The sequence below is a fragment of the Pseudomonas sp. RT4P38 genome (assembly GCF_054897765.1).
This window is the reverse complement of the sequence record NZ_CM142703.1, coordinates 1,316,042-1,372,990: the sequence shown is the minus strand read 5'-3', so window position 1 is coordinate 1,372,990 and position 56,949 is coordinate 1,316,042. Positions and strand designations below refer to the sequence as shown.

Sequence of the window (56,949 nt, the reverse complement as noted above, 5' to 3'; positions counted from 1 at the left end):
TCCCCTGCTAATGCTGAACGCCTGATCAAATCGATCGGCAACCTGCGGGCAGGGAAAACCAAAACCAGGCAACTCATCGAAGAATGAATATCGAGTTCACTCCTGAAGGTTGGGAAGACTATCTGTGGTTCCAACAAAACGATAAGGCAGGACTCAAGCGAATCAACCTGCTGATCAAATCAATCCAGCGCGAGCCGTTCGATGGACTCGGAAAACCTGAACCGCTCAAATACAACTTGAGCGGCTTCTGGTCGCGCCGGATTACAGCCGAGCATCGCTTGGTCTATGCAGTCGAGGACGGCGAAATACGCATCGTGATGTGTAGATACCACTACTGAGATAAATCTCAGGCCGCGCTCACCGCCCGGCAAACCCCTCTCACAATCATCTCAACTTCCCGCTCATCAATCGTCAGCGGCGGCAGCAAGCGAATGGTCATGCCCCGTGTCACGTTGATCAGCAAGCCGTGATCCCGCGCGGCGATCAGAGTCAGGTCGCGAATCGGCTGTTTGAGTTCGATGCCAATCATTAAACCCTGGCCGCGGATCTCCAGGACGTTCGGGTCGTCCGCCAATTCGATGCGCAGTCTGGCGAGCAAACGTTCGCCCTGAAGTTTGGCGTTTTCCAGTAGCCCTTGTTCTTCGATGATCTCCAGCACGGTGCAACCGACCCGGCAGGCCAGTGGATTGCCGCCGAAGGTGCTGCCGTGACTGCCGGGGGTGAAGAGATCGGCGGCTTTGCCCCGAGCCAGGCAGGCGCCGATGGGAATGCCGTTGCCCAGGCCTTTGGCCAGTGTCATGACGTCTGGGACGATGCCTTCGTGCTGGAACGCAAACCACTGGCCGGTGCGGCCGATGCCAGTCTGGATTTCGTCGAGCATCAGCAGCCACGCGCGCCGAGTGCAGAGTTCGCGAATGGCTTTCAGGTAATCGGGCGGGGCCATTTGGACACCGCTTTCACCCTGAATCGGTTCCATCAGGATCGCTACGATGTGCGGCCCGTGGGCTTGCTGCACACGTTCCAGCGCCTTGAGGTCGCCGAACGGCACTTTGACGAAATCCCCCGGCAACTCGTTAAAACCCAGGCGCACGGCCGGGCCATCACTGGCGGACAAGGTGCCGAGCGTCCTGCCGTGGAAAGCGTTCTCCATGACCACCACCAGCGGTTGCTCGATACCTTTGTGCCAGCCATACAGCCGGGCCAGTTTCAGCGCGGTCTCGTTGGCTTCGGCACCGGAGTTGTTGAAGAACGCCCGCTCCATGCCCGCCAACCGGGTCAGTTTTTGCGCCAGCCGCTGTTGCCAGTCGATGCTGTAGAGGTTGGAAGTGTGCAACAGCAGGCCGGCCTGTTCGCTGATGGCTGAGACGATTTTAGGGTGGGAGTGACCGACGTTGGTCACTGCCACGCCCGCGACCGCGTCCAGGTATTCACGACCGGCCTGATCCCACAGGCGCGTGCCCAGGCCCTTGCTGAAACTCAAGGCCAAGGGTTGATAAGTGGTCATCAGGCAGGCAGCGGTCATGACATCAAGCTCCATCAATGGTCGGTGTTTTTGCAGTATGGTTAGCCACCTGAGCTAGATAAACGCGGCAACACTTCAATCATTTTAAAGCTGAGCTTGATAATGGATTTATTCCAGGCAATGACCGTTTACGTCAAAGTGGTGGAAACCGGCAGCATGACCGCCGCCGCCTTCCAGTGCGAAATATCCACGACCATGGTCGGCAATCACCTACGGGCGCTGGAGCAACGTCTGGGCGTGCGCTTGCTCAACCGCACGACGCGGCGCCAGCGGTTGACGGAGTTCGGCACGGCTTATTATCAACGCTGCCTCGAAGTCCTGGGGTTGGTGGCTGACTCCGAGCGCTTGGCCGAGCAGGCCCTCGACGAGCCGAGCGGCACCTTGCGCATCACCGCACCGCTGACGTTCGGCAGCGAAAAACTGGCACCCGCCCTGAGTGAATTCGCCCTGCTGTGTCCACGCGTCAAGTTGGATGTGATCCTCACCAATCGCCGTCCCGACCTGCTCGAAAACGGTTTCGATGTGGCGTTTCGCCTGGGCAATACCGAGGAGACCAATTTGATCGCCCGTCCACTCCTCGACTACACCTTGACCATGTGTGCATCACCGGAGTACCTGGCGCGCAAAGGCACACCGCAGAAACCTGATGATCTGCAACACCACGACTGTCTATCCTTTGCCTACCCGGCCGGGGATGATTGGCAGTCGGTGGAAAAACATTGGCGCCTGACCGGTCCCGAAGGCGAAGTGGCGGTCGCGGTCAATGGACCGATGTTGATCAACAGTTCGGCAGGACTGCATCAAGCGGCGCGAACCGGTATGGGCATCGTGGTGTTGCCTGATGCGTTGATGGAGCAAGATCTCAAGGACGGAAAACTGGTGGCATTGATGCAGGATTACCTACCGCCGAGCCGACCGATGAACCTGATGTATGCCCAGGATCGCTACCGTTTGCCAAAACTGCGTAGTTTCGTCGACTTTGCCTTGCAGAGATGGGGCAAGCACTAGCCGACCGAATACACCATGCACTAATCTCCTCGACTGGCGGGTCACTTATTTATCAGGGCGGCAGGGAGAGCGGAGATGAGTGAGGCGTCGAATATCGAGCCGTTGAAGTTCAATCTGTCGGATTTGAACGAAGACATGCTGCACACCATTCTGGAACTGGTCAGCGATGGCATCTGGGACTGGAACGCCAACACAGGGTTCGTCTATCGCAACCCCGGATGGTACGAGATGCTCGGCTACGCGCCTCATTCCCTGGATAACAACGTGTTGACTTGGGAAAACGTGATCCATCCCGACGATTACCTGCAGGTTATGGCGTTGTTCGATGACTACCTGAGTCAGCGAGCGCCCGGCTATCAGGCGGAGTATCGCTGCCGCATGCAGGATGGCAGCTATACCTGGATCGAAGACCGTGGCTACGTACTGGCACGCAATGCCGACGGCTCGGTGGCACGGATGGTCGGTGCACACCGCAGCATCGAAGACAAGAAGCGCCTGTTCGAAGCGCTTGAACGGCGCAACCAATCCCTTGAAGCAATCGTTGAAGAGCGCACCCGGGAGCTTTCCAGGGTCAATCTGCAGCTACAAATTCAACTCGAAGAAAACCGCAAACTGGCAGAAACCGACGCACTGACATCGATCGCCAACCGCTATCGCCTGGAAAAAGCCCTGCCCCTGGAATGCGACCGCGCCCAGCGCTTTCGACAGCCACTGTCGCTGATAGCCATGGACATCGACGACTTCAAGTGCATCAACGATCACTATGGCCACGCGCTGGGTGATGCGGCATTGGTGCAAGTGGTCGAGAGCGTGAAGCACTGCGTGCGCGAAGGCGATCTGCTCGCGCGTTGGGGTGGTGACGAGTTCATCATGATCCTTCCCAATACACCACTCGCCGACGCCCGGACCCTCGCCGAGAAAATCCGCCACGGCCTTGCAAGCTTGCTGCCGATCGGGGACTTTCAAGTGACCATGAGTTTTGGCGTGATTCAGCGCTTTGAAGAAGAACAACAGACCGGGTTGCTGGCCAGGGCCGATCAAGCGCTGTACCGGTCGAAGATCGCGGGCAAGAATGTAATTTCGGGGTAAGGGCTATGCCCTTCAGTTCTCACATCCCCGCCTTCACCAACACCGGTTTCTCCTGATACCGATCCGGATACAGCTGCTTCAGCTGCGCCACTTTCGGTAGATCGTTGATCACGATGTAGGGATAGGTCGGATGCTCGGTCAGAAAGTCCTGATGCTCTTCCTCCGCCGGGTAGAAACCGTTGTAGGTTTCCAGTTTTGTGACAATGGGTTTGTTGAACGAATGTGCGGCGTCGAGCTGAGCGATGTAGGCCTGAGCGATACGTTGTTGTTCGCTGTTTGCCGGGAAAAGCGCCGAGCGATACTGAGTGCCGCTGTCAGGTCCCTGACGGTTGAGTTCGGTAGGGTTGTGAGCCACCGAGAAGTAGATTTGCAGCAAGGTGCCATAGCTGACCTGACGCGGGTCGAAGGTGACTTCGACGGATTCCGCATGACCCGTATCGCCCTCGCTGACCCGCTCGTACTGAGCGGTGTTGGCTGCACCGCCGGCGTAACCGGAGACAGCTCTCGTCACCCCTTTGACATGCTGGAACACGCCTTGGACACCCCAGAAGCAACCGCCGGCGAAGACTGCGGTTTCGCTGTGGGCCTGGGTGGTTTCGTCGAGGATGGGTGGAGGAATCATGACCGCGTCTTCGGCACCGAAAGAGAACGCTGAGCAGTGGCCGATGACGCCGGCAGCGGCCAGGCCCAACAGGGTGCGGCGCCAGGTAAATAGGGTTTTCATGAGGCTGACTCCTGAATAAATGGAATGACGATCAACCGAACGTAAACGCGAAAAGGAGTACCCCTGGATCAAGCCGCCTGCGGCTCGAACGTCATCGCCAGGCCGTTCATGCAATAGCGCAAGCCCGTAGGTTTGGGCCCATCGTCGAAGACATGGCCCAAATGACCGCCACAACGCCGACAGTGGACTTCTTCGCGCAACACCCCGAAGGAGCGGTCTTGACGAGTGGCCACAGCCTTGTCCAGCGGTGCCCAGAAGCTAGGCCAACCGGTGCGGCTGTCGAACTTGGTCGCGGAAGAAAACAGCGGCAGTTGGCAACCGGCACAGGCAAAAATGCCTTCACGGTGCTCGTTGTTCAGCGGGCTGCTGTAGGCCCGTTCGGTGCCCTCTTCGCGCAGGATTTCGTACTGCTCGGCGCTGAGCATGGCGCGCCATTCTCTGTCGCTGTGAGTCACCTCGAACACCTCCGTCGCACTGGCGTCACTGACCAGCGCAGAACTTGCGGAAAATTTTGGCAATACACCGATGACCAGGGCTGCAGCGCCTAGCCCGCCGCCTGCTACGAGAAACTGTCGCCGTGAAAACATGGTCGTCTCCGAAAAATCCAGGTGCCTGTCATGGAACACAGCCTAGGCTTGGGTTGATCGCCAAATCCTCACGAGAAGTTAAACAATTCGTGATAACTCCGGCCCCGGAAAACCCGCACAATGCGCTCATTGCGCCGAAGGATTGAGCTTGATGGAACAGACCAAACGCGTCCTCGTGGTCGAGGACGACCTGCACATCGCCGACCTGATCTGCCTGCATCTACGCGATGAGCAGTTCGAGGTGGTGCACTGCGCCGATGGCGATGAAGGCATGCGACTGCTGCAGCAAGGAAGCTGGGACGCACTGATCCTCGACCTGATGCTGCCCGGCGTCGACGGCCTGGAAATCTGTCGCCGCGCCCGCGCCATGGCTCGCTACACGCCGATCATCATTACCAGTGCACGTTCCAGCGAAGTGCATCGAATTCTCGGGCTCGAACTCGGCGCCGACGATTACCTGGCCAAGCCCTTTTCCATGCTCGAACTGGTGGCCCGGGTCAAAGCGCTGTTGCGACGGGTCGACGCCATGGCCCGCAACCTGAAAATGGACACCGGCAGCCTGATTACGGACGGCCTCTCCATCGACCCGATCACGCGCGATGTGTCCCTTGATGGTCGCCGCCTCGACCTCACGCCACGGGAGTTCGACCTGTTGTATTTCTTCGCCCGTCAGCCCGGCAAAGTGTTCTCGCGCATGGACCTGCTCAACACGGTCTGGGGCTACAGCCATGAAGGCTACGAGCACACGGTCAACACACACATCAACCGCCTGCGGGCAAAGATCGAAGCAGATCCGGCACAACCGGCGCGCATCCTCACGGTGTGGGGACGAGGCTACAAATTCGTGGCCAAGGAGGAGCAGCCGTGAGACTGACCCTGACTCAGCGCCTGTCTCTGGTTTTCGCCGTGTTGTTGCTGGTGTGCTGCGGCACGTCGGCATGGATGCAGGTGCGCGCCAACCAGATGCATGAGCTGGAAGTGGTGCAAGGGCTGTCACGGGATCTGGCCCAACACATCGCCCATGACACCGTATTGATGGACACCAAAGGCCTGATGCCCGACGCCGTGCGCGACCTGTTCAGCCAACTGATGCTGGTCAATCCCAGTGTCGAGGTTTATCTGCTCGACACCGAGGGCAAGATTGTCGGCAGCGCGGCGCCCGAGGGTCGGATACGCCGGGAGCGGGTCGGCCTGGCGCCGATCCAGCGCCTGCTCAAGGGCGATACCCTGCCGATTCTCGGCGACGATCCGCGCAGCGTCGATGGCCGCAAAGTGTTCAGCGCCGCGCCATTACAGGTCAACGGCAAACCGGCGGGCTATCTCTATGTGGTGCTGCTCAGCGAAGAGCACGACCGCTTCGCCGAACGCGGCGCCACCAGCGCAGCCCTGAATACCGCGCTGTTGTCCATCGGTCTGGTGGCGTTGCTGTGCCTGATTGCCGGTCTCACGGCATTCGCCCTCATCACCCGCCCTTTGCGCCGTTTGACCGAAACCGTCAGCCAGTTCGACATCGATGGCGCGCCGGTAACGCCACCTGCATCCGTCCCGGTGGAAAAAGCCGCCAGCCACGATGAAATTGCCATACTCGACGCGGCCTTCCGGCAGATGCAAGCGCGCCTCGGTGAACAATGGCGTTCGTTGACCCGCCAGGATCAGGAGCGCCGCGAAATGGTGGCAAACATCTCCCACGACCTGCGCACGCCTCTGGCCTCGCTGCACGGTTATCTGGAAACCTTGTCGCTCAAGGACGCCACGTTGTCCCCCACCGACCGCCGCCGTTACCTGGGCATCGCGCTGGATCAAAGCCGCAAGGTGGGTGGTCTGGCGCAATCGCTGCTGGAACTGGTGCGACTGGAACATGGTTTTGTGCAACCGGTGCTGGAGCGCTTCTCGCTGACCGATCTGGTGCAGGACATTTTCCAGAAATTCGAACTGACGGCCGAGGCGCGACAGGTCGAACTCAAGGCCACCTTCGCACCCAATGTTTCGGCCGCCTGTGCCGACCTGGGGTTGATCGAGCGGGTGCTGACCAACCTGTTCGACAACGCCCTGCGCCATACCCCCCGAGGTGGAGAAATCGAACTTGGCCTGCGCCCTCAAGGGCATTTTATCGAAGTCACCGTCAGCGACACCGGCCCCGGCATCGCCGCCGAATTGCGCGAAGGTCTGTTCCTGCGCCCATTCAACATAGGCGGCGCACGGCGTGATGGCGGACTGGGGTTGCGGATCGTACACCGGATCCTGCAATTGCACGGCCGCGAGATCCAGCTGATTGATGTTCCCGGACGCGGCGCGACCTTCCGCTTTTCGTTGGCGGTGGACCAGCAAACGGCCGAGCAATGGGCGGTTCGGTCGATGAATCTGAATTCGATGGGGAATCCGTGACAATGCCGCCTCGGTCCAATAGATTAGGCGGCCTGAAAAGGCCCAGAGCTTTCTCGCCTCAACCCAAGTTAAAAGAAGTAGTGAAATTTCAATGTCCGATTCCAATACCGCTGAATCCGTAATCACCTTGTCGTCCAAAGCGGAATACGAAAACTCCATCAATCTTTCACAGCACGTGCCCCAGGCCAAGACCATCAGCGAGATGGTCCTGGACGCTTTCCAGTCCACCCGGGAAAGCGACCAGATCCGCGAGCTGCGCGCCGCGATTCGCCAGGCTCACGACAGCTTCGACGACGATAAAGCCTACGAATTGATGGGCGAACTCAAGCAACTCAAGGACGCTGAGACTGCCGACATTGCAGCCCTGGAAGACTTGAGCAGCAAATTCCCGATCAGCCGGATTCTCTCCAGCTTCAAGGACGATCCGGCGTTTCAGGAATTGGTCTACGGCCTTGCACTGAAGGTGCTGAACCAGACCCACCAGGCCATCAGCAACCCGACCAGTAGCAAGAGCAAGGCGGCTCGCGCCAAGAAAGATGTCGAAGTGTTCACCATCAGCAAAGATGGCATCAGCGTCACGCTGCCGCTGCGTACTCCGCGTTCGCGACTGAACGTTGACCGTGAAGCACTGGAGTTCCTGGGCTTCACCTTCGTCGGCGAAGGCGAAGAAGCGGAGCTGGATAGCGAGACCTTCCTGGACAATGCCGGGACCGAACAAGCGGTTAACCGCAAGAACATCATTACCGCGCTTCAGCAGCAAACCGCGTTCGATGGCTACAGCATCGCCGCGCAGTAACACACGCTATCGATAACTGAAAAGCCCCGCACTGAGATTCAGCGCGGGGCTTTCTATTGCCAGCAGGTTCATCGTTAGAGCGTTGATGGCCGTATCGCCACGATCATGTCAACTTCAATGGCTGCGTCTTTCGGCAGTTGATAAACGCCGATCGTGGTTCGTGTATGTTTACCGGCATCGCGCAGTACATGACTGAAAACGTCCGACGCACCGTTGGCCACTTCGCTCAAGTCGACAAAATCCGCGGTGGACTTTATGTAAACCGTGACGCGCAATAGCGACTTGATCTTGTCCAGCGAACCGATGGAATCAACAATCAATGCCAGACCGCGCAACGCACTGATGCTGGCAGCGCTCTGTGCATCTGCCAGCGTCAGATCCAGGCCTACCCTGCCCGGATACTGAATTTCACCATTCATCCGCGGCACCAGACCACTGATGTAAAGCTCATCGTGATGCCGCACCAACAGCGCGTAATGCCCGCCGGCCGTATTCTCACCGTAGATGTCGTAACCGAGCTCTTTTGCCAGCGCGATGAATCGTTCATCACAGGTCATGTGTTCAGTCATCTCTCCCCCTCGATCAAAAATTGGATCCATTTTTTTGACAGATTAGCTCAAAGATCTCAACTTGGGGCTGGCCTATAAAAATTAGCTTGGATCGAATTGATATCCCTTAGATTCGAAAACGATTGAAATGACGAGCGAACACCTGAATGCCCCGCCTTCGAAAGAAGTGCGGGGCTTTTTTGTTCAAGCGCGGTTGTTACCCGGTGCGTCGAGCACCTTTGCCACGTCATCGATGATCGCTTTGCTCATGTCCTGCAAAAAATGCGACGCCCAGGCATGGCGGTCGGTGTCTCGGACCATGGCGGCGTCTGATGCAAGGAGTTTGGCGACGTGGAGCAGATCAGAGGCGTGGGAGAGGGCTTGAATCACCGGGACGCCGGCGTTTATGCGGAATAGCGGTTTGTTAGCGTGATAGGAGAAGGGGGTGAGGCCAATGGTCGTTAGGTCTTGGGGATTGGTCATTGGGCACCTCCTGTGGTTGGACGGAGGTGGGTTATTACCTTCGGAGCTGAGGTGCAGGTTTCGAACGTATCGATTGCGTACATTTTGAGAACTCCTTTTAGTAGCGATTTTGCGACCGGATTCTCTAGCCCGGTCACAGAGCGGAAAGCAACGGTTTGAAGGGCTTAAAGCACTAACATTCCGCAATAACTGTAAGCCGATGGTAGTGAGAAACACCCGTCTTGATCAGAGCAAGTTTGTATAGAATCGAACGAACTTTATTGCCGGAGAGACCAGTAAAATTCAGATTCAACGCGCAGTCATCGCCACCATTGAATTCCAGCCTGGCGTGCCGCTGGTCCAGCAGATCGTCGACCAATTGTCGGTGGCGATCAGCCAGGGCGGGCTGCCTCACGGGGTCAAACTGCCGCCGATTCGCGAACTCTCCGAGTTGATGAGCGTGGGCAAATCCACGGTGGTGGATGCTCTGGACCGCTTGCGGGCCAAGGGTTTGGTGGTTTCACGCCAGGGCTCGGGGCATTACGTGCACCGTTCCAGCACCACGATCAAGACCGATGCCAGCCCGGACCTGCAACCTCAAGACACGCTCAGCGTGGTCCGTCGCGCGGTGCTGCTGGACAATGGCGCGCTGCGCCCTGGTGCCGGTTTCCTGCCCTCCTCGTGGCTGCCGGCTGAAGAGTTGCTTAAAGCCGTGCGCGGCACGTTGCGCGCCACCTCCCTGCGCATGGGCGAATACGGCGTCGCCGGCGGTTACCTGCCGCTGCGCGAGGCGTTGCGAGTCAAGCTGTCGGCCTTGGGCATCGAAGGGCCGGTGGACCAGATCATCACCACGGCCAACACCGTGCAGGCCATCGACATGCTGATGCGCCTGCTGGTCAAACCCGGCGACACGGTGCTGCTCGACGATCCGTGTTACTTCACCATGCACACCAATCTGGCCTTGCATGGTGCCAAGGTCATCACCATCCCCCGCGGGAGTGACGGCATGGACCTTGAGGTCTTCGAGCAACTGCTGATTGCCCATCGTCCCGTGCTCTACATGACCAACAGCACCCTGCACAACCCGACCGGGCATTCGTTCTCCCCGGCGCAGGTTTATCGCTTGCTGGAGTTGAGCCACCGCTATGGTTTCCACATCGTCGAAGACGACTTGTATTGCGACTTGCAGCAACGAAGCACGCCACGTCTGGCAGCAGGCGGGCTGGACAACGTCAGTTACGTGTCCGGTTTCTCCAAGACCCTGACGGCTAACAGCCGCGTCAGCTACGCGGTACTGTCACCGCAACTGGCGGCGCGGATGGTTACGCTCAAAATGGCCTGCGGTGGCATGACGTCGGAACTGGCGGAGCAGATTATCTGCACGATGCTCAGTGATGGCAGCTACGCCAAACATACCCGGCGCACGGTGGATCGGCTTTACGAGTCGAGCAGTCGGGTGACGAGTTGGCTGGAGGAGGCAGGTTGCTCGGTGTCTTCTCTGCCGGGGGAAGGGTTGTTCATCTGGACGCGTTTGCCCGAAGGACTGCATGCCGAGACGCTGGCGAGGAAAGGCCTGGAAAACGACCTGGTGCTGGCTCCTGGCACCCTGCTCAGCAAAGCGCCGAACGCTATCCACTTCCTGCGCTTCAACGTCGCCCACAGCGATAACACCCAGGTGCGGGAGCGGTTTTTCCGATTGCTCGACAGCTGAGCACTCTCTCGGACAAACCGATCCATATAGCAGCTGCCGAAGGCTGCGTTCGACTGCGCAGCAGTCGCCAACGCCTCCGATCTGCTCCACGTCGCCAAACTCCTTGCATCAGACGCCGCCATGGTTCGCGACACCGACCGCCATGCCTGGGCGTCGCATTTTTTGCAGGATATGAGCAAAGCGATCATCGATAACGTGGTGAAGGTACTCGATGCACCTTGTAACAACGGCGCCTGAATGAAAAAGCCCCGTGCTTCTTTCGATGCGTGGGGCTTTTTATGCGAAACCCGATCTATCACTCCAGGCATTACTGGTCAGCGACTTCGGCCCGTTGCTTTTCCTCTTCCTGATCCCTAAGCAAGGACTTCGTGACTTGCTCGATCAGTGTTAATTCAAACACCGAGAGAAAGCCTGATTGCCGGCTAATGTTCATTTCTGGGTCGGAGTATGCAGCGATGAAAGGCTTAGAGAGCATCTGCCACCCGCGCGGTTCAGTTCACTGGCAGCTAGCCACTTGGTCGCCGATCGATGAGAAAATCCACCAAAGTCTTTACCCTTCGGATCGGCGTGCCAACGGTAGTGACCTAAGAAGCGACTAAATCTTGTGATGGATCTCCAGCATCCTGAACGTCACTTTTCCGCCCTCGGTGGGATAGCCGGTGTTGTCCTGCACATACGCACCCGCTTTGAAATACAGGGGTTTGGTCTTCCAACTCGGGTCGATGGTGGTTCTCCAGTTGTATCCTGCTGCGCTGATGCCCAGCGCACCCTTCGGGCTGAGGTGGATCTGGTAGGAGAAGTTGCGGTTGAGCGGCACACCCGTCGCAATGGTAATTACCTGGCCCTCTTCATCGTCGGGACGCATGCGCACCTTGGCGACAATGTTTCCCGTCGAAGCCGACGTTTTGTATTGGTATTCCAGCTTCACCATGGGGCTGTTGCTGTCCTTGTTGTGGATCTGGCCAATCACGATCTTGCCGGTGCTGGGCACTTGATTGACGGCCAGACTCGCCCGCAGGGTGTTATCCGCCGCTGAATACTGCCAGTTGCGCAGCCTTCCATCGCTATAGGTTTCCCGCAACTCGCTACGCGGGTAAACAGCGTTGGCCGTCCTGGAACCGGTCACGGGCGCCCAGAAGGAAAGGGTAGCGGCGTCAGAACTGAAATACTGGTCCTTGAACCCTTGCGCCAGTCGAGGCGTTTCTATGGTGGCCGGTGGACTGCCTTCAGGGATGCTTAAATTCCAGGTGGTGAGGTCGATCATGTCTAGGATCCTATAGGCGGGAAATGTAGCGGCCACAGTTGCGCTCGAACCCGCGCTATTGAACTGTGTCAATTGGGCTTGCTGATTGGGAAATCCGTATGGCGGTAGATTGACGTCAAATGTTCGTCGAGGGAGTAAGTGCAGGCTTTGTGCCCGCGAGGGTTACCGTTAGTCGGGTATTTTTGGAGGTGACGGAACTTTTGCGGAATTGCTTTTACTGATCTGGAAATCCGGATGTTGAGGGAAACAACCGGACAGGTGCACGCTTGCGTCGGATGGCTGGCCACAGTTTTTCGCGCCATTACCATCAGTGGCGGGAGTGAGCAGTCTTCGAGGAAATTAATGCGTATGGAGCGAGTGACGCTTCATGCCTGAAAGGGGATTTGGTTTTATCCGCGGCAACGATGGTCGCGACTACTTCGTGCACAAAAAAAGTGTCGCCGGAGGTGAGCTTGTGGATGGCCAGCAGGTAGAGTTCGACGGAATGCCTGGGCCGAAAGGCTACAAGGCGGTAAGTGTGATTCCCGGTGATTTGCCGCTCGAGCCTGACAGGCCTACAACGCTGAACGCCACTGCGGGGCCGGCAGCAGAGGCAACCAAGCTGATACCTCCAGGCGCGCTGGAGCACCTGTTGAAACTGGCCTTCAGCTGGTCGCTCACCCTGTTGAAAATTCTCAGGGTGATCATTCTGCTAAACCCTGACTGTCAATCCTCTCTTCCCCACGAATCCGTAAAGAACCATAAAAAACCCCGCTCTTCTCTCGAAGGCGGGGCTTTTTTACAGCATCTGTCTTAAGGCGCGTACGTCAGCAACAACTCACTCGGCACTTTAAAGTCCAACGACATCATCACGCTCAACGCGGTAATGGTGAAGATCGAGAACACAAACAGCTTGCGTGCCCAGACCGTGTCATCCACTGCCTTGTAGCCGGTCCAGGCCATGTACAACCAGTACATGCCCATGGCCGCGGCGACGGCGAGGTAGCTCATGCCGGCGTAGCCGCTGAAGGTCAGCATCAAGGTCGCCACGAGGAACGCCAGGATGTAGAGCAGGATGTGCTTCTTGGCCACTTGAATGCCGCGCTTCACTGGCAACACCGGAATCGATGCGGCCAGGTAATCGTTGAAGCGGAAGATCGCGATGGCGTAGGAATGCGGCATCTGCCACAGGCTGAACATCACCAGTAACGTCAGTGCGGCCATGTCGAAGCTGTTCGTCACAGCGACGTAGCCAATCACCGGCGGCATGGCGCCCGACAGACTGCCCACCAGCGTGCCGTGAACCGACTTGCGCTTGAGGTACAGGCTGTAGAAGCCGACGTAGATGACAAAGCCGATTACCGCGAACAAAGCGGCCAACGGGTTGGCCACTTTGTACAACAGTGCAACGCCGAAAACACCCAGGACGGTCGCAAAAGCCAGGGCCAGTTTCAGGGAGATCAAGCCCTGGACCAGCGCCCGGTTCTTGGTGCGTTCCATCTTCAGGTCGATGTCGCGGTCGATGCAGTTGTTGAACACGCAACCGGAAGCCACCACCAGCGACGTGCCGATCATGGCGGCCAGGAAAATGGCCAGATCGACATGCCCTTTCGAGGCCAGGAAAAATCCGCCTGCCACTGAAAGCACGTTACCGAAAATGATCCCCGGTTTGGTGATTTGGATAAAGTGCTTAAAGGACATCCGGGGTTTCCTCAGTGCGCCATCATGTTGGAGTGGATGCTGAACATGATCCACAGCGACAGGCCTACCAACAGAACGATTACCAGGGCTGCGAAGACAAACGCGATCACGTTGTTACGCTGAGCAGCCGAGCGGTCCAGGTGGAGGAAGTACACCAGGTGCACCAGCACCTGGATCACTGCGAAGGCCAGTACGATCCACAGGGTCATGGCTTTGGGCAGCGACGGGTACATCACCAGGCCGAAAGGTATGACCGTCAGGATCACCGACAGGATGAAACCGATAGCGTAGGACTTGACGCTGCCGTGGCCGGCGTCGTGGCTATCGTGGGAATGAGCGTTAGCCATTTACATAGTCCCCATCAGATAAACAACGGTGAATACGCAGATCCACACCACGTCCAGGAAGTGCCAGAACAGGCTCAGGCAGCTCAGACGGGTTTTGTTGGTCGCCGTCAGGCCGTTTTTCTGCACCTGGTACATCATGATCGCCATCCAGATCAGACCGCTGGTCACGTGCAGACCGTGGGTGCCGACCAGGGTGAAGAACCCGGACAGGAAGCCGCTGCGGCTAGGGCCGAAGCCTTCGGCGATCAGGATGTGGAACTCGTTGATCTCCATGGCAATGAAGCCGGCGCCCAACAGGAAGGTCATGCCCAACCAGCCCAGCACCTGAGTCTTCTTGCCCTTGAACAACGCCAGCATGGCGAAGCCGTAGGTGATCGAGCTGAACAGCAGCAGAGCGGTTTCGCCCAGTACGTATGGCAGCTCGAAGATGTCGGCGCCCGATGGGCCGCCCGCTACGTTGTTAACCAGTACCGCGTACACCGCGAAGATCGACGCAAACAGAATGCAGTCGGTCATCAGGTAGAGCCAGAAACCGAATACGGTCATCTCGCCCGAGTCGTGGTGATGGTCGTCGTGCCCATGGTCCGTGCCATGGGCGTGTCCAGCAGTGGTCACTAAGTTCGACATGGTTTAAGCCTGTTCCAACGAGGTTTCAACACGGGTGGCGGTGGCTGGAACTTTCCCGGCCGCTACCAGACGTTTGTGCTGCTCGGCTTCGATGCGCTCGATGACATCCACCGGCACCATGTAGCCCTGATCGTCACGGGCAGCATGGAGGGTGAAATACACCACGGTGCCGACCAGACCGACGATGGCCAACCACCAGATGTGCCAGATCATCGCGAAACCGAACACGGTCAGCAGAGCCCCCATGACCACACCGGTCGCGGTGTTGTTTGGCATGTGGATCGGCTCGTAACGGGCCGGAGCCTGGTACGCGGTACCGTCTTCCTTGGCTTCGGTGAACGGGTCGATGACTTCGGCTTTCGGCAGCACAGCGAAGTTGTAGAACGGTGGTGGCGACGAAGTCGACCATTCCAGCGTGTGGGCATTCCACGGGTCGCCGTGTTCGCACATGTTTTCTGGCTTGTTGCGATCACGCACGCTCACGTAGAGCTGGATCAGCTGGCAAGCAATACCGACAGCGATCAGTACCGCACCGAACAACGCAACGTACAGATAAGGCACCCACTCAGGGTTGGTGGAGCTGTTCAGACGACGGGTCATGCCCATGAAGCCCAGTACATACAGCGGCATGAACGCGACGAAGAAGCCGGTGATCCAGAACCAGAACGCGGCCTTGCCCCAACCTTCGTGCAGCTTAAAGCCGAACGCTTTCGGGAAGTAGAAGCTGAAGCCTGCGATGTAACCGAATACCGCGCCGCCGATGATCACGTTGTGGAAGTGCGCGATCACGAACAGGCTGTTGTGCAGAACGAAGTCAGCACCCGGAATGGCCAGCAGTACGCCGGTCATGCCGCCGATGGCGAAGGTCACCATGAAGCCCAGGGTCCAGAGAACCTGGCTGGTGAAGCGCAGACGGCCTTGGTAAATGGTGAACAGCCAGTTGAAGAGCTTCACCCCCGTCGGGATCGAAATCAGCATCGTCGCCAGACCGAAGAAGGCGTTGACGCTGGCACCCGAACCCATGGTGAAGAAGTGGTGCAGCCAGACCATGAAGCCCAGGATCGAGATCGCGCCACTGGCGTAGATCATCGAGTGGTGGCCGAACAGTTTCTTGCCGGAGAAGGTCGAGATGACTTCGGAGAAGATCCCGAACGCCGGAAGAATCAGGATGTACACCTCGGGGTGACCCCAGGCCCAGAACAGGTTGACGTACATCATCGGATTGCCACCAAGTTCATTGGTGAAAATGTGGAAATCCATGTAACGGTCAAGTGTCAGCAAAGCCAGGGTAGCGGTCAGGATCGGGAACGAAGCGACGATCAAAACGTTGGCCCAGGTGCAGGTCCAGGTGAAGATCGGCATGTCCATCAGCTTCATGCCAGGGGTACGCATTTTCAGCACGGTGGCCAGGAAGTTGACCCCCGTCAGCGTCGTACCCAACCCGGACAGCTGTAGCGCCCATATGTAGTAATCCATCCCCACGCCCGGGCTGTATTGCAGGCCCGACAGCGGCGGATAGGCAACCCAACCGGTCTTGGCGAATTCGCCAACGCCCAGGGACAGGTTGATCAGCACCACGCCGGACACCAGCAGCCAGAAGCTCAGGGAGTTCAGGAACGGGTAGGCCACGTCACGCGCGCCGATCTGCAGCGGCACTGCAAGGTTCATCAAGCCGGTGAAGAATGGCATCGCCATGAAGATGATCATGATCACACCGTGAGCGGTGAAGATCTGGTCATAGTGTTCAGGCGGCAGGTAGCCAGGCGAACCCTCGGTGGCCATGGCCAACTGGGTACGCATCATGATGGCGTCGGCAAAACCGCGCAGCAGCATGACCATGGCGACGATGATGTACATCACGCCGATTTTCTTGTGGTCGACCGAGGTCAGCCATTCGGTCCACAGGTAGGTCCACTTCTTGAAGTAAGTGATACCCGCGAACAGTGCCAGACCGCCGAGCGCGATCATGGCGATGGTTATCATCACGATCGGTTCGTGGAACGGGACCGCTTCCCAACTTAATTTACCAAACATCGTTTACTCCTCTGCCCCGGCGGCTGAATGCGAACTCATGTCCATCCCTTCCATATGGGCCACTTCTTTCTCTTTCTTCTCGTGGTGCATCGGCTTGCCCGGTTTCATGCCTTCGTACTTGTCGACGATGATCTGGAACAGGTTCGGCGTAACCGAGGAGTAGAGCTCGACTGGGTTGTTCTGGCTTGGCTTGGTAAGGGCTTCGTATTCAGCTTGTTCCAGCTGTTTAGGTGCCTTTTTGACTTCGCTTACCCAGGCGTCGAAATTCTCCTGAGAAGTTGAGATCGCTTTGAATTTCATGCCGGTGAAACCTGCGCCGCTGTAGTTGGCAGAGATGCCTTCCATTTCAGCGTCACGGTTGGCAATCAGGTGCAACTTGGTCTGCATGCCGGCCATCGCGTAGATCTGGCCGCCCAGGCCCGGAATGAAGAACGAGTTCATCACGGAGTCCGACGTCACTTTGAAGTTAACGGGCGTATTCGTCGGGAACACGATCTTGTTGACCGTGGCGATACCCTGCTCCGGGTAGATGAACACCCACTTCCAGTCCAGCGAGACCACTTCGATGGTGATCGGCTTGACGTCGGATTCCAGCGGACGGTACGGGTCAAGTTCGTGGGTCGACACGTAGGTGACGTAACCCAGAGCAATGATGATCAGCACTGGAACAGCCCACACCGCGATTTCGATCTTGGTGGAGTGCGACCACTTCGGCGTGTACACGGCGTTAGTGTTGGTCGCGCGGTATTTCCAGGCGAACAGGAAGGTCATGACGATGACCGGGACCACGACCAACAGCATCAGCAGCGTTGCGGTGATGATCAGGTTTCGCTGCTCAAGGCCAACCTGGCCCGTTGGATTGAGCAAGGTCATGTTGCAGCCTGACAGCAGCAACGTGCCAATCAGCGGCAATAAGCCTAGTAGTCTGGGGTACCTGTTTTTACTCATCTCACGACCTCTAAAGCAGCTTGCGCAATGCAGTTGGGTTTTGATCGCCAACACTTCACCCTGCCAAGGGTTGGCATTTTTCTTGGATTGAATAAGTGGCTGCCCGTCGCGCGTCAGACGCTGTTCGACAAATCCTGGGCCAGCGTTGAGTTCTTATTCGAATACGTGGTCAAAGGCCTTGTTACAGACCAATTCCATTTGGTGCGGATAATTGGAAGGCACCGACACTTGGGAGTCGCATGAAGCCAATTGGCCTCTCGACGCCCTATTCCTGCTCAGGGATGAGCAGTGCCGGGAATTCAGTGCGGGCGATTGTAGATATGTAACGTTTTATAAACCATGTCTCATCCCGAAATAATTTTTATCCATTCCAGCAACAATCAATAACGGTATTTGCAAAAGTGCGCCATGGTATCGAAATTAATTCTCAACAAAAACACCAAAAATTGTAGGTCTACCTCAGGCAGTTCAGACAGTATCGAAGGCTCTGCCCCCTTCCTCGACCCCGCCCAAGCCCCTATATGACAAGGGCTCTGGCTATTCGCCAAGGCCTGTTAAAACTGTCTGTTCCGGATCTTTCAGGTAGAAGTCGCCCGACGCTGAAAAAGGCCAATTTTGTTGCGTGACACGCTACCAATTCGGCGCGTTGAAATGCCTTGCGACACTCCTGCTGTGACAACATGTCGCACATGTGTCGCACCTAGACTTGTCGCGCATCAAGGTCATTTTACCTGCGCCCCGAAATGCAAAACGCCCCGGCCTTCGCAATGAGGACCGGGGCGTTTTTTTGTGTGACGCAGCGACGCGGCGGATGGCCTCAGCGCAGCGCTTTGCGGTTACGCGAAATGAGCAGCGGCACCAGCACCACGACCAGCACAAAGGCGAGCAGCGCCCATTGAGCGAGGGACAAACCGAGGATCGGCGGGTACGGCGTGGAGCAGAAGCCGTCGACCTGGAAGCCCAGCGGGAAGATCTTCGCCAGTGGCAAACCGTCGACAATCGGTTGCAGCACGTCGATGCCGCAGCTGACCGCCGGGTAGAACTGGGTATAGACGTGATGCCCGGCCACCCCGACGCCTGCCAGGGCGCAGATCACCACCAGAGTTTCAAATACCGTGATGCTGCGACGGGTGCGCGTGGCCGCGCCGATGAACGCGAAGAGCGCAATCAGCAGCAACGCATAACGTTGCAGGATGCACAGCGGGCATGGCGCCTCGCCCAGAACAATTTGCATGTACAGCGCGCCGCCGATCAGCGCCAGGCAGATGATGCCCAGCAACACCAGATAGCGCCGTTCACGGCCCAACCGCATTGTTTCCTCGCTCATTGCGTTTCCCTTCTGAATATCGATTGCCCCAAGTCTACACGCTGGCCCTGACCTTTGAGAGTCCGGCGCGCGCAGCTGGGTATCGGGGAATAGACGACGAGCCGGTTAAGAAGGGATTAACTTTGAGGCATTTTTCAATAATCGGAACCACGCGGGGGCTTTCGTGAGAAAACCCCAGCAAGCGATTGATCAGTCGCCGTAGATATCAGACTTGAAGTATTTCTCTGAAATCTGCTGGTACTCGCCACTGGCACGAATGCTGTCGATTGCGGTGTTCAGCTCGGAGACCAACTCGGTGTTGCCCTTGCGCACCGCAATCCCGGCGCCCTCGCCCACGTATTTCGGATCCTTGAGCTCCGGCCCGACAAAGGCATAACCCTTGCCACGCGGCATCGTCAGGAAGTCATTCAGCGGGATGGTATCGGCAAAAATGGCATCGAGGCGACCGGCAGCCAGATCCATGTAGATTTCTTCGTTGTTGCCGTAACGCTTGACGTTGACGCCCTTCGGTTCAAAAACCTCAGTGGCGTAACGGTCAGTGGTGGTAGCGCGCTGCACGCCAACCGTCTTGCCCTTGAGGCTGGCGTACTGGTCATCCACGACCGCGCCGTCCTTCATCACCAGACGCGATGAAGTGAAGTAGTACTTGTGGGTGAAATCCACGGACTTCTTGCGGTCTTCGTTGATGGTCATGGACGACAGCGCCATGTCGATTTTCTTCACTTTGAGGGAAGGAATCAGACCGTCGAACTCACCTTCGACCCAAACGCACTTGACCTTCATCTGCGCGCACAGGGCATTGCCGATGTCGTAGTCGAACCCGACAATCTCGCCTTTATCGGTTTTGGACGCGAACGGTGGATAAGCTGCTTCGATGCCGATGCGCAGGGTTTTATCGGCGGCGAACAGGGAGCTGCACGCCAACAGGCTCAGGGCCAGACCGGTGATGAGGGGGAGTTTCTTCATGTTCGTTCTCTCGCGGGTTGTTGTTGGTTTGGCAAGACAGAAGAAAAAACTAAAACGGGGGGAAGCCTTTTTTGTACTTAAATTCCATACTGGACTTTTATGTATTAATCGTCAATCCGGGGAAATGGAGATGTGCTGGCCGGTGGTCGGGAGGTGGGTCAGGAGGAGATCGGGTGTTGCGGATGGCCTCTTCGCGAGCAAGCTCGCTCCCACAGGGGATTTTCGTCGTACACAAAATTTGTGTTCAGTGAGATCAACTGTGGGAGCGAGCCAGCTCGCGAAGAGGCCAGAGCAGTCGACAAAAAAAACGGCTTGTTTACTGCTTCCAGCGATCCGCCGCCGCATGATCGCTGTCACGCCCTTCAACCCAACGTGCCCCATCACGGGTGTTTTCTTTTTTCCAGAACGGTGCGCGGGTTTTCAGGTAATCCATGACAAAGGCGCAGGCATCGAACGCGGCCTGGCGGTGGGCGCTGGCGGCGCCGACGAAGACGATCGGCTCCCCTGGTTCCAGGGCGCCGATGCGATGCAGCACTTCAAGTTTGAGCAGCGGCCAGCGCTGCTCAGCCTCTGCGGCGATCTTGCCGAGGGCCTTTTCGGTCATGCCCGGGTAGTGCTCAAGGAACATTCCGGCGACGTCGAGTCCGTCATTGAAGTCGCGAACATAGCCGACGAAACTCACCACCGCTCCGACGCCCACGTTGGCGGCGTGCATGGCATTGACTTCAGCACCTGGATCGAACGCCGTGGACTGCACGCGAATCGCCATGGCTCAACCTCCGGTCACGGTCGGAAAAAATGCCACTTCATCGCCATCGCTCACCGGCTCATCGAGCTGGCACAAGTCTTCATTGCGGGCGCACATCAAGTTCTGTTCGCTCAGCACATCGGCACCGTCACGCTGGGCCAGCAGTGCACGCACATCGTCGACGGTGGCGAAATCACCTTCAACCTTCACCGAGTCCACGCCGAGCGCTTCACGGTAACGGGCAAAAAACTTCACGGTGATGTTCATGGCTGATCCGCCTGGAAATGGCCGCTCTTGCCACCGAGTTTCTCCAGCAACCGCACGCTTTCGATGGTCATGCCGCGATCCACTGCCTTGCACATGTCATAGATAGTCAGCGCCGCGACGCTGGCGGCGGTCAGGGCTTCCATCTCCACGCCGGTCTGCCCGGACAACTTGCAGCGCGCGACGATGCGCACGGTGTCGTCGCCTTCGGCACTGAGCTCGACCTTGACGCCGGTGAGCAGCAGCGGATGGCACAGAGGGATCAGATCGCTGGTTTTCTTCGCGGCCTGAATACCGGCGATACGCGCCACGGCGAACACATCACCCTTGGGGTGACCGCCGCTGACGATCATCTGCAGGGTTTCGGGCAGCATGCGCACCAGCGCTTGGGCCGTTGCTTCACGGAACGTTACGGCTTTTTCAGTGACGTCGACCATATTGGCGCGACCTTGGGAATCGAGATGAGTCAGCACAGGGATACTCCTGATCAGGAGCACCGATTGTAAACCTGTGGGTCAAATTTCGGCCATAAAAAACCGGGCGGCCTGCGCAGGCCGCCCGGCTCTGTTGAGGAGGTTACAAATGCGTTTCGGCGTATTCGGCCAGAATCGAACGTGGCACCCCTTGCAGGGTGATGTGCACCCCGTTGGGGAAATCCTTGAAGCGCTCTGTCAGGTACGTCAGCCCGGAACTGGTCGCGGACAGGTATGGCGTGTCGATCTGTGCCAGGTTGCCCAGGCACACCACTTTGGAACCGGCGCCAGCACGGGTGATGATGGTTTTCATCTGGTGTGGCGTGAGGTTCTGGCATTCATCGATCAGGATCAGGCTCTGCTGGAAGCTGCGGCCTCGAATGTAGTTGAGGGATTTGAACTGCAACGGCACCTTGCTGAGGATGTAATCGACGCTGCCATGGGTGTTTTCGTCATCCATGTGCAAGGCTTCGAGGTTGTCGGTGATGGCGCCCAGCCAAGGCTCCATTTTTTCCGCTTCGGTGCCGGGCAGGAAGCCGATCTCCTGATCCAGGCCCTGCACGCTACGCGTCGCGATGATGCGCCGGTAGCGTTTGCTGACCATGGTCTGCTCAATCGCCGCCGCCAGTGCCAGGATGGTTTTACCCGAGCCGGCCGCACCGGTCAGATTGACCAGGTGAATATCCGGATCAAGCAAGGCGTACAGCGCGAGGCTCTGATAGATGTCACGCGGTTTCAGGCCCCAGGCTTCCTGGTGTAACAGGGGTTCCTGATGCAGGTCGAGAATCAGCAATTTGTCGCTCTGGATTTCCTTGATCCAGCCGACAAATCCCTGTTCATCGATGATGAACTCGTTGATGTGCACCGCCGGCAGGTTGTCGATCAGCTGCACCTGGTGCCAGGTGCGGCCGTGATCCTGACGGGTGTCGACATTCCTCACGCGGTCCCAGAAGGAGCCGGTCATGTTGTGATAACCGTTGGGCAGCAATGACACGTCGTCGACCAGTTGGTCGGTGCTGTAGTCCTCGGCCGCGATCCCGCAAGCCCGGGCCTTGAGGCGCATGTTGATGTCTTTGGTGACCAGCACCACGGGCAGATTGGGTTCGCGCGCGTGCAAGTCGATCAACTGGTTAATGATGATGTTGTCGTTCAGGTGCTCGGGCAGAATGATGTTCGGTTCGGCACGCTTGCTCATCAGAATTGACAGCAAACCCTTGGGCCCACTTTTGCCACGCTGGATCGGAACCCCGAGCTCGACATCCTGAGGGCTGGCGTCGCCCAGGGTCTTGTCGATCAGGCGTATGGCCTGACGGCATTCTGCAGCCACGCTGTGCTGCCCGCTCTTGAGCTTGTCCAGCTCCTCAAGCACGGTCATAGGGATCGCGACGTGGTGTTCTTCGAAGTTAAGCAGGGCGTTTGGATCGTGAATCAATACGTTGGTATCGAGTACATAAAGGATTGGCTGGTTGGAGGAAGAACTACGTCCGTGATCATCCATACTCGGTCACCTTTGTGGGAGCCAGTCGACGCAATACCGTGACAGTGCTGCGCCTCGAAGTGGCCACCGAAATCACCTGCGGGGACTCAAGTGATGAACTGCAAACAACTGGGTCTTGGAAGACGCCACCTGTCTGCAGGTTTCGGCGGTCTGTCTTCGTAATACTCCAAAACCCATGACAGAAAAAAGTACTTTGACGTTTTTTTGAAGTTTATTTTTCAGAGTGACGAATAGCCCTTGGCGTGCAGGCAATGTGCCGTTAAAGTCGGAAGTCGGCCTGCGCCGAATTATCTTCCAAAACTGCCCTTGGCCCAATGTTTACGGGCTTTCGTCGTTCTCAGCGAAACGCATCCTGACAGTCTTCCCAACCGATCCCGCTTGGCGCCGTTTGTGTAATGAGCCAAGGCATCGCCGTTTTCACTGCATCCTGCTTCACGTTGAAGTTGATCACCCCGTGCCGCCACAACAGCATCAGGGTCAACACCCGTTGCGCACTCTGATTACCCTTTAGCTTGCCGGCACCGTCCTGGGCATCGATGTCCCACAATGCCACCTGCAAACCCTGAGCCTTGAAGAAGCCTTCAGCATCAGAACGACGCTGACCATCGGGCGGCCGAAACAAGGGCACGTAGTTTTCAGGCAGTTTGCTTTTAACCAGCTCGACACTGCGGCGCACCGAATCCTGCCAGTCCTGCCAATGGCTGTGGGAGCGGAACTCCCAGCCTTGCACACCGATGCACTGCTTTGAGTAAGTCGCTTGCAGACTGGCCACCGAGCGATCGGCCAGTCGGGCCTGGATGTCCTTTCCGAGGACGAAGAACGTGCCGCTCATGTTCGACTTGCGCAGGTATTCCGTGGCCCAGGCGGTGTTGTCCGGCGTGGCATTGGCGGCGCTGTCGAAGGTCAGCAAAAACAACCGGTCATGCATCGCATCGCCATTGCGCTCATAGTCGCCAAAACGATCAACTTCACTGCTGGTTTGCGGAAGCAGCGCCGCCTTGCGCAATTGCTCGTCCAGGTACTGGGCATGGAACAGTCGGCTCGGCTCGGCCCACTTTATGTAGTAGCTCTCATCGCTGACCTGAAATTTGGCGGCCTGCTGGCGCAGGGTGTCCATGTCTTCGACCAGGAAACAGAAGGAGGCATCCTGATCGCAGCTCTGCTGGGCGAAGTTGTAGTTGGCCAACAGGCGCTGCCACAGGCGCTGGCGCAGGTTATTGATCGATTCCAGATTGACCGTGCGCAACCCCAGGCGCTGGGCCAGACTCCCTTCATCCAGAGACTCGCTGGCCAGCAGAACACGGGCGAACATCAGGATCTCGGCCCGTGACGCAACGTCAAACAGGGTCGGGCTGCTGAGTTGTTCGGGCCAGGTGCTACGATCAAGCGTCGCCACATCACCCGGACCGGCCAGGGCACTGAAGCTCAAGAGCCAGGCCGTGATTAGAAAAACAATACGCAATGGGATGTCTCCATAACAAAACCCGCGCGGCACTATAGCTGATCGCCGCCGATCACCTATGACCGTGATAGCTGGAGTCAGCATGAACAACCCCCTAGAATCGCCCCCACGATTAAAGGAGACGACTTCATGCTGATGGTGATTTCCCCCGCCAAGACCCTCGATTACGAAACACCGCCGGCGACCCAGCGCTTCACCCAGCCGCAATACCTCGACCATTCCCAGGAGCTGATCCTGCAGCTGCGCGAGCTGACCCCTGCGCAGATCAGCGAGTTGATGCACGTCTCCGACAAGATCGGCGGGCTCAACGCCGCGCGCTTCGGCAGCTGGACGCCGGCGTTCACCCCCGCTAACGCCAAACAGGCCTTGCTCGCATTCAAGGGCGACGTCTACACCGGGTTGAATGCTCAAACCTTCAGCGAGGCCGATTTCGATTACGCCCAGCAGCACTTGCGCATGTTGTCCGGCCTGTACGGCCTGCTGCGCCCACTAGACCTGATGCAGCCGTATCGACTGGAGATGGGGACCAAACTGGCGAATGCCCGTGGCAAGGACTTGTATGCCTTTTGGGGCACACAGATCAGCGAATGGCTGAACGAAGCACTGGCCGATCAAGGCGATGACGTGCTGCTGAACCTGGCCTCCAACGAGTACTTCTCGGCGGTCAAACGCCACGCCCTGAACGCGCGCATCATCAATACCGAATTCAAGGACCTGAAGAACGGCCAATACAAAATCATCAGTTTCTACGCGAAAAAGGCCCGAGGCATGATGAGTCGCTTCGTTATAGAAGAACGCATCAACGACCCGGCAGCCCTCAAGCAGTTTGATGTCCAAGGCTATCGCTACAGCGCCGAGCAGTCTAAACCGGACAATCTGGTGCTCCTGCGCGATCACGCGCCAGAGTAAGCACCCGATCGGTGCGCGCCTCATTAACGGGTCGTGCGCCGACGTCCGATCGTCCAACAATCCCCCGCCTCATTTGCCACTTCATTGGCGCCAAAAAACAATCACCTGTTTTTCTAACTTTAGTTTCACTCGACTTTGATGTTTTTTTTCAGTAGTGGCACTGAATTTTTTTATCGGTAGTGGCACATAACTATCTAATCCGACAATAACCCTATGTATCAAGGGTAAAACAGGCGTTGCTATCAATATGAGAGCAGTGCCATCTTTTCCGATATTTCAAGAAATTTCAGAATTCGCGATGGGCGGACTGGAACTATGTCCACATGGATCGCTCATACCATCGGTAACCATTCTCTCGGCGCTTGTACGAGATAACTTACGCAGAGAAAAGATTCACGTAGCAAAGTTGTCACACTAACTTCTGCGAACGGGTCCCTGATTTGGGCAACACATGAAGGACAGGAGATAAGCCTCATAACTATCCCCTACAAGGCCAAGGTCGCGCCCCTATAAATGTGCTCACCTGAGCACTAAACCGCTTGATTTACGGGCTTCTGGCCTGGCATTGAGCGCGCAAGACCTTTGCACGAATGTCTTCTGATTAGAAGATCAGCTGCATAACAGGGCAAGCCATAACAATAAAGCCTAGTTGCGCACATTTTGAGTGAACTTATTTAGACACTCGGAACTTATATGCCTGCACGCGGCATTGTTGCGCCTTTAAGGCGCACTTCCGAGTGCGCTATGACCGCTGAACACCATTAACTCCGGCCATGTTATGGCTTGATAAATACAGAGGTAAATGCGATGCGCATCAGCATATTTGGTTTGGGTTACGTCGGTGCAGTATGTGCCGGTTGCCTGTCTGCACGGGGCCATGAGGTCGTTGGCGTCGATGTCGCCAAAGACAAGATCGATATGATCAACGCCGGCAAATCGCCGATTGTTGAACCGGGTCTGGGCGAACTTCTGCAGAAGGGCATCGAGACGGGCCGCCTGCGCGGTACGACCGACTTCGCCGAGGCGATTCGCGCCACCGATCTGTCGATGATCTGCGTTGGCACGCCGAGCAAGAAGAACGGCGACCTGGAACTGAACTACATCGAAGCCGTGTGCCGCGAGATCGGTTTTGTCCTGCGTGACAAGACTACCCGCCACACCATCGTGGTTCGCAGCACCGTTCTGCCGGGCACTGTCGCAAACGTTGTCATCCCGATCCTCGAAGACTGCTCCGGCAAAAAAGCCGGCGTCGATTTCGGCGTAGCAGTGAACCCAGAGTTCCTGCGTGAAAGCACCGCGATCGCCGATTACGACCTGCCGCCAATGACCGTCATCGGCGAGTTCGACAAGGCTTCGGGCGACGTTCTGCAATCGCTTTACGAAGAGCTCGATGCTCCGATCATCCGCAAGGACATCGCAGTGGCCGAGATGATCAAGTACACCTGCAACGTGTGGCACGCCACCAAGGTGACCTTCGCCAACGAGATCGGCAACATCGCCAAGGCTGTCGGCGTCGATGGTCGCGAAGTGATGGAAGTGGTCTGCCAGGACAAGACGTTGAACCTGTCCCAGTACTACATGCGCCCTGGTTTCGCGTTCGGCGGCTCCTGCCTGCCGAAAGACGTTCGCGCCCTGACCTACCGCGCCGGTTCCCTGGATGTGGAAGCACCGCTGCTCAACTCGCTGATGCGCAGTAACGAGTCCCAGGTGCAGAACGCCTTCGACATCGTCACCAGCCACGGAAAACGCAAAGTCGCCCTGCTGGGTCTGAGCTTCAAGGCCGGTACCGACGACCTGCGCGAAAGCCCGCTGGTTGATCTGGCGGAAATGCTGATCGGCAAGGGCTACGACCTGAGCATCTACGACACCAACGTCGAATATGCCCGCGTTCACGGCGCGAACAAGGATTACATCGAGTCGAAGATCCCTCACGTCTCGTCCTTGCTCAACGCCGATTTCGACGACGTGATCAACAACTCCGACGTGATCATCCTAGGCAACCGTGACGAGAAGTTCCGCGCTCTGGCGCAACAAGCTCCACACGGCAAGCAAGTGATCGACCTGGTCGGTTTCATGTCCAAAGCCACTAGCACAAGTGGCCGGACTGAAGGCATCTGCTGGTAACAAGCGGCATCGGGAGGGTTCGCGGCGCTCATATCGCCAGCAAACCCTCCCGGCTTTTTCGCCTGCCTTAACCCCATCGGGCCACCCCACAGGCTCGCCCGAGATAGAGACGGATGCAGATTATGCACAGGCTAAAGCACGGCCTACTTCAGGTCGCCGGTTGGCTGTTTTACCTAAGTTTATTGATGGGCATCGCCATGGCGTTGCCTGCGTCCACGTTCGACGCCGAGTCGAAGGACTTCATCTTCCTGATCGGTATCGTCGGTATCTGGCGCTACTCGATGGGTGCCACGCACTTTCTGCGCGGCATGCTGTTTCTGTACGTGGTCTACCCGCACCTGCGGCGCAAAGTGCGCAAGCTGGGTAAAGCGGCAGACCCGTCCCATGTGTTCCTGATGGTCACCAGCTTTCGTATCGACGCGCTGACCACCGCCCAGGTCTACGCCTCGGTGATTCGCGAAGCGATCGACTGCGGCCTGCCGACCACCATGGTCTGCTCCATCGTGGAAATGTCCGATGAGAAGCTGGTGAAAAGCCTTTGGGCCCGGATGAACCCACCGGCTCGCGTCAAGCTCGACTTCGTGCGCATTCCCGGCACCGGCAAGCGCGATGGCCTGGCCTACGGTTTCCGCGCCATCTCCCGCCACCTGCCGGACGACCGCGCAGTGGTTGCAGTGATCGATGGCGACACCGTGCTCGCCGAAGGCGTCGTGCTCAAGACCGTGCCGTGGTTCCAGCTGTTCGGCAATGTCGGCGGCCTGACCACCAACGAGTTCTGCGAAGTGCGCGGCGGCTACATCATGAGCGAATGGCACAAACTGCGCTTCGCCCAACGACACATCAACATGTGCTCGATGGCCCTGTCCAAACGCGTGCTGACCATGACCGGGCGGATGTCGGTATTCCGCGCCACCGTGGTGACAGACCCGGACTTCATCGCCGACGTGGAAAGCGACTCGCTGCAACACTGGCGCCTGGGCCGCTTCAAGTTCCTCACCGGTGATGACAAGTCGAGCTGGTTCAGCTTGATGCGCCTGGGCTACGACACGTTCTACGTGCCGGACGCCGCCATTCACACCGTGGAACACCCGCCGGAAAAAAGCTTCATCAAGGCCAGTCGCAAACTGATGTTCCGCTGGTACGGCAACAACCTGCGCCAGAACTCCCGCGCCCTGGGCCTGGGGATGAAACGCCTCGGCCTGTTCACTTCGGTGGTGCTGTTCGACCAGCGTGTATCGATGTGGACATCGCTGTTGGGCCTGACGGTCGCGATCCTCGCCACCTTCAAGTACGGCGCCGCGTTCATCCTGGTTTATCTGCTGTGGATCGGCATTACCCGTCTGATCCTGACCGTGCTGCTGTCCTGCTCCGGTCACAAGATCGGCCCGGCCTACCCGGCGATTCTCTATTACAACCAGATCGTCGGCGCGCTGGTGAAGATCTACGTGTTCTTCCGCCTCGACCAACAATCCTGGACTCGCCAGGACACCAAATTGACCCGTGATCTCGCCAGCTTTCAACGTTGGTTCAACACTTGGTCGTCTCGGACCATGACCTTCTCCGCCGGCAGCATTTTTGTTGCTGTGCTGCTGATGATGGTCTGACCGAACTCGCCTGAATTAACTAGGAAATCGTCCATATGAATACCGCCGTCAACGCCAACGTAGTGCATGAATCAGAAGCCCAGCGCCAGCACGCCCGAGTGAAAATCCCGGCCAAACTGCGCTTCTACGGTCCTGACCGGACCCCGGTAGAAGCTCGGGTCCTCGACCTCTCCGCTGGCGGCCTGGCCTTCAACGCCGGTCAGCTGCCACTGAAGATCGGCGACAAGTACAAGGCCCGCCTGCAGTTCGTCATCGATAACCTCGGCCTGGCCATGGACGTCGAGCTACTGGTCCGCTCCCACGAGCGCGAAACCGGCCGTACCGGTTGCGAGTTCCAGAACCTCGAACCTCAGGACATTTCCACCCTGCGCCACCTGATCACCTCGCACCTGGCCGGCGACATCGTCAGCATGGGTGAAGTGCTGGCAACCCTGCAGCGCGACAACTTCACCAAGGCGCGCAAGGTCAAGGATGGCGGCCACGGCATGACCGCGTTCGGTCGTCTGCGTGCAGTGACCTTCAGCTTCGCGATTTTCCTCGTCGGTCTGACGGCATTCGGCTTCATTTTCAAGTCGGTGTACGGCATGTACTTCGTCAGCCACGCGCAGGCCGGTCTGGTCAGCGTGGCGGGCATGAACATCACCATGCCGCGCGACGGCACTGTGCAGAGCCTGGTGAAAACCGACGGAGTTGCGGCCAAAGGCGCCCCGCTGGCGACGTTCAGCACCAGCATGCTCGACGTACTCAAGGGCCATCTGGACGATAACCAACTGCAACCGGCCAAGGTTGAAGAGCTGTTCGGCAAGCAAATGACCGGCACCCTGACGTCGCCGTGCGATTGCACCGTGGCTCAACAAATGGTCGCCGACGGCCAGTACGCCAGCAAGGGCGACGTGATCTTCCAACTGGTGCCGCGTAACAGCGAAGCCAACGTTGAAGCACGCTTCTCCTATCGCCAGTTCGGCGATGTGCTTCCAGGCAGCACCGTCAGCTTCCAGATCGCCGGCGAAGACAAAACCCGCAGCGGCACGATCGTCAGTAGCACCAGCCTGAAAAGCGCCGACCTGTCGTCCGACATCCGCGTGCTGATCAAGCCTGACGAGCCGCTGGACAGCAAATTCTCCGGTCGTCCGGTTGAAGTGAACAGCACTCGTGGCCCGAACCTGAACTGGCTGATCGATAAAGCCATGGCCGCCGGTCGTTAATAACAGAGGACATGCCCGTGACTAGCCCACTCAGAATCCTGCCAGTTCCGCTGACTCTGGCCATGGCAATTGCCCTGGCCGGATGCGCCGGCCTGCCCGACCAGCGTCTGGCCAACGAAGCCCTCAAGCGCGGTGATACCACGCTGGCGGCGCAGAATTACCAGCAACTGGCAGACCTGGGCTACAGCGAAGCACAGGTTGGCCTTGCCGATATCCAGGTCGACAGCCGTGACCCGGCGCAGATCAAGCGTGCCGAAGCGACTTACCGCGCCGCAGCCGGCGTCTCGCCACGGGCTCAGGCTCGCCTGGGTCGTCTGTTGGTGGCCAAACCCGGCTCCACCGAAGCCGAGCAGCACGAAGCCGAAGGCCTGTTGAAAAAAGCCTCGGCCAATGGCGAAGGCAACACCCTGATCCCGCTGGCGATGCTGTACCTGCAATACCCCCACAGTTTCCCGAACGTCAACGCGCAACAGCAGATCAGCCAATGGCGCGCCGAAGGCAAACCGGAAGCGGGCCTGGCCCAAGTGCTGCTCTATCGCACTCAGGGCACTTACGACCAGCACCTGGACGAAGTCGAAACCATCTGCAAAGCCGCGTTGAACACCACCGACATCTGCTACGTCGAGTTGGCCACGGTCTATCAGAAAAAAGCCCAGCCTGAACAACAGGCCGAGCTGATCAAGCAGATGCAGGCCGCTCAGGCTCGTGGCACGGTTTCCGCCCAGCGCGTGGACAGCGTGGCCCGCGTACTGGGCGATGCAACCCTGGGCACGACCGACGAAAAAACCGCCCAGTCGTTGCTTGAAGGCATCGCACCCGGCTACCCCGCTTCCTGGGTCAGCCTGGCGCAACTGCTCTACGACTTCCCGGAACTCGGCGACGTCGACACGATGATGAAATACCTGGACAACGGCCGCGCCGCTGACCAGCCGCGTGCCGAACTGTTGCTGGGCAAGCTCTACTACGAAGGCAAAATGGTGCCGGCCGACGCCAAGGTCGCCGAAGAGCACTTCAAGAAAGCCGTCGGCAGAGAAGTGGCCGCCGATTACTACCTCGGCCAGATTTACCGCCGTGGTTACCTGGGCAAGGTCTATTCGCAGAAAGCGCTGGATCACCTGCTCAAGGCTGCGCGTCACGGTCAGAACAGCGCCGACTTCGCCATTGCCCAACTGTTCTCCCAAGGCAAGGGCACCAAGCCTGACCCGCTCAACGCTTACGTCTTCAGCCAATTGGCCAAGGCGCAGAACACCCCGCAAGCCACTGAACTTGCGCAAACACTCGAAGCCCAACTGCCGCCTGCCCAGCTCGCCGAGGCCCAACGCCTGTTGAAACAAGAACAGGCCGTTCGTGGTGCCTTGAGCCAGAACACGCTGGAACTGCATGCCCTGGAAGAAGAAGACGGCGAGGAATCCCTATGAAGTTGAATCCATTCGTTAAGGCCGGTATTGGCCTGTCATTCGCCCTCTTGTGGTCGTGCCCGACCCTGGCGGCCCTGACTGAAAGCAAGAACTACGGCCTTGACGTGAAAGTCACCGCCCAGTCCGAAGACGACGCCGACCTCGGCACTGCCGAGGGCGGTGACGTCAATGGCGTCGGCCTCGACTTGCGTCCGTGGGTCTATGGCGAGAGCGGCGCGTGGAGCGCCTATGCCATGGGTCAGGCCGTGACGTCCACCGACATCATTGAGACCGACACCCTGCAGCAGTCCGACAGCGACGGCACCCAGGCCACCGACAACGGTGATCGCAAGACCAAGAAAAATTATCTGGCGATGCGCGAGTTCTGGGTCGGTTACAGCGGCCTTACGCCCTACCCCGGCGAGATACTCAAACTTGGTCGCCAGCGCCTGCGCAATGACGACGGCCAATGGCGCGACACCAACATCGAAGCCCTGAACTGGACCTTCGACACCACCCTGTTGCGCGCCAACGTCGGTGTTGCCGAGCGCTTCAGCGAGTACCGCACTGACCTCACCGAACTCGCGCCCAAGGACAAGGATCGCCTGCACGCTTACGCCGACGCGGCGTACCAATGGAACCCGGGCAACTGGGTCGGCATTCGTGGTCATCACACCCACGATGACGGCAAGCTCGATACCGCGCAGCCAGGTGTTCCTGCCGATTCTCTGGACAAGAAAGAGAATGGTGATATCAGCTGGCTCGGCCTCACCGCCGACAGCGATGCCTACAACTGGCGCAACACCAACACCGTCAATTACTGGGGCAGCGTCACCGGCATGAGCGGCGACCGCGACACGGTCAACCCGCTGACTGCCGAGGGCAACGCGCCGGCACAAGCCAAAACCAATGGCAGTGTTGATGGCTGGGCCACCGACTTGGGTGTGCGTCTGCGCCTCGATCCGCAATGGCAAGTCGGTGCAGCTTATGCCCGTGCCAGCGCTGATTACGAACAGAACGGCCTGCAAAGCAACCGTTCGAACTACACCGGTACTCGCTCGCGGGTTCACCGTTTCGGCGAAGCGTTCCGTGGTGAAACGAACAACATGCAGTCCGCTACCTTGTTCGGCTCGTGGATGCTCAACGACGAATACGACGCCAGTGTGATCTACCACAAATTCTGGCGCGTCGACGGCAACAAGCCGGTCGGCAGCAACGGCATCAATGCCGTCCAGAATGACACCGACGACGTGACCGGCGCGGTGCTCTCCAGCACGTCCCTGCCGCTGGAAGATGGCAACAAAGACCTCGGCCAGGAAATGGACGTGGTCGTCACCAAGTACTTCAAACAAGGCCTGCTGCCCGCAGCCTTGAGCCAATCGATCGATGAGCCTTCGGCCCTGGTGCGTGTGCGTGGCGGTGTGTTCAAGCCCGGCGATGCGTATGGCAAAGGCGTCGACTCGTACATGCACCGCGCGTTTGTCGACGTGATCTGGCGCTTCTGATGCGAACCGCTAAGGGAGTTCCTGACATGAACAGTCCGAAGAGAGGCTCGATAACCTTGCTGGCCGGCGCGATGCTGCTGGCCAGCACGGCAGCCTTCGCCGCGGTGGAGCCGGCTGCACCCGTGCAAAAAGGGCAACCGGCGACCATTGCCAAAGGGTTGCAACAGGCCAAGACCTATACCGTCAGCAGCGCACCGACCGCGCCGCTGGAGCTGGCTAAACCGAAACTGCCGGACACCTCCGGCTACACCGCCGAAGCCATCGCCGCGAAAATCGTGCGCACCAAGCCCGGCAAAATCAGCGTGCGCCGGATGATGCAGGAAAACGCCCTGAAGGACTTCATCGGCGGCGACAACAAGATGGCTGAATGGGTGGTGCGTCAGCACGGCATCCCGCAGGCCATCTTCGTCGACGACGGCTACATGAACCTCAAGGATCTGGCCAAGAAGGTGCCCAAGCAGTACTTCAGCGAAACCTCGCCGGGCGTGTTCCTGGCGAAGTTGCCGATCGTGGTGGGTAACAAGGGCATTCTGGAAATCGACAAGCAGACCCAGGAACTGCGCCTGTCTCAGGAGGCCGGTTCGTTCCTGGTCAACGACGGTCAGCTGTTCGTGCGTGATACCAAAATCACCGGTTGGAGTGAGAAGGCAAACGGTCCGGCAATGTTCAAGTCGGCGAAGGAATTCCGTCCGTTCATGTTGTCCTGGGGTGGCACCGAGACTTACATCGCCAACAGCAAGATCGCCAGTTTCGGTTATGCCAACAGTAAGTCTTACGGCGTGAGTATTTCCCAGTACACGCCGAACATGGCCAAGGTGCTCAAGCGCCCTGAACCGACCGGCTGGATTGTCGGCTCCGAGTTCTCGGACATGTGGTACGGCTTCTACTGCTATGAAACCCGCGACTTTGTGGTCAAGGGCAACACCTACAAAGACAACATCGTCTACGGCATTGACCCGCATGACCGTTCCCACGGTCTGATCATCGCCGACAACACGGTGTTCGGGACCAAGAAGAAGCACGGGATCATCATTTCCCGTGAGGTCAACAAAAGCTTCATCTTCAACAACCGCAGCTACGACAACAAGTTGTCGGGCCTGGTGATCGACCGTAACAGCGTGAGCAACCTGATCGCCTACAACGAGATTTACAAGAACCACACCGACGGCATCACCCTCTACGAGAGTGGCGACAATCTGCTGTGGGGCAACAAGGTGATCAGCAACAAACGCCACGGCATCCGGATTCGTAACAGCGTGAACATTCGCCTCTACGAAAACCTGTCCATGGCCAACGGCCTGACCGGCGTCTACGGCCACATCAAGGACCTGAGCGACACCGACCGTGACATCAAGCTCGACCCGTTCGACGCCCAGGTGTCGCTGATCATCGTCGGTGGCGAACTGGCCGGCAACGGCAGCGGACCACTGTCCATCGACTCGCCGCTGAGCGTCGAGTTGTATCGCGTATCCATGCTTGCGCCGACCAAATCCAGCGGCATCAGCTTCAACGGAATTCTTGGCGAGCGCCAGGATGAAATTCTCGACCTACTGGTGCGCCAGCAGAAAGCCGTGCTGATCGACCCTGTCGAACGCCAGACCGAAATGCAGGACTGAGGATAATTTTATGCACTCACACTTGATCAAATTACTCAGCCTGTCGGCCCTGACCGTCGGCATTCTCGCGGCCAGCGCCGGCGCTCGTGCCGATGAAGCTGCCGGCAACATAAAGCCACCCAGCTTCGACGCTGAACCGTGCTGCAACCTGTGCCCGGCAGCGCACGACGCGAAAAACTACACCACGCGTTACCAGCAGAACTTCACCACGCTGGTGCAGGCTCAGGGCGATTGGCTATTCCGTACGCAAGAAGATTTGCGCACCGAGTTCGACACCACGCCCGCTGGCTACAAACGCATGAAAGAACTGCACGACGCGTTCAAGAGCAAAGGCGTGGAACTGGTCGTTGTTTACCAGCCGACCCGTGGCCTGGTGAACCGCAACAAGCTCAACCCGGAAGACAAAGCCAAGTTCGATTTCGACAAGGCCTTGAGGAACTACAAGACCATGCTCGGGCGTTTCGCCGCCATGGGCTACACCGTGCCGGACCTGTCGCCGCTGACCAACGAGTCGCTGCCTGAGACCCCGCAGGCCCACGACTTCTACTTCCGCGGCGACCAACACTGGACGCCGTATGGCGCCCAGCGCACGGCGAAAATCGTCGGTGAGCAAATCAAGAAAATGCCGGCCTTTGCCGACGTGCCAAAACGCGAATTCGAGAGCCATAAGTCGGGTCGCATGGGCAAGACCGGAACGTTACACAATATGGCCGGTCAACTCTGTGGCACCAGCTACGCGATCCAGTACATGGATCAGTTCACCACCGAGCCCAAAGGCGAAGCAGCTGATGGCGATCTGTTCAGTGATTCCGGCAATCCGGAAGTCACCCTGGTCGGCACCAGCCACAGTGGCAAGAACTACAACTTCGCCGGTTTCCTCGAAGAGGCTATCGGTGCCGACATCCTCAACGTGGCGTTCCCCGGCGGTGGCCTGGAAGGTTCGATGCTGCAGTACCTGGGCAGCGAAGAGTTCCAGACCAAGCCACCGAAGATTCTGATCTGGGAATTCTCGCCGCTCTATCGCCTCGACCAGGAAACCACCTACCGCCAGATGATGGCGCTGCTGGACAACGGTTGCGAAGGAAAGGATGCACAGTTGACCGGCAGCACCACGTTGAAACCGGGCAAGAACGAATTGATGGTCAACAGCAAGAACCTGAATCTGCAAAACAGCAGCCACCAGGTCGACATTCGCTTCGCCGATCCGTCGGTGAAAAATCTGCAAGCCACCCTCTGGTACATGAACGGTCGCCACGAGGACATCAAGATCGAAAAACCGGAAACCTCCGATACCGACGGGCGTTTCGCCTTTGAGTTGCGCACGGATGAAGACTGGGCCTCGCAGAATCTGCTGGCCGTCGAAATCCAGGGCCCTGAAGCAGGTGCCGCGCCACAGAAAGTCGAAGCGAAAATCTGCAAACGCAACGTGTTCCCAGGCGCTGGGCAGCGTACCGCTCAGGCCGGGCAATGAGGTTCATATGCAAACCCGAACTTTGAAAAAGTTACTCGCGCCCTCCCTGCTGACTCTGGCGATGTTCGCCGGCGCCACCCAGGCAGCCGCGCCACTGCGTCCGCCACAGGGATACTTCGCGCCGATTGAAAAAGTCAAAACCGGCGACAAGCGCGAAGGCTGTGATGCGATGCCGACGCCGTACACCGGCTCGCTGCAATTTCGCAGCAAGTACGAAGGCTCCGACAAGGCCCGTTCGACCCTGAACGAGGCATCGGAAAAAGCCTTCCGCGACACCACGGCCGACATCACCAAGATTGAGCGCGGCACCAGCAAGCGCGTAATGCAGTACATGCGTGACGGTCGTCCGGAACAACTGGAATGCACCCTGAGTTGGTTGACCGCCTGGGCCAAGGCCGATGCGTTGATGTCCAAGGACTTCAACCACACCGGCAAGTCCATGCGCAAATGGGCGTTGGGCAGCATGGCCTCGTCCTATATCCGCCTGAAATTCTCCGACTCGCATCCGTTGGCGAACCATCAGCAAGAGGCGCAACTGATCGAGGCCTGGTTCAGCAAGATGGCTGATCAAGTGGTCAGCGACTGGGACAACCTGCCGCTGGAAAAAACCAACAACCACTCGTACTGGTCCGCCTGGTCGGTGATGGCAACGTCCATCGCCACCAACCGCCGCGACCTGTTCGACTGGTCGGTGAAGGAATACAAAGTCGCCGTCAATCAAATCGACGCCCAGGGTTTCCTGCCCAACGAACTCAAGCGCCAGCAACGCGCCCTCTCCTATCACAACTACGCCCTGCCGCCTCTGGCGATGATCGCCAGTTTCGCTCAGGTCAACGGTGTGGACTTGCGTCAGGAAAACAACGGCGCATTGAAGCGCCTGGGTGATCGAGTGCTCGCGGGTGTCGAAGACCCGGAAGAATTCGAGAAGAAGAACGGTAAGGAACAGGACATGACCGACCTCAAGGTCGACTCGAAATTTGCCTGGCTCGAACCGTTCTGCACGCTCTACACCTGCTCGCCGGATGTGCTTGAAAAAAAGCGCGAAATGCAGCCGTTCAAGACCTTCCGCCTCGGTGGAGATTTGACCAAGGTCTACGACCCGGCGAGTGAAAAAGGCAAAAAAGGCTCCTAGAGCCAAACGCAAAACCTGTGGGAGCGAGCTTGCTCGCGATGACTGAGTGTCAGTCGACATCGATGTGAATGTCAGACCGCTATCGCGAGCAAGCTCGCTCCCACAGGGGTCAGTGTCGAGTTTGAGTTTTGTGTGTTACGCCCCCCGGATTTCGGTGGGGGGTTTGGGGGGGCCGTTGGCCCTTGACTGTTGGTTAAACATGGAGAGACCGGGATGGTATTTTCATCCAACGTGTTCCTGTTTTTGTTCTTGCCGATCTTTCTCGGCATGTACTACTTAAGCGGAATACGCTATCGCAACCTGCTGCTGCTGCTCGCCAGCTACGTGTTCTATGCCTGGTGGCGTGTGGACTTCCTTGCGCTGTTCGCAGCCGTCACGTTGTGGAACTACTGGATCGGCCTCAAAGTCGGTGCCGCAGGCGTTCGGACCAAACCGGCACAGCGCTGGTTGCTCCTGGGCGTGGGCGTCGACCTGTGCATTCTCGGCTACTTCAAGTACGCCAACTTCGGCGTCGACAGCATCAACGCGATGATGACCTCCGTTGGTCTGTCGCCGTTCATCCTGACCCACGTGCTGTTGCCGATCGGGATCTCGTTCTACATCTTCGAGTCCATCAGCTACATCATCGACGTCTACCGTGGTGACACGCCGGCGACCCGCAACCTGATCGACTTCGCAGCGTTTGTGGCGATCTTCCCGCACCTGATCGCGGGTCCCGTGTTGCGTTTCCGCGATCTCGCCGACCAGTTCAACAACCGCACTCACACCCTCGACAAGTTCTCCGAGGGTGCCACGCGGTTCATGCAGGGTTTCATCAAGAAGGTCTTCATCGCCGACACCCTCGCGGTGGTGGCCGACCATTGTTTCGCCTTGCAGAACCCGACCACGGGCGATGCCTGGCTCGGCGCTCTGGCCTACACCGCGCAGTTGTATTTCGACTTCTCCGGTTACAGCGACATGGCGATCGGTCTGGGCTTGATGATGGGTTTCCGCTTCATGGAAAACTTCAAGCAGCCGTACATCAGCCAGTCGATCACCGAGTTTTGGCGTCGCTGGCACATCAGCCTGTCAACCTGGTTGCGTGACTACCTGTACATCACACTGGGCGGTAACCGCAAAGGTACGCTGATGACCTATCGCAACCTGTTCCTGACCATGTTGCTGGGTGGTCTGTGGCACGGCGCGAACATCACGTACGTCATCTGGGGCGCCTGGCACGGCATGTGGTTGGCGATCGAAAAGGCCCTCGGCCTGAACACCTCGCCGCGCAGCATCAACCCGATCCGCTGGGCGCTGACCTTCCTGCTCGTGGTCATGGGCTGGGTGATCTTCCGCTCGGAAAACCTGCACGTCGCCGGTCGTATGTACGGCGCGATGTTCAGCTTCGGCGAATGGTCACTGTCGGAGCTCAACGCAGCCAGCCTCACCGGTCTGCAAGTGGCGACCCTGGTGGTGGCTTACATGACCCTGGCGTTCTTCGGCATTCGTGACTTCTACACCAACCTGCCGCCTGAGAAGACCAAGCCTGTGGTGAACGTCGAGGCCGATGGCCCGGCCGCAGCGACACCTGGAATGATCAAAGCCGTACCGGGCGAAAACCCGGGCAGCATCCACGAACCTGGCTACACCGTCGGCGTTGAAGCGACTGTGCAACCGGCCTACTGGACCGCTGACTGGTCTCGTTACGTTATGCGCACGCTGGTACTGGTGTTGTTCATCGCCTCGATTTTCAAACTTTCGGCGCAAAGCTTCTCGCCGTTCCTTTACTTCCAGTTCTGAGGGATCTGACTATGACCCGCTCATTACGCATCCTCTACATCAGCCTGTTCATGGTGACGCTGTTGGTCCTGGGCGTGTGGTCCACGCGCAGTTTCCTCGGCTTCAGTACCTCTGCCGAAACAACGGTGCTCAACGGCCGCTGGACCAAAGCCGTGGAGACGCACTACGACGACGAGTTCCCGATCAAGCGCCTGGGCACCAACCTTTGGGCTGCGCTGGATTTCAAACTGTTCAACGAAGGTCGTCCGGGCGTCGTGCTCGGCCGCGATCAGTGGTTGTACAGCGATGAGGAATTCAACCCGATCGTCAACGAAGAACTGAACCTGCAAGGCAACTACGCACTCGTAGAAGGTGTGCGCCAGGAACTGAAAGCGAAAGGCGTGAAACTGGTCATGGCGATCGTGCCAGCCAAGACTCGCCTGTACCCGGAACACCTGGGTGATGTGAAGCCTTCTAGCATCCACGCCAACCTCTATGAGGACTTCCACGCTCGTGTGGCGGCCAACAAGGTCCTCGCTCCCGACCTGTTCGGTCCGCTGCTAAAGGGCAAACTGGACGGTCAGCAAGTGTTCCTGCGCACCGACACCCACTGGACCCCGGAAGGCGCGCAAATCGCCGCCGAAACCCTGGCGAAATCCATTACCGACAAATACCCGCTGAGCGGCGAGCCGCAACACTTCGTCACTGAACCTGCGGAGAAGGTGACTCACAAGGGCGACCTGCGGTTGTTCCTGCCGCTGGACCCGCTGTTCGAAAACCTGATGCCCAAGCCTGAGCCGCTGCAGAAGCGCAATACCGTTGCGGCGCAAGACCAGCCTGCCGGTGATGACGCCCTGTTCGCCAACACTGAAGTGCCAGTGGCCCTGATCGGCACCAGCTACAGCGCCAACCCCAACTGGAACTTCGTCGGTGCGCTGAAACAAGCGCTGAACAGCGACGTGGTCAATTACGCCGAAGACGGCCACGGCCCGATTCTGCCGATGCTCACCTACCTGAAAAGTGATGCTTTCAAGAACAGCCCGCCACAGGTGCTGATCTGGGAGTTTCCTGAACGTTATCTGCCTGTGAACAACGAAATCGGTGACGCCGACCCGCAGTGGGTCGCAGAGCTCAAAGAAGCCGGCGTTCGCCAACAAAACGTAGCCGCAAACACTAAATCCGAGACGCCCGACCGGGCGCAAAACTGAAAGAGAGGTACACCATGACTTTCACTACTACTCCTCGCCGTCTCGCCGCTCGCTCCTTAAAAGCAGTCGCACTCGTCGCTGGCATGAGCGTTCTGTCGATGTCCGCCTTCGCTGGCGACGCCGCACTCTACGGCCCGACCGCACCGAAAGGCTCAAGCTTCGTGCGTGTCTACAACGCCGGTAACGCTGAAGTCAGCGCCACCGTCGGCACCACCAACCTGGCCGAAGTCGCGCCGCTGTCCAGCACTGACTTCAGCTTCATGCCAGGCGGCGATTACAGCGCCAAGGTCGGCAGCCAGACCCTGCCGGTGAAACTGGCCGGTGATCACTATTACACCTTGGTCAACAACGCCAGCGGCGCGCCGCAACTGATCGAAGAGCCGCCGTTCAAGAACAAGCAGAAATCCCTGGTTCGCGTACAAAACCTCAGCGACAAGGCGCTGACCCTGAAAACCGCTGACGGCAAGACCGAAGTGGTCCCGACCGTGGCCGCCAAGGGCCGTGGCGAGCGTGAAATCAACCCGGTGAAAGTCAGCCTGGCTCTATACGATGGCGACAAGAAAGTCGGCGACGTGAAACCGGTTGCCCTGGAACGTGGTGAAGCCGCCGTGCTGTACGTCACTGGCACTGGCAGCAGCCTGGCACCAGTCTGGGTAAAACGCCCGGTTTCGACGCGCTAATCATTTTGTCGGGTAGCCCACGGGCTACCCGAACACGGAATAAGAACAAGAGTGAAACGACAGAACGCAGTAGCTCTGACCCATACGATTTTCAAGGAGTAACAACATGATTCCGGTGATCTTGTCAGGTGGTAGTGGCTCACGTCTTTGGCCGCTTTCGCGTAAGCAATTCCCCAAGCAATTTCTCGCCCTGACCGGCGAACAAACGCTGTTCCAGCAAACCCTGGAACGCCTGGTGTTCGAAGGCATGGACACCCCGATCGTGGTCTGCAACAAAGAACACCGTTTCATCGTCAACGAGCAACTGGCCGCCCGTAAACTGGACGTTCAGCGCATCCTGATGGAACCGTTCGGCCGCAACACTTCACCGGCCGTGGCCTTGACCGCAATGATGCTGGTCAACGAAGGTCGCGACGAGTTGATGCTGGTGCTGCCCGCCGACCACGTGCTGGAAGATCAGAAAGCCCTGCAACGCGCGCTGGCCCTGGCCACCGTCGCTGCAGAAAACGGCGAAATGGTGCTGTTCGGCGTACCGGCCACCAAACCGGAAACCGGCTATGGCTACATCAAGTCGACCAATGATTCGCTGCTGCCGGAAGGCGTCAGCCGCGTCTCGCACTTCGTCGAAAAACCGGACGTGAAGCGCGCCACCGAGTTCGTCGAGTCCGGCGGTTACTTCTGGAACAGCGGTATGTTCCTGTTCCGCGCCAGCCGTTTCCTCGAAGAGCTGAAAAAACACGATCCGGACATCTACGACACCTGCATGCTGACCCTTGAGCGCAGCAAACAGGATGCCGACACCGTCGACTTCGACGCCGCCACCTTCGCTTGCTGCCCGGACAATTCCATCGACTACTCGGTGATGGAAAAAACCCAGCGCGCCTGCGTTGTACCGCTGACCGCGGGCTGGAGCGATGTCGGCTGCTGGGCGTCGTTGTGGGAAGTGAATGAGAAAGACGCCAACGGCAACGTCACCAAAGGCGACGTGGTCATCCAGGACAGCAAAAACTGCATGATCCATGGCAATGGCAAACTGGTGTCGGTGATTGGCCTGGAAAACATCGTGGTCGTCGAAACCAAGGACGCCATGATGATCGCCCACAAGGACAAGGTCCAAGGCGTGAAACAGATGGTCAACACCCTCAACGAACAAGGCCGCAGCGAAACCCAGACCCACTGCGAAGTCTATCGTCCGTGGGGCTCCTACGACTCGGTGGACATGGGCGGCCGTTTCCAGGTCAAGCGCATCTCGGTCAAACCGGGCGCGTGCCTGTCGCTGCAGATGCACCACCACCGCGCCGAACACTGGATCGTGGTCAGCGGCACGGCTGAAGTGACCTGCGACGAAAACGTGTTCCTGCTGACTGAAAACCAGTCGACCTACATTCCGATCGCCTCGGTCCACCGTCTGCGCAACCCGGGCAAGATTCCACTCGAAATCATCGAAGTGCAATCGGGCAGCTACCTGGGCGAAGACGATATCGAGCGGTTTGAAGATATCTACGGTCGCTCTACCCCGATCGACCGCGGCGTATCGGTGAAAACCATCGCGCGGTAATTGATCTGTAGCACCAGAAGCCCCCGTCCGACCCGCTGCGTTTCCCTATCCGCAGCGAGTTGGGTGGGGGCTTTTTTTATCTGGCGTTTTTGTCGCCTCCGCGGGCCTCATCGCGAGCAAGCTCGCTCCCACATTTAATCGCATTCCCATATGACAACTCGGCCGAATGTGGGAGCGAGCTTGCTCGCGATGAGGCGATCACTTCCACCAACAACAATCAAGCCCATCGCCAACCGCACCCACGCTTAGGTAGGATGACCTTCTCCCCTCCCGAGGTTTGCGTCATGTTCATCGGCGTCCTGCTGGTCATCACCTGGCTGATTTTGTTGCTGCGCTACCCGACCAAGGCGTTGCCGGTCTCCGTGGCTGCAGCCATTGGGTTGGGTGTGGTGGCAACGTGGGTGATCTGGCTGGATAACCGCGAGGTCAAGCAACTGGCGCGCCTGGAGTTGCGCATCACCTACGCGCCCGAACACTGCCCGGCGGACCGCCCGCTGCAACTGACAATGAACAACGGCAACGACGTGCCGCTGACCGAGTTACGCTGGCGCGTCGCCGCGTATGCCCCGGGCGATACGGTCAACTTGGCCGACAATCAATACGCCGCACCGCGCTATCGCGGCCCCGGCGAACTTCAGGCCGGCGCGAACTGGGAAGACTGCTTGCCCCTGCCGCCTCTGCGCCCTGGCTATCGACCGCAAACACTGGAGTTTCGCGCCGAGCGTTTGCAAGGTAGTTTCTCCGATTAATTCCCTTCTTCTTTTTGCACAAGGACCGCGCCATGCCCGTTGCGTTGATAACCGGTTGCTCCAGCGGCATAGGCCGCGCCCTCGCTGATGTGTTCAAAAATGCCGGATACGACGTCTGGGCCAGCGCCCGCAAGGCTGAAGACGTGGTAGCCCTGGCCGCTGCCGGTTTCACCGCCGTGCAACTGGACGTCAACGACGGCGCCGCACTCGAACACTTGAGCGAGCGCATCAACCAGCAACATGGCGGCCTTGACGTACTGATCAACAATGCCGGTTACGGCGCCATGGGGCCGTTGCTCGACGGCGGTGTGCCGGCCATGCAGCGGCAATTCGAAACCAATGTGTTCGCCATCGTCGGCGTCACCCGCGCGATGTTCCCGGTGCTGCGCCGCGCCAAGGGTCTGGTGGTGAACATCGGCAGCGTGTCCGGGGTTTTGGTCACACCATTCGCCGGCGCCTACTGCGCCTCGAAAGCGGCAGTGCATGCCTTGACCGATGCGTTGCGTATGGAACTGGCGCCGTTTGGCGTGCGGGTCATGGAAGTCCAGCCGGGCGCCATCGCCTCCAGTTTTGCCAAGAATGCCGGTCATGAGGCGGAGCAGTTGATTACCGAACAATCGCCGTGGTGGCCCCTGCGTGACGGCATTCGCGCACGGGCCAAGGCCTCCCAGGACAATCCGACCCCGGCCAGTGAATTTGCCGCCGGTTTGCTCAAAGCCGTGCAGCAAAGCAAACCACCGCGCCTGATTCGTCTGGGCAATGGCAGTCGGGCGTTGCCGTTACTGGCGGGGTTGCTGCCTAAAGGGCTGCTGGAGGCGGGGTTGATGAAGCGGTTCGGCCTGAAGGGGCAACTTCCATGACCGACTACACCGAATACTTTGATGAAGTGATCCGGGCCCACGTCGCCATCGAGCAATGGTTGGCCGAAGATCAAGACGAGCCGGCGCTTGAACAGTTGCTGGCGCGTTTTTCGCCGCAGTTTTCCATGGTCTCGCCGTTGGGCCGGGTGCTGGATTTCGACGCGTTGAGCGAGTTGTTTTTGATGGCGGGCGGGAAGAAGCTCGGGTTCAGAATTGAGCTCAGCGAATTGCATGGCAACGCTCTGTACGACGGTGGCGCGACTGTGAGTTATCGCGAACAGCAGACGGATGCGACGGGGTTGCACTCTGATCGGCGATCGACGGTGGTGTTTGAGAAGCAGGCGGATGGCAAGGTGGTTTGGCGGCATTTGCATGAGACGTTTTGCAAGGCGTGAACTGCCGCTATCTGTCAGTGGGACCGAGTCGACTTCATCGCGAGCAAGCTCGCTCCCACAGGGGTTGGCGTCGTTCACAAAATCTGCATTCGAACTCGGCCAATGTGGGAGCGAGCTTGCTCGCGATGAAGGCGACTCGGTCTAACGGTTTACTTAACAACCACAGTACAAGTAATCCCCGCCGCCAACAGCACACCCTCCGGCACTTCATCAATGTGAATCCGCACCGGCACCCGCTGCGCCAAACGCACCCAGTTAAAGGTCGGGTTCACGTCCGCAATCAGCTCGCGACTCTCCGGGTTATCACGGTCGTAGATGCCGCGAGAAATACTTTCCACATGCCCCTTCAGCACTACCCCGCTCATCAACTGCATGTCGGCTTTATCGCCGACCCGCACGTGAGGCAATTTGGTTTCTTCGAAGAAGCCGTAGACCCAGAACGAGTTCATGTCGACCACGGCCATTTTCGCTTCACCGATGCGCGCGTAATCGCCGCGATGCACATTGAGGTTGGTCACGTAACCGTCCACCGCTGCGCGGACCTCGGTGCGTTTGAGGTTCAGTTCGGCGCCTTCCAGTTGCGCCTGAGCGTGCTGGTAATCGGCTAACGCCGAGTCGGCGATGTTGCTGGCGTCATCGCGGTTTTCCCTGGAGATCACCAGGTTGTCCATGTCGGCGCGGCGGTGGGCATTGACCTTGCGCATCTCCCACGTCGATTTGCGAGACGCCACCAGCGACTGCGCCTGTTTGACCGCGATGCGGTAGTGCTCGGGGTCGATCCGCATCAGCAAATCGCCCTTCTTCACCAACTGGTTATCACGCACCGGAACGTCCACCACTTCGCCGGTAACGTCCGCCGCCACATTGATGATGTCGGCGCGCACCCGGCCGTCGCGGGTCCACGGCGTGTCCATGTAATGCACCCAGAGGGTCCGGCCGATCCATATCGCAAGGGCCAGCACCAACAGAGTGGCGAACAGGCTGAAAAGCTTTTTCATCAGGGCCTTCTTCAGTGATAGAGAGTCAGTGGTAGAGAGTCAACGGTAAACAGTCAGCGCCAGGGCGCCGAACAAACAGGTAAACAAACTCAGGCGCAACAGCGCCGGGTGCCAGAAGAAGCGGTACAGATCGAACCCGGACAGGAACCGGTCCAGCGCCCAGGCCAATGCCGCTGCGATGAAAAACATCAGGGTCATGGTCGGCATGTACACACCGTGGAAGGCGATTTCACGAGGCATGTTCAAGTCCTTGGGCCTTGGCGGTGGCGTTGGCATTTATGTAGCCGGCGAGCGGTGATTGCGGGTCCAGCAACGAGGTGCGGATGAAGTGCAGGTAGCTCTTCACCCGGCGCAGGGCCGAGGTGTCGAAGTGCGGCGCGAAAGGCTCGTCGGTGGCTTGCACACGGCTGATCGCGTGATCGACGGCGATCAATCCACGCTCCAGATTGCTCTGGCTCGGTTGCAGAAACAGCCGCACCAGCGAGCGGCCCATCACCCGGATCGCCTGACGCCACGGCTGGGATTCGGCATAGGCCGGATGCACCGGCAAGATAACTTGTTCCTTGCGTAGCTCGATGATCGCGTGGCCGACTTCCAGCACCACAAACATCCAGCGCAGCAAGTCCCGTTGTACCTGCGGCTGCCCTGCCGCGAGACCATAGGCCTGATGCAGCAGGTCGCGGGTGCTGCTTTCGAAACTCGACGCCAGGCCCTTGAGTTTGCCGCTGATGGCGTACACCACCTGCCCGCGCAAATCCTGTTCCAGCCGACGCCACAACCAGCGGCTGTTGGGCGGCAGGATGATCGCCCCGGCCGCCGCGCACACCAGCATGCCAAGCACCATGGCGATGTAGTCGTTGATAAAGGCGTAAGGGTTGTAGACGGTGAGGTTGTCCGGCACCGAACCGGTGCTGAAGAAAATCAGCAAACCGAGACCCACGCCGGCGTAGTGTGGCCGGGAAGTGAGGAACGAACCGAGCACGATCACCGGCGCGAGCATCACGCAGAGCAACGGAAAACCGTCGATCCAGGGGAAGATGAAAAACATCTCGACGAAGCCGATCAGCGCCCCGAGGAGCGTCCCGCAGGCCATCTGAATCGCCATGCGTTTAGGGTTCGGCGTCGCCGCTGAAAGGCCCACGGTTGCGGCGGCGATCAGGGTCATGGTCGCGCCGCTCGGCCATGCGGTGGCGACCCAATAGCTGCCCAGAACTACCAGAATGAATGCCGCGCGAATCCCCGAGGCGGCCGACGCCATCCAGTTGGTTTGCGGGGTGAACGGCTCATCCCAAAGCTCGCGCGCATGGCTGTGATCAGCCAGCGACGCGTGGGTCTGTGCATAACTGTGCAAGTCATCGACGAAGCGATAGAGCAATTCGTATGCCGTGTGAAAATCCAGCTGCTCGGCGTCGCTCGGATTGCTCTCCTGAAAGGTCGCCCGCAAGCTGCGAACGCGCGTCGGCAGGCCTTCTTTATAGGTGGTCAGCGCGATGACCAGACGCCCCGCATCGGCGTTGGTCAGGGCACGGCCGCTGAAACCATCAAGCAGTTCGGCGAGGTCCTGCAAACCCGGTTTGATCGCCGCGACCACGTGATCGGTGCCGCTGCTGCGCAAGCGTTCAAGCAATTGGTGCAGGGCGTTGAAGCGCGTAGTGATACCCATAAACTCGCTGTTCAGTCGACTGAGCCGACCGTTGCGCCGACGCATGTGCGGGTCTTCGAACACGGTCACGCTGCGCAACCCTTCCAACCCCACGGCCTCGGCGATGAAGCGCACGTTGCTCGCCTCGAAAGCCTCCCGTTGGCTGCGACCGCGCAAACCATCGGTGACGAACAATGCGAACACGCCGAAACGCTGATACAAGGCGTTGCGCATCGCGGCGCTGGCGGTTTGCGGCAGGATCGCGGCGCTGACCAGCGTGGCGCAAATAATCCCCAAGGAGATTTCCAGCACCCGCCACACGGCGGCCATGAACGCGCCGTCCGGGTGAGCCAATGCGGGCAAACCGACCATCGCCGCGGTGTATCCGGCAAGCACGAAACCGTAGGCGCGGAAGTTGCGATAGCGCGCCGCGCCGGCCGAGCAGATGCCCACCCAAATCGCCAGCGAACCGAGGAACAGCTCGGTGTTTTGGGCGAACAAGGCAATCAGCGCGACCATCACCGCCGAGCCGGCCAGGGTGCCGAGGAAGCGATAGAAACTCTTGGCCAACACGTGACCGCTTTGCGGTTGCATGACGATGAACACGGTGATCATCGCCGTGCGCGGCTGCGGCAACTCCAGACGCATGGCCAGCCACAGGGTCAGGAACGCCGCAAACAGCACCTTGAAAATGTAGACCCAGGTCACGCCATCGCTGCGCGCCCAGTCAAAGAAACCCCGGCGCCATTCAAGGGAATACAGCCAGCGCAAAGGTGCGGGCAAGGGAGTCATGGAGTCCTGCTCAATGATTGAGGGCTTGGAGAATGGCCGGGGTTTTCGGCACCTGGGTCTGGCTGTCTTTCGGCGCGTCGTCACCCGCGCCCAACCCACCGCCGAGCGCCGTTACCAGTTCAGCATGAGCACTCAGTCGCGCAGCCTGCACCTGCTGCTGAACCTGTTGCTGTTTGAACAACAAGGTCTGGGCGTTAAGCACGTTGAGGTAATCGGTGAGGCCGCGCTGATAGGCGATCATCGCGATGTCGTAAGTCTTCTGCGCAGTGGCCACCGACTCGGCGGCGAAGGTTTGCTGCTTGTCCATGGATTCGCGGCGGATCAACTGGTCGGAGATGTTTTTCAGTGCATTGACCAGCGTCTGGTTGTACTTGGCCACGGCGATGTCGTAACCGGCCGAGGCTTCGCCCAGCTCCGAGCGCAAACGGCCGCCATCGAAGATCGGCAACGAAATGGCCGGGCCGACGCTGTAGTTGAGCTTCTTGCCGGTCAGGAACTCCAACGCTCCACCGCCCGTGGCCATGTAGCCGAGGCTGCCGACCAGATCGACGTTGGGGTAGAACCCGGCGTGAGCCACATCAATGCCCCGCGCCTGGGCTGCCACTTGCCAGCGACTGGCGACCACGTCCGGGCGTTGTCCGAGCAACTGCGCTGGCAAGGACGACGGCAACTTCAGCGGCGCGCCCAACGACAGCGTCGGCCGCTGCAACTGCGCGCCCTCCCCCGGGCCAAAACCTGCCAGGGCTGCGAGTTGATTGCGACTCAGGGCGATTTCTTCGTCCAGCGCATCGATCTGACGGTGGGTTTCCGGCAGCGGCGTTTCAGCCTGACTGACTTCAAAATGGGTGCCGATGCCGCCGTTGAGACGCTTTTGCGCAAGGTCGAGAATTTGCTGTTGCTGTGTCAGGGTCGCGGCGACGATGTCCCGTTGCGCGTAATGCAACGAAAGCTCGATGTAGGCGCGCACGATGTTGTTCTGCAGTTCGAGCTGCGCCAGCCGTGCTTCGGCAGCCGACATGTGGGCCATGTCCACGGCGCGCTCGGTGGCGTTGCTTTCGCGGCCCCAGAGGTCGAGGGCATAGCTGAAACCCAGCGCGGCGTTGTTGTCCCAGGTGGTGGTGTTGGCCAGCTCGCCCGGCCCGTAGAACTGATCGGTCGGCCAGTTGTGGCGTTTGAGCGTGGATTCGCCGTTTATCTGCAACGACTCGGCAGATTCGGCGATGCCAGCCATGGACTTGGCCTGGCGTACCCGCGCTGCAGCCATGGCCATGGTCGGGCTGCCTTGCAGGGCGAGGTCGATCCAGCGGTTCAGTTGCGGGTCGCCATACGCCTGCCACCATTGGGCGGTAGGCCAGTGAGCGTCCTGCGCGGCGCTCTGAATAGCTGCGTCGGTGGCCAATGAATTGGCCTCGAGTGCCTTGCCCTGTGGGGCAATACCTGCGGTACCGATGCAGCCGCTGATTGCCAGGGTTAAAGCCAAAACACTGAGCGTCTGAAGCGCTCTGTTGATGCGACGCGGCACTGCTGCGATTTCCTGAGGTGGGGAGTTGTTCCTGAGGTGCACAATTCTAGGGGTGGGCTTTGATGGCGATAAGCTGGGATTCTTGTGAATCTTTGTTACCGTTAACGCGATAATCTCTTGGTCGGGGTCTCAGCCCCCGTAACTTCGTGTCACAATTTGCCATCGCCTCCGAGAGCACCCCATGGACACTTTGCAAAACATGCGCGCCTTCAGTTACGTGGCCGAGGCTGGCAGCTTCACCGCCGCCGCCGTGCAACTCGACACCACCACGGCCAACGTCTCGCGCGCGGTCTCCAACCTGGAAGCCCACCTGCAAACCCGCCTGCTCAACCGCACCACCCGACGAATCGCCCTGACCGAGGCCGGCAAGCGTTATCTATTGCGCTGCGAGCAGATCCTGGCCTACGTCGAAGAAGCCGAAGCCGAAGCCAGCGACGCCCACGCGCGCCCGGCCGGGCAGCTCAAGGTGCACACCATGACCGGCATCGGTCAGCACTTCGTGATCGACGCCATCGCCCGCTACCGCAAGACCCACCCCGACGTGACCTTCGACCTGACCATGGCCAACCGCGTGCCGGACTTGCTCGACGAGGGCTATGACGTGTCCATTGTGCTGGCCAGCGAGCTGCCGGATTCGGGCTTCGTCTCCCAGCGTTTGGGCATCACCTACAGCATCGTTTGCGCCTCGCCCGCGTATGTGAAAGCCAACGGCTGCGCGCACAAGCCCAGCGATTTGCTGAACCACGCTTGCCTGCGTTTGGTGAGCCCGGTGATTCCGCTGGAGAAATGGACCTTCGACGGCCCGGAAGGCCAGGAAATGGTCACCATTAATAGCTCGCCGTTTCTGGTGAACTCTGCTGATGCGATGAAGACAGCGATCACCAGCGGCATGGGGGTTGGGGTTTTGCCGGTGTATGCAGCGATTGAAGGGTTGCGCAACGGGACGCTCGTGCGGGTGATGCCAAATTACCGATCGCAGGAACTGAATCTGTATGCGATCTATCCGTCGCGGCAGTATCTGGATGCGAAGATTAAAACGTGGGTCGAGTATCTGCGTGGGTCGTTGCCGGAGATATTGGCGGCGCATCAGGCGGAATTGGTGGCGTATGAGTTGAGTGGGAGTATGGGTGGGGTTCGGGTGGCAAATTGATTTCACGGTCCTACAGACGCGATTCATTTGGGGAATGTTTCCGACGAGTTCTGTCGGTTGTTGGGTCGGAAGGGAAATGGGTAGGCTTTGTGGGTCGCTGCAAAATCAGCGATCAGGTCTGGAAAACCTGGCAAACACTTACCACACCCCATGGCATACTGCGGCGCTTGTTTCTGCACGCAATTCCTTGTTATGGCGGCTGTGCGCGGGAGACCTTCGGGTCTGCCGGTATTTGGTGGGTGTTCCGGTTTTTCCAGTCCGCGCACAGCTGCCACCCTTTCGTCTGGAAAACGAAAGATGGCAGTTCCACTTCATCTGCCAATGAGTAACTTCCGCATGATTAAAGAAACACCGAATCCCCCCGAAACCGACGACGTTTCCCCCTACGAATCCATCGATTCCAAAAAACTCAACGATGCCGCCGAACGCGCCCTCGATTTCCACTTCCCGTCGATTGCCGACATCAAAGCCACCCCGCGCACGCCCAGCACCCTGTTTTCCGTGGACCCAGAGGCGACTACCGAAACCTTGGTGGTTTTTTTGGTCGAGACCCTGGCCTCGGTCGATGTGATGGTCCATCAGTTGGTGGATCATCTAGAGGGTGGGTCGCGCTATGCCCTGCTGGGCATTTCAAACAGCATCATGGTGGCGGAGATCACCGCGAACCGGGTGCTGGATAACATCGACGTGCCAAAACCTGCGCCACACAGCTGATCCCCTGTTGGAGCTGAGCTTGCTCCGGGCGGCGTTCCGACGATAGCGGTCTAACGTTCAACATTGATGGTGACTAACACTCCGTCATCGCGAGCAAGCTCGGCTCCTACAGTGGAACGGTGTACATCTGCGAGACTTTGGTCGGCTGTCAGGCCGCCTTCGCGGGCAAGCTCGCTCCCACAAGGGATCGGTGTTCGCCTTTCGCGTCTACACACCACTCAACAGGCCGAGCGTTAGCTCGCCTGCAGCCCTTGATCTTGATCCACCCGCCCCTTCGGGAGGCTGAGTGGAGGTGTGCATCCGGGGAGTGGCGCGCAGCGCCGTTCGACGCAGTCGAACACGCTGCATGTAGGTCGTCGCGAAGCAGACCGGAGGGCAGTGTCCCCGGATGGATACCGGAACGAAGGAACGCCGAGCCTAAGCGAGGGGCCGGACGCTCGGGGCGAGCGTTTTTTTGCTTACTTTTTTTAGGCGTTTGTAAAAAAAGTGAGTCGCCGTAAGGGTCAGCCCTTTCAAGGTCTTCGTTTAGAATCTCCCAAAACTCCAGTCAGGGCGACGAGACGATGTGGGAAGAGGTTTTAGCGCGGTTCGAGAAAAAAGCACCGGCCAGTGTCATGGCCAAATTGGTGTTGGAGCAGGCTGTTACAGCTGAGTGGGTCGATCAGGTGTTCGAAGAGCATCGTCAACGACAGTACCCGCGTGAGCTTTTATTTTCGACCATCGTTGAGCTTATGTCCCTTGTTTCACTGGGTTTGCGGCCGTCGCTACATGCCGCCGCACGGCAGATGGATCTTCCTGTCAGCTTGGCGGCGTTCTATGACAAGGTCAGCCGCACAGAGCCTGCGCTGCTGCGCGCCTTGGTAGCCGGCAGTGCACAACGTTTGGCACCGACGATTGAAGAATTGGGCTGCTCGGCCATTTTGCCTGGCTGGCAACTGCGGGTGGTTGACGGCAACCACCTGCCTTCCAGCGAAAAACGTCTGGGCGCGTTGCGCCGTGAACGAGGCGCCGCCCGGCCTGGTTTTTCGGTCGTGGTTTACGACCCTGATCTGGACCAGGTCGTCGATCTTCAGCCCTGTGAAGATGCTTATGCCAGTGAGCGCGTCGGCGTGCTGCCGTTGCTGGAAAACGCCAGTAGGGGCCAGTTGTGGATGGCTGATCGGCTCTATTGCACGCTCCCGGTCATGGAGGCCTGCGAAGACGCTGGCGCTTCTTTCATTATTCGTGAGCCGAGTAAGCATCCGCGCCTGCTTCAGGAAAGCGACTGGCAAGAACCTGTCGCGGTCGAGGCGGGAAGCGTGCGCGAGCAAACCATCGAAGTGAAAGGCGGACGTCAGTGGCGGCGTGTTGAACTGAACCTGCAAAAAGCTACCGAATCAGGCGACACCATGCTGTTGTTCTGGAGCAACTTGCCCGACACCATCACCGCTGAGCAAATCGCCGATTTGTATCGTCGTCGCTGGAGTATCGAAGGGATGTTCCAGCGCCTGGAATCGGTGCTGGACAGTGAAATCGAAAGCCTGGGCAACCCCAAGGCGGCTCTGCTGGGATTTGCCGCGGCCGTGTTGGCTTACAACGTTTTGTCAGTGCTTAAGCGCAGCGTTGAACAGGCTCATCGCCAGACGCAACCAGAGGGATGGGAGGCATCGATTTTCCATTTGGCAGTGCAAGTGCGCAGTGGTTATGAGGGCATGCAGATCGCGTTACCGTCGGATTATCTGTCACTTCAATCGACCTCAGAAACGCTGGCACAGCGCTTGTTGGCGCTGGCAAGGAATATCAAGCCCAAACAGGTTGCCAAAAGCATACGCGGCCCCAAAATCGCCAAGCCCAAGGAGTGGCTGGAGGGAAAGGCTGCGAATGCTCATGTGTCGACCGATCGAGTGCTCAAAGCCCATAAAGGGAAAACACCTTGAAAGGGCTGGCCGTAAGGGTGAAACCCTAAGTGGCCGTTACCGCAGAAACGGATATGTACCCCGTCAACCCACACCATGGTCGGCCCAAAGGCCGCCAAGGACAAAAGAGCCCAACGGCCTCGCCCAAATCCAAAGAAGAATGTTAGCGTGCTTGGCATTCACCTGCGCCCGAGAGCCCTCAACCCATGAAAAAGACCGTCCTCGCCTTCAGCCGCGTCACCCCCGAAATGGTCGAACGCCTCAAGCAAGACTTCGACGTCATCGTGCCCAACCCGAAAAACGGCGACATGAACGCCCAATTCAACGAAGCCCTCCCCCACGCCCACGGCCTCCTCGGCGTCGGTCGCAAACTCGGTCGCGCTCAACTTGAAAACGCCGCCAAACTGGAAGTCGTCTCCAGCGTCTCCGTCGGCTACGACAACTACGACGTCGCCTACTTCAATGAGCGCGGGATCATGCTCACCAACACCCCCGACGTCCTCACCGAAAGCACCGCCGACCTGGCCTTCGCCCTGCTCATGAGCAGCGCCCGGCGCGTCGCCGAACTGGACGCCTGGACCAAGGCCGGCCAATGGCAAGCCACCGTCGGTGCGCCATTGTTCGGTTGCGATGTGCATGGCAAAACCCTGGGCATCGTCGGCATGGGCAACATCGGTGCGGCCATCGCCCGACGCGGGCGGCTGGGCTTCAACATGCCGGTCATCTATAGCGGTAACAGCCGCAAGACCGAGCTGGAGCAAGAACTCGGCGCGCAGTTCCGCAGCCTGGATCAACTGCTGGCTGAAGCCGATTTTGTCTGCCTGGTGGTACCGCTCAGCGAGAAAACCAAACACCTGATCAGCCACCGCGAACTGGCACTGATGAAACCGAACGCCATTCTGGTCAACATCGCCCGCGGTCCGGTCGTCGATGAGCCTGCGCTGATCGAAGCGCTGCAAAACAACCGCATTCGTGGCGCCGGGCTGGACGTCTACGAGAAAGAACCGCTAGCCGAGTCGCCGTTGTTCCAGCTGAAAAACGCTGTGACGTTGCCGCACATAGGCTCCGCTACCCATGAAACCCGCGAGGCCATGGCCAACCGCGCGTTGGCTAACTTGCGCAGCGCCCTGCTGGGCGAGCGGCCGCAAGATCTGGTCAACCCGCAAATCTGGAAAGGCTAATTAAAACGGGCAGACACTTGTAAAGTATCTGCCCGCTTTTTACATAACTTGCAATTCACTCTGCCGACGAAAAAAAGTTAAGCGCTATAGACTCTCCACTACTTATCCTCCCCGGACCATGTACATGGAGAACAACACCTTGAACAACTTTACCACCGAAAAAATCATCAGGATCAGCAAAGTAGTGCTGATGGCTTATATAAGTTTTTTTGGACTTCTGGTGATGTATAGCAACTTCACCGACTACACCACCAACTACGAATATGTCGCCCATGTCCTGAGCATGGACACGACCCATAACAATGAACGAACAAGCTACCGGGCCATCACTTCGCCCATACTGCACCACCGGATTTACTGGCTCATTATCACCCTTGAAGTGACCTACACCGTGTATTGCCTGGTAGGCACTTACCACCTTTTTCAAAAACTGAATGCGTCAGCCCGCGAATTTCATGAAGCAAAAAAATTATCGATAATCGGTTTACTGATCGGTTTGTTCATCTATTACATCTGTTTGCAGGTAGTGGGCGTCGAATGGTTCAACATGGATAAATCACAGACATGGAATGCCAAGGACTGGGCTCGACACATTGTTGATTTTATGTTGCCACTACTTATGTATGTCTCGTTAAAGATCGAGCGCTGAAGAGTACCGCGCTCGCGCTCCAAAAATTGTCAAGCCAAGTTGCCAGTCCGCTTTAACATACGCGCCTTGGCTTTGCGGAATACCAGCACGTTGCCCAGCATCACCAACACCAACCCGACCAATGCCGGCGCAGTCCATTGATAGCCTTCGGCAAATGCCGACACATTTAGCGCCACGACTGGGAACAGCACGGTGCAATAGGCCGCACGCTCAGGGCCCATACGCCCGACCAGCGTCAAGTAAGCGGTGAATCCGATGACCGAACCCGGAATCACCAGGTACAGCAGCGAGCCGATGTAACGCGCGTTCCATTCCATGTCGAAAGGAATGCCTTTGACCAGGCACCACACCGACAGCATCGCCGCGCCATACGCCATGCCCCAGGCGTTGGTGGTCAGCGGCTTCAAACCGGCCTTCTGTTGCAGGCTGGAGAGCATGTTGCCAGCCGAGAAACACAGGGTGCCGAGCAGCGCCAGGCCCAACCCGAGCAAGGTTTCCGGGCTGGCAGTGTGGCCGGCCAGTTCCGGCCAGAACAACAGGCCAAGTCCGAACAAGCCCAGCGCACCGCCCATCAGCACGTTGCGGGCAATTTTCTGACCGAAAAACACCCGCGCATTGAGCGCGTTCCACAGGGTGGCGGTGGAAAACACCACGGCGACCAGACCGCTGGGGACCCACTGGCTGGCGGTCAGGAAGCACATGAAGTTGATGCAGAACAGGCACAGCCCCTGCGCCAGGCAGATCAGATGACCGCGACGATTCATCACTTGCAGGCGCCGACTGAGCAGCAGCATCACGAATAGCACCAGTGCGGCGAGGCCGAAGCGGTAGACGATCGACACTGGAATGGCTACCACGCCTAATTGCCATTTCAAGGCAATCCAGGTGGTGCCCCAGATCAGCACGGTCAGCAAGTACAACGAAAGGTTCATGGCAAAGGCTCCTCAATAGGGGCTCAGTGTCCCGCGCCAAGCCTCGCCGCACTTGCATAAACTTGCGCTTTTGTCAGGCCACAGGCTGGCAGCCGAACGGCTACGGAGTAGGATGCAAGGCGTCGGAGAGAAGCCATCATGCCTGCACTGGAAACCCTGCAAGTCTTTCAAGCCCTCAACCGCTCGCCCAATGCTCGCCTCGAGCACAGCGCCGAGTTCGGTGACGGCATGGCTGCAGCCTTGTGGAGCAATCATCACGACGCCCAGGATTACGAAGCGCCGAGCCATCACACCTTGTCCTGCTACATCGCCGGCGGCACCGGAACCTTTCGCCGCGACCAGCCCGACACCAAAGGCGGCCCCGACAAGCTGTGCATCCTGCCGGCCGAGCATCAATCGGGTTGGGTGATCAACGGCGACATTCGCCTGGCCCACGTGTATTTCAGTCCCGAACAATTTGCCCTCGGCTGCGTTACGTTGCTGGACCGCGAACCTCGCGAGCTGCAGTTGCGCGAAGCCACCTTTCTGGACGACCCGGCGCAAGCCCGGCGCTTTCGGCTAATGCTCACACTCAACTGGGACGAACCCGGCGAACGCGTGCTCACCAGCAGCCTGGCCCATGAAATGCTCAGTCACGTTTTGCTTGGCCAGGTCGGGATGCGTGAGGGGTTGCGGCTCAAGGGTGGACTGGCGGCGCATCAGCGGCGGCAGTTAGTGGAGTTCATCGACAACCAATTGGCTGAGGCGATCAGCCTGGGGCAGTTGGCGGCGTTGTGTGCGTTATCCGAATATCACTTTGCGCGGATGTTTCGCGAGAGCTTTGGCTTGCCGCC

General features: G+C 58.5%; 54 protein-coding genes and 1 pseudogene (2 of these 55 only partly in view). 32 read left to right on the top strand and 23 right to left on the bottom strand.

Going from position 1 to position 56,949, the window contains the following annotated elements:
* Positions 1 to 87, top strand: the end of a protein-coding gene (locus ACYZT7_RS06325) for a type II toxin-antitoxin system prevent-host-death family antitoxin (RefSeq protein ID WP_462040364.1). 168 nt of this gene lie to the left of the window's left edge; only the last 87 of its 255 coding nucleotides appear in the window; the start codon falls outside the window, past its left edge; the stop codon is at positions 85 to 87.
* Positions 84 to 338, top strand: coding sequence for a Txe/YoeB family addiction module toxin (locus ACYZT7_RS06320; protein WP_140683793.1), 255 nt, complete (start codon positions 84 to 86; stop codon positions 336 to 338). The genes ACYZT7_RS06325 and ACYZT7_RS06320 overlap by 4 nt, the downstream gene beginning before the upstream one ends.
* Positions 339 to 346: 8 nt before the next feature.
* Here the strand turns inward: ACYZT7_RS06320 and ACYZT7_RS06315 are convergent, their stop codons facing one another.
* Positions 347 to 1,522, bottom strand: a complete 1,176-nt coding sequence (locus tag ACYZT7_RS06315) for an acetylornithine/succinylornithine family transaminase (RefSeq protein ID WP_462040363.1) — start codon at positions 1,520 to 1,522, stop codon at positions 347 to 349.
* A 102-nt stretch (positions 1,523 to 1,624) separates the two neighbouring features.
* Between ACYZT7_RS06315 and ACYZT7_RS06310 the strand changes: the two genes are divergently transcribed.
* A complete protein-coding gene (locus tag ACYZT7_RS06310) occupies positions 1,625 to 2,530 on the top strand; it encodes a LysR family transcriptional regulator (RefSeq protein WP_462040362.1) in 906 nt (301 codons plus the stop codon).
* Between the two features lie 75 nt (positions 2,531 to 2,605).
* Positions 2,606 to 3,619, top strand: coding sequence for a sensor domain-containing diguanylate cyclase (locus tag ACYZT7_RS06305; RefSeq protein ID WP_462040361.1), 1,014 nt, complete (start codon positions 2,606 to 2,608; stop codon positions 3,617 to 3,619).
* Between the two features lie 19 nt (positions 3,620 to 3,638).
* Here the strand turns inward: ACYZT7_RS06305 and msrA are convergent, their stop codons facing one another.
* Entirely contained in the window at positions 3,639 to 4,343 is a 705-nt protein-coding gene (gene msrA / locus ACYZT7_RS06300; RefSeq protein ID WP_462040360.1) for a peptide-methionine (S)-S-oxide reductase MsrA, read from the bottom strand.
* Positions 4,344 to 4,411: 68 nt separating this feature from the next.
* Complete coding sequence (gene msrB / locus ACYZT7_RS06295; protein ID WP_462040359.1) at positions 4,412 to 4,930, bottom strand: peptide-methionine (R)-S-oxide reductase MsrB; 519 nt, start codon at positions 4,928 to 4,930, stop codon at positions 4,412 to 4,414.
* Positions 4,931 to 5,081: 151 nt separating this feature from the next.
* Here msrB and ACYZT7_RS06290 point away from each other — a divergent pair, with 151 nt between their 5' ends.
* The 3 genes from ACYZT7_RS06290 (at position 5,082) to ACYZT7_RS06280 (ending at position 8,111) form a co-directional block, all read left to right on the top strand.
* Entirely contained in the window at positions 5,082 to 5,798 is a 717-nt protein-coding gene (locus tag ACYZT7_RS06290; protein WP_462040358.1) for a response regulator transcription factor, read from the top strand.
* A complete protein-coding gene (locus ACYZT7_RS06285) occupies positions 5,795 to 7,315 on the top strand; it encodes a sensor histidine kinase (RefSeq protein ID WP_462040357.1) in 1,521 nt (506 codons plus the stop codon). The genes ACYZT7_RS06290 and ACYZT7_RS06285 overlap by 4 nt, the downstream gene beginning before the upstream one ends.
* A 91-nt stretch (positions 7,316 to 7,406) precedes the next feature.
* A complete protein-coding gene (locus ACYZT7_RS06280; protein ID WP_462040356.1) occupies positions 7,407 to 8,111 on the top strand; it encodes a hypothetical protein in 705 nt (234 codons plus the stop codon).
* A gap of 74 nt (positions 8,112 to 8,185) precedes the next feature.
* Here ACYZT7_RS06280 and ACYZT7_RS06275 read toward each other — a convergent pair whose 3' ends face one another.
* A complete protein-coding gene (locus ACYZT7_RS06275; RefSeq protein ID WP_462040355.1) occupies positions 8,186 to 8,680 on the bottom strand; it encodes a RidA family protein in 495 nt (164 codons plus the stop codon).
* 183 nt (positions 8,681 to 8,863) lie between these two features.
* Complete coding sequence (locus tag ACYZT7_RS06270) at positions 8,864 to 9,142, bottom strand: DUF3077 domain-containing protein (protein ID WP_462040354.1); 279 nt, start codon at positions 9,140 to 9,142, stop codon at positions 8,864 to 8,866.
* Positions 9,143 to 9,422: 280 nt separating this feature from the next.
* Between ACYZT7_RS06270 and ACYZT7_RS06265 the strand changes: the two genes are divergently transcribed.
* The gene (locus ACYZT7_RS06265) at positions 9,423 to 10,832 is read left to right on the top strand and encodes an aminotransferase-like domain-containing protein (protein ID WP_462041750.1); all 1,410 of its coding nucleotides are present in this window, start codon (positions 9,423 to 9,425) and stop codon (positions 10,830 to 10,832) included.
* A gap of 60 nt (positions 10,833 to 10,892) precedes the next feature.
* Positions 10,893 to 11,069: pseudogene (locus ACYZT7_RS06260) on the top strand (DUF3077 domain-containing protein); the annotation flags it as partial.
* A gap of 358 nt (positions 11,070 to 11,427) precedes the next feature.
* Here ACYZT7_RS06260 and ACYZT7_RS06255 read toward each other — a convergent pair.
* Entirely contained in the window at positions 11,428 to 12,096 is a 669-nt protein-coding gene (locus ACYZT7_RS06255) for a polysaccharide lyase family 7 protein (protein WP_462040353.1), read from the bottom strand.
* Between the two features lie 367 nt (positions 12,097 to 12,463).
* Here ACYZT7_RS06255 and ACYZT7_RS06250 point away from each other — a divergent pair, with 367 nt between their 5' ends.
* Complete coding sequence (locus ACYZT7_RS06250; protein WP_462040352.1) at positions 12,464 to 12,892, top strand: cold-shock protein; 429 nt, start codon at positions 12,464 to 12,466, stop codon at positions 12,890 to 12,892.
* Here the strand turns inward: ACYZT7_RS06250 and cyoE are convergent.
* The 12 genes from cyoE to ACYZT7_RS06190 form a co-directional block, all read right to left on the bottom strand.
* On the bottom strand, positions 12,889 to 13,776 hold the full coding sequence (gene cyoE / locus ACYZT7_RS06245; RefSeq protein ID WP_095132943.1) for a heme o synthase: 888 nt from the start codon (positions 13,774 to 13,776) through the stop codon (positions 12,889 to 12,891). The two genes, ACYZT7_RS06250 and cyoE, sit on opposite strands and share 4 nt — an antisense overlap.
* Positions 13,777 to 13,787: 11 nt before the next feature.
* A complete protein-coding gene (cyoD, locus tag ACYZT7_RS06240) occupies positions 13,788 to 14,123 on the bottom strand; it encodes a cytochrome o ubiquinol oxidase subunit IV (RefSeq protein ID WP_462040351.1) in 336 nt (111 codons plus the stop codon).
* Positions 14,124 to 14,750 carry a cytochrome o ubiquinol oxidase subunit III gene (locus ACYZT7_RS06235; RefSeq protein ID WP_461968750.1) on the bottom strand — a complete coding sequence of 209 codons (627 nt, stop codon included), beginning with the start codon at positions 14,748 to 14,750 and terminating at the stop codon, positions 14,124 to 14,126.
* Positions 14,751 to 14,753: 3 nt separating this feature from the next.
* Positions 14,754 to 16,784, bottom strand: a complete 2,031-nt coding sequence (gene cyoB, locus ACYZT7_RS06230) for a cytochrome o ubiquinol oxidase subunit I (protein ID WP_462040350.1) — start codon at positions 16,782 to 16,784, stop codon at positions 14,754 to 14,756.
* A 3-nt stretch (positions 16,785 to 16,787) separates the two neighbouring features.
* Entirely contained in the window at positions 16,788 to 17,732 is a 945-nt protein-coding gene (gene cyoA, locus ACYZT7_RS06225; protein ID WP_462040349.1) for a ubiquinol oxidase subunit II, read from the bottom strand.
* Positions 17,733 to 18,549: 817 nt separating this feature from the next.
* On the bottom strand, positions 18,550 to 19,059 hold the full coding sequence (locus tag ACYZT7_RS06220) for a disulfide bond formation protein B (protein ID WP_461968747.1): 510 nt from the start codon (positions 19,057 to 19,059) through the stop codon (positions 18,550 to 18,552).
* Between the two features lie 189 nt (positions 19,060 to 19,248).
* Positions 19,249 to 20,025, bottom strand: a complete 777-nt coding sequence (locus tag ACYZT7_RS06215) for an ABC transporter substrate-binding protein (protein WP_462040348.1) — start codon at positions 20,023 to 20,025, stop codon at positions 19,249 to 19,251.
* Positions 20,026 to 20,341: 316 nt separating this feature from the next.
* Complete coding sequence (gene moaE / locus ACYZT7_RS06210) at positions 20,342 to 20,794, bottom strand: molybdopterin synthase catalytic subunit MoaE (RefSeq protein WP_462040347.1); 453 nt, start codon at positions 20,792 to 20,794, stop codon at positions 20,342 to 20,344.
* A gap of 3 nt (positions 20,795 to 20,797) precedes the next feature.
* The gene (gene moaD, locus ACYZT7_RS06205; protein ID WP_449643840.1) at positions 20,798 to 21,040 is read right to left on the bottom strand and encodes a molybdopterin converting factor subunit 1; all 243 of its coding nucleotides are present in this window, start codon (positions 21,038 to 21,040) and stop codon (positions 20,798 to 20,800) included.
* The gene (gene moaC, locus ACYZT7_RS06200) at positions 21,037 to 21,510 is read right to left on the bottom strand and encodes a cyclic pyranopterin monophosphate synthase MoaC (RefSeq protein WP_033061025.1); all 474 of its coding nucleotides are present in this window, start codon (positions 21,508 to 21,510) and stop codon (positions 21,037 to 21,039) included. The genes moaD and moaC overlap by 4 nt, the downstream gene beginning before the upstream one ends.
* Before the next feature lie 103 nt (positions 21,511 to 21,613).
* Positions 21,614 to 23,008, bottom strand: a complete 1,395-nt coding sequence (locus ACYZT7_RS06195) for a PhoH family protein (protein WP_449643839.1) — start codon at positions 23,006 to 23,008, stop codon at positions 21,614 to 21,616.
* Positions 23,009 to 23,345: 337 nt separating this feature from the next.
* The gene (locus tag ACYZT7_RS06190; RefSeq protein ID WP_462040346.1) at positions 23,346 to 24,470 is read right to left on the bottom strand and encodes a polysaccharide deacetylase family protein; all 1,125 of its coding nucleotides are present in this window, start codon (positions 24,468 to 24,470) and stop codon (positions 23,346 to 23,348) included.
* A 129-nt stretch (positions 24,471 to 24,599) separates the two neighbouring features.
* Between ACYZT7_RS06190 and yaaA the strand changes: the two genes are divergently transcribed.
* The 16 genes from yaaA to ACYZT7_RS06110 all read left to right on the top strand — a co-directional run bounded on the left by yaaA (position 24,600) and on the right by ACYZT7_RS06110 (position 44,641).
* Positions 24,600 to 25,379, top strand: a complete 780-nt coding sequence (gene yaaA / locus ACYZT7_RS06185; RefSeq protein WP_462040345.1) for a peroxide stress protein YaaA — start codon at positions 24,600 to 24,602, stop codon at positions 25,377 to 25,379.
* Between the two features lie 807 nt (positions 25,380 to 26,186).
* A complete protein-coding gene (locus ACYZT7_RS06180) occupies positions 26,187 to 27,503 on the top strand; it encodes a nucleotide sugar dehydrogenase (RefSeq protein ID WP_462040344.1) in 1,317 nt (438 codons plus the stop codon).
* Positions 27,504 to 27,625: 122 nt separating this feature from the next.
* A complete protein-coding gene (gene alg8, locus ACYZT7_RS06175) occupies positions 27,626 to 29,107 on the top strand; it encodes a mannuronan synthase (RefSeq protein WP_449643835.1) in 1,482 nt (493 codons plus the stop codon).
* A 35-nt stretch (positions 29,108 to 29,142) separates the two neighbouring features.
* Complete coding sequence (locus tag ACYZT7_RS06170) at positions 29,143 to 30,312, top strand: PilZ domain-containing protein (protein ID WP_462040343.1); 1,170 nt, start codon at positions 29,143 to 29,145, stop codon at positions 30,310 to 30,312.
* A gap of 11 nt (positions 30,313 to 30,323) precedes the next feature.
* The gene (gene algK, locus ACYZT7_RS06165) at positions 30,324 to 31,730 is read left to right on the top strand and encodes an alginate biosynthesis TPR repeat lipoprotein AlgK (protein WP_462040342.1); all 1,407 of its coding nucleotides are present in this window, start codon (positions 30,324 to 30,326) and stop codon (positions 31,728 to 31,730) included.
* Entirely contained in the window at positions 31,727 to 33,214 is a 1,488-nt protein-coding gene (locus ACYZT7_RS06160) for an alginate export family protein (RefSeq protein WP_462040341.1), read from the top strand. The genes algK and ACYZT7_RS06160 overlap by 4 nt, the downstream gene beginning before the upstream one ends.
* A gap of 26 nt (positions 33,215 to 33,240) precedes the next feature.
* Positions 33,241 to 34,830: a mannuronan 5-epimerase AlgG gene (algG, locus tag ACYZT7_RS06155; protein ID WP_462040340.1), complete on the top strand. Its 1,590-nt coding sequence runs from the start codon at positions 33,241 to 33,243 to the stop codon at positions 34,828 to 34,830.
* Between the two features lie 10 nt (positions 34,831 to 34,840).
* Complete coding sequence (locus ACYZT7_RS06150; protein ID WP_462040339.1) at positions 34,841 to 36,301, top strand: alginate O-acetyltransferase; 1,461 nt, start codon at positions 34,841 to 34,843, stop codon at positions 36,299 to 36,301.
* 7 nt (positions 36,302 to 36,308) lie between these two features.
* The gene (locus ACYZT7_RS06145; protein ID WP_462040338.1) at positions 36,309 to 37,433 is read left to right on the top strand and encodes a mannuronate-specific alginate lyase; all 1,125 of its coding nucleotides are present in this window, start codon (positions 36,309 to 36,311) and stop codon (positions 37,431 to 37,433) included.
* Positions 37,434 to 37,646: 213 nt separating this feature from the next.
* On the top strand, positions 37,647 to 39,212 hold the full coding sequence (locus ACYZT7_RS06140; protein WP_462040337.1) for an MBOAT family O-acyltransferase: 1,566 nt from the start codon (positions 37,647 to 37,649) through the stop codon (positions 39,210 to 39,212).
* An 11-nt stretch (positions 39,213 to 39,223) separates the two neighbouring features.
* On the top strand, positions 39,224 to 40,399 hold the full coding sequence (locus ACYZT7_RS06135) for an alginate O-acetyltransferase (RefSeq protein WP_462040336.1): 1,176 nt from the start codon (positions 39,224 to 39,226) through the stop codon (positions 40,397 to 40,399).
* Between the two features lie 14 nt (positions 40,400 to 40,413).
* The gene (locus tag ACYZT7_RS06130; protein ID WP_462040335.1) at positions 40,414 to 41,079 is read left to right on the top strand and encodes an alginate O-acetyltransferase AlgF; all 666 of its coding nucleotides are present in this window, start codon (positions 40,414 to 40,416) and stop codon (positions 41,077 to 41,079) included.
* 106 nt (positions 41,080 to 41,185) lie between these two features.
* Positions 41,186 to 42,637 (top strand): mannose-1-phosphate guanylyltransferase/mannose-6-phosphate isomerase, encoded by a 1,452-nt coding sequence (locus tag ACYZT7_RS06125; protein WP_462040334.1) that lies wholly within the window; start codon positions 41,186 to 41,188, stop codon positions 42,635 to 42,637.
* Between the two features lie 284 nt (positions 42,638 to 42,921).
* Positions 42,922 to 43,386 (top strand): multidrug transporter, encoded by a 465-nt coding sequence (locus ACYZT7_RS06120; RefSeq protein WP_462040333.1) that lies wholly within the window; start codon positions 42,922 to 42,924, stop codon positions 43,384 to 43,386.
* 32 nt (positions 43,387 to 43,418) lie between these two features.
* Positions 43,419 to 44,246 (top strand): SDR family oxidoreductase, encoded by an 828-nt coding sequence (locus ACYZT7_RS06115; RefSeq protein WP_283183029.1) that lies wholly within the window; start codon positions 43,419 to 43,421, stop codon positions 44,244 to 44,246.
* Complete coding sequence (locus ACYZT7_RS06110) at positions 44,243 to 44,641, top strand: DUF4440 domain-containing protein (RefSeq protein WP_462040332.1); 399 nt, start codon at positions 44,243 to 44,245, stop codon at positions 44,639 to 44,641. The genes ACYZT7_RS06115 and ACYZT7_RS06110 overlap by 4 nt, the downstream gene beginning before the upstream one ends.
* 149 nt (positions 44,642 to 44,790) lie before the next feature.
* Here ACYZT7_RS06110 and ACYZT7_RS06105 read toward each other — a convergent pair whose 3' ends face one another.
* The 4 genes from ACYZT7_RS06105 to ACYZT7_RS06090 are packed head-to-tail and all read right to left on the bottom strand — an operon-like array spanning position 44,791 to position 49,595.
* Positions 44,791 to 45,639 carry an efflux RND transporter periplasmic adaptor subunit gene (locus ACYZT7_RS06105; RefSeq protein ID WP_462040331.1) on the bottom strand — a complete coding sequence of 283 codons (849 nt, stop codon included), beginning with the start codon at positions 45,637 to 45,639 and terminating at the stop codon, positions 44,791 to 44,793.
* Between the two features lie 39 nt (positions 45,640 to 45,678).
* Positions 45,679 to 45,879, bottom strand: a complete 201-nt coding sequence (locus ACYZT7_RS06100; RefSeq protein ID WP_007896379.1) for a DUF1656 domain-containing protein — start codon at positions 45,877 to 45,879, stop codon at positions 45,679 to 45,681.
* Entirely contained in the window at positions 45,869 to 48,073 is a 2,205-nt protein-coding gene (locus tag ACYZT7_RS06095) for an FUSC family protein (protein WP_462040330.1), read from the bottom strand. The genes ACYZT7_RS06100 and ACYZT7_RS06095 overlap by 11 nt, the downstream gene beginning before the upstream one ends.
* Before the next feature lie 10 nt (positions 48,074 to 48,083).
* Positions 48,084 to 49,595: an efflux transporter outer membrane subunit gene (locus tag ACYZT7_RS06090; protein WP_462040329.1), complete on the bottom strand. Its 1,512-nt coding sequence runs from the start codon at positions 49,593 to 49,595 to the stop codon at positions 48,084 to 48,086.
* 181 nt (positions 49,596 to 49,776) lie between these two features.
* On the opposite strand from ACYZT7_RS06090, the gene ACYZT7_RS06085 reads away from it, so the two are divergent.
* The 5 genes from ACYZT7_RS06085 (at position 49,777) to ACYZT7_RS06065 (ending at position 55,184) form a co-directional block, all read left to right on the top strand.
* Positions 49,777 to 50,745: a LysR family transcriptional regulator gene (locus ACYZT7_RS06085; RefSeq protein ID WP_282375192.1), complete on the top strand. Its 969-nt coding sequence runs from the start codon at positions 49,777 to 49,779 to the stop codon at positions 50,743 to 50,745.
* Between the two features lie 336 nt (positions 50,746 to 51,081).
* Positions 51,082 to 51,459: a DUF6124 family protein gene (locus ACYZT7_RS06080; protein WP_462041749.1), complete on the top strand. Its 378-nt coding sequence runs from the start codon at positions 51,082 to 51,084 to the stop codon at positions 51,457 to 51,459.
* Between the two features lie 614 nt (positions 51,460 to 52,073).
* On the top strand, positions 52,074 to 53,375 hold the full coding sequence (locus ACYZT7_RS06075) for an IS4 family transposase (protein ID WP_462041748.1): 1,302 nt from the start codon (positions 52,074 to 52,076) through the stop codon (positions 53,373 to 53,375).
* A 185-nt stretch (positions 53,376 to 53,560) separates the two neighbouring features.
* A complete protein-coding gene (locus tag ACYZT7_RS06070) occupies positions 53,561 to 54,535 on the top strand; it encodes a 2-hydroxyacid dehydrogenase (RefSeq protein ID WP_462040328.1) in 975 nt (324 codons plus the stop codon).
* 139 nt (positions 54,536 to 54,674) lie between these two features.
* Positions 54,675 to 55,184: a DUF2165 family protein gene (locus ACYZT7_RS06065; protein ID WP_462041747.1), complete on the top strand. Its 510-nt coding sequence runs from the start codon at positions 54,675 to 54,677 to the stop codon at positions 55,182 to 55,184.
* A 29-nt stretch (positions 55,185 to 55,213) separates the two neighbouring features.
* Here the strand turns inward: ACYZT7_RS06065 and ACYZT7_RS06060 are convergent, their stop codons facing one another.
* Complete coding sequence (locus ACYZT7_RS06060; protein WP_462040327.1) at positions 55,214 to 56,116, bottom strand: DMT family transporter; 903 nt, start codon at positions 56,114 to 56,116, stop codon at positions 55,214 to 55,216.
* Between the two features lie 138 nt (positions 56,117 to 56,254).
* Between ACYZT7_RS06060 and ACYZT7_RS06055 the strand changes: the two genes are divergently transcribed.
* A protein-coding gene (locus ACYZT7_RS06055) for a helix-turn-helix domain-containing protein (protein ID WP_462040326.1) crosses the window boundary here: on the top strand, positions 56,255 to 56,949 show its 5' portion. The gene runs 181 nt beyond the window's last position; only the first 695 of its 876 coding nucleotides appear in the window; it begins with the start codon at positions 56,255 to 56,257; its stop codon lies beyond the right edge, outside the window.

Excerpts from the sequence above, each read along its gene's own strand:
- ACYZT7_RS06130 (WP_462040335.1), top strand. The coding sequence starts at position 40,414 with ATGACTTTCACTACTACTCCTCGCCGTCTCGCCGCTCGCTCCTTAAAA.
- ACYZT7_RS06110 (WP_462040332.1), top strand. The coding sequence starts at position 44,243 with ATGACCGACTACACCGAATACTTTGATGAAGTGATCCGGGCCCACGTC.
- ACYZT7_RS06275 (WP_462040355.1), bottom strand. The coding sequence starts at position 8,680 with ATGACTGAACACATGACCTGTGATGAACGATTCATCGCGCTGGCAAAA.
- ACYZT7_RS06250 (WP_462040352.1), top strand. The coding sequence starts at position 12,464 with ATGCCTGAAAGGGGATTTGGTTTTATCCGCGGCAACGATGGTCGCGAC.
- ACYZT7_RS06060 (WP_462040327.1), bottom strand. The coding sequence starts at position 56,116 with ATGAACCTTTCGTTGTACTTGCTGACCGTGCTGATCTGGGGCACCACC.
- ACYZT7_RS06215 (WP_462040348.1), bottom strand. The coding sequence starts at position 20,025 with ATGAAGAAACTCCCCCTCATCACCGGTCTGGCCCTGAGCCTGTTGGCG.
- ACYZT7_RS06070 (WP_462040328.1), top strand. The coding sequence starts at position 53,561 with ATGAAAAAGACCGTCCTCGCCTTCAGCCGCGTCACCCCCGAAATGGTC.
- ACYZT7_RS06115 (WP_283183029.1), top strand. The coding sequence starts at position 43,419 with ATGCCCGTTGCGTTGATAACCGGTTGCTCCAGCGGCATAGGCCGCGCC.
- ACYZT7_RS06270 (WP_462040354.1), bottom strand. The coding sequence starts at position 9,142 with ATGACCAATCCCCAAGACCTAACGACCATTGGCCTCACCCCCTTCTCC.
- ACYZT7_RS06195 (WP_449643839.1), bottom strand. The coding sequence starts at position 23,008 with ATGGATGATCACGGACGTAGTTCTTCCTCCAACCAGCCAATCCTTTAT.
- ACYZT7_RS06235 (WP_461968750.1), bottom strand. The coding sequence starts at position 14,750 with ATGTCGAACTTAGTGACCACTGCTGGACACGCCCATGGCACGGACCAT.
- ACYZT7_RS06100 (WP_007896379.1), bottom strand. The coding sequence starts at position 45,879 with ATGCCTCGTGAAATCGCCTTCCACGGTGTGTACATGCCGACCATGACC.
- ACYZT7_RS06290 (WP_462040358.1), top strand. The coding sequence starts at position 5,082 with ATGGAACAGACCAAACGCGTCCTCGTGGTCGAGGACGACCTGCACATC.
- ACYZT7_RS06255 (WP_462040353.1), bottom strand. The coding sequence starts at position 12,096 with ATGATCGACCTCACCACCTGGAATTTAAGCATCCCTGAAGGCAGTCCA.
- ACYZT7_RS06075 (WP_462041748.1), top strand. The coding sequence starts at position 52,074 with ATGGCCAAATTGGTGTTGGAGCAGGCTGTTACAGCTGAGTGGGTCGAT.
- ACYZT7_RS06315 (WP_462040363.1), bottom strand. The coding sequence starts at position 1,522 with ATGACCGCTGCCTGCCTGATGACCACTTATCAACCCTTGGCCTTGAGT.
- ACYZT7_RS06220 (WP_461968747.1), bottom strand. The coding sequence starts at position 19,059 with ATGAGCGAGGAAACAATGCGGTTGGGCCGTGAACGGCGCTATCTGGTG.
- ACYZT7_RS06105 (WP_462040331.1), bottom strand. The coding sequence starts at position 45,639 with ATGAAAAAGCTTTTCAGCCTGTTCGCCACTCTGTTGGTGCTGGCCCTT.
- ACYZT7_RS06305 (WP_462040361.1), top strand. The coding sequence starts at position 2,606 with ATGAGTGAGGCGTCGAATATCGAGCCGTTGAAGTTCAATCTGTCGGAT.
- ACYZT7_RS06180 (WP_462040344.1), top strand. The coding sequence starts at position 26,187 with ATGCGCATCAGCATATTTGGTTTGGGTTACGTCGGTGCAGTATGTGCC.
- ACYZT7_RS06120 (WP_462040333.1), top strand. The coding sequence starts at position 42,922 with ATGTTCATCGGCGTCCTGCTGGTCATCACCTGGCTGATTTTGTTGCTG.
- moaD (WP_449643840.1), bottom strand. The coding sequence starts at position 21,040 with ATGAACATCACCGTGAAGTTTTTTGCCCGTTACCGTGAAGCGCTCGGC.
- ACYZT7_RS06280 (WP_462040356.1), top strand. The coding sequence starts at position 7,407 with ATGTCCGATTCCAATACCGCTGAATCCGTAATCACCTTGTCGTCCAAA.
- ACYZT7_RS06095 (WP_462040330.1), bottom strand. The coding sequence starts at position 48,073 with ATGACTCCCTTGCCCGCACCTTTGCGCTGGCTGTATTCCCTTGAATGG.
- alg8 (WP_449643835.1), top strand. The coding sequence starts at position 27,626 with ATGCACAGGCTAAAGCACGGCCTACTTCAGGTCGCCGGTTGGCTGTTT.
- yaaA (WP_462040345.1), top strand. The coding sequence starts at position 24,600 with ATGCTGATGGTGATTTCCCCCGCCAAGACCCTCGATTACGAAACACCG.
- algK (WP_462040342.1), top strand. The coding sequence starts at position 30,324 with ATGCCCGTGACTAGCCCACTCAGAATCCTGCCAGTTCCGCTGACTCTG.
- msrB (WP_462040359.1), bottom strand. The coding sequence starts at position 4,930 with ATGTTTTCACGGCGACAGTTTCTCGTAGCAGGCGGCGGGCTAGGCGCT.
- ACYZT7_RS06080 (WP_462041749.1), top strand. The coding sequence starts at position 51,082 with ATGATTAAAGAAACACCGAATCCCCCCGAAACCGACGACGTTTCCCCC.
- moaE (WP_462040347.1), bottom strand. The coding sequence starts at position 20,794 with ATGGCGATTCGCGTGCAGTCCACGGCGTTCGATCCAGGTGCTGAAGTC.
- msrA (WP_462040360.1), bottom strand. The coding sequence starts at position 4,343 with ATGAAAACCCTATTTACCTGGCGCCGCACCCTGTTGGGCCTGGCCGCT.
- ACYZT7_RS06085 (WP_282375192.1), top strand. The coding sequence starts at position 49,777 with ATGGACACTTTGCAAAACATGCGCGCCTTCAGTTACGTGGCCGAGGCT.
- cyoB (WP_462040350.1), bottom strand. The coding sequence starts at position 16,784 with ATGTTTGGTAAATTAAGTTGGGAAGCGGTCCCGTTCCACGAACCGATC.
- ACYZT7_RS06145 (WP_462040338.1), top strand. The coding sequence starts at position 36,309 with ATGCAAACCCGAACTTTGAAAAAGTTACTCGCGCCCTCCCTGCTGACT.
- ACYZT7_RS06160 (WP_462040341.1), top strand. The coding sequence starts at position 31,727 with ATGAAGTTGAATCCATTCGTTAAGGCCGGTATTGGCCTGTCATTCGCC.
- cyoD (WP_462040351.1), bottom strand. The coding sequence starts at position 14,123 with ATGGCTAACGCTCATTCCCACGATAGCCACGACGCCGGCCACGGCAGC.
- ACYZT7_RS06125 (WP_462040334.1), top strand. The coding sequence starts at position 41,186 with ATGATTCCGGTGATCTTGTCAGGTGGTAGTGGCTCACGTCTTTGGCCG.
- cyoE (WP_095132943.1), bottom strand. The coding sequence starts at position 13,776 with ATGTCCTTTAAGCACTTTATCCAAATCACCAAACCGGGGATCATTTTC.
- ACYZT7_RS06140 (WP_462040337.1), top strand. The coding sequence starts at position 37,647 with ATGGTATTTTCATCCAACGTGTTCCTGTTTTTGTTCTTGCCGATCTTT.
- ACYZT7_RS06150 (WP_462040339.1), top strand. The coding sequence starts at position 34,841 with ATGCACTCACACTTGATCAAATTACTCAGCCTGTCGGCCCTGACCGTC.
- ACYZT7_RS06170 (WP_462040343.1), top strand. The coding sequence starts at position 29,143 with ATGAATACCGCCGTCAACGCCAACGTAGTGCATGAATCAGAAGCCCAG.
- ACYZT7_RS06310 (WP_462040362.1), top strand. The coding sequence starts at position 1,625 with ATGGATTTATTCCAGGCAATGACCGTTTACGTCAAAGTGGTGGAAACC.
- ACYZT7_RS06320 (WP_140683793.1), top strand. The coding sequence starts at position 84 with ATGAATATCGAGTTCACTCCTGAAGGTTGGGAAGACTATCTGTGGTTC.
- ACYZT7_RS06135 (WP_462040336.1), top strand. The coding sequence starts at position 39,224 with ATGACCCGCTCATTACGCATCCTCTACATCAGCCTGTTCATGGTGACG.
- algG (WP_462040340.1), top strand. The coding sequence starts at position 33,241 with ATGAACAGTCCGAAGAGAGGCTCGATAACCTTGCTGGCCGGCGCGATG.
- cyoA (WP_462040349.1), bottom strand. The coding sequence starts at position 17,732 with ATGAGTAAAAACAGGTACCCCAGACTACTAGGCTTATTGCCGCTGATT.